Source organism: Corynebacterium sp. HMSC034B08 (assembly GCF_001835805.1).
Classification (GTDB): domain Bacteria; phylum Actinomycetota; class Actinomycetes; order Mycobacteriales; family Mycobacteriaceae; genus Corynebacterium; species Corynebacterium coyleae.
The window spans coordinates 57,672-113,389 of record NZ_KV825906.1 but is presented as its reverse complement, the minus strand read 5'-3'; the positions used below and the strand labels follow the sequence as shown (position 1 = coordinate 113,389).

Genomic DNA, 55,718 nt, shown 5'->3' with positions numbered 1-55,718 from the left:
AGAAGATCGTCGAGTGGGAAGACATGCTGGGTCACTCCACGCACAAGCGCGAGGGTTAATCAAGACGGCACCTTCTAGATCGACAACTCGTGGTCGGGGCGACGTCATTTCGAATCAACAGACATTTCGTTGCCTTCATGTCGATTTTTACGGTGAAAATCGACATGTCAGCTTCTGCGATCACGATTCGGGTAATAGGCATCCCAGCCCGCGTCGGGAATTCTGCTACTAGCTGCGCCCTTCTCAGGATCGGTTTTCGGATCTCAAACCCGAGGTCAGCTACGATAACCCAACCTGGGGGACCTGCACAAAGTAGCAGAAGTCCAGAAGCCGAGGAATGTGGATAGGGCCGCACTTCAGATAAGCTCAGCTTCCCTCACCAAGAGTGCCAGTTGAACGCGGTTACCGATTCCGAGTTCATCAAAAATCTTCGTCAAGTGGGTTTTGACCGTAGCGGTTGATAACAACATCGCTCTCGCTATCTCCTGATTAGTTAAGCTCTGTGCAACTAAGATCGCTATTTCCGTTTCCCTTTCGCTAAGGCCCGCTAGGGCCTGTTGAGCTTCAACCCGCCGATTAACCTGGCCGTCCCGGGTGTACGCGTCAAGCAGGATGCGAGTATGACGAGGGGAAAGAGTGACCTTGCCAGCGGAGGTGTCCCTAATTGCTTGGATTACGGATTCAGGAGGCGCGTCTTTCAATAGGAACCCGATAGCACCGGCCTCAAGGACCTCCATGACGGTCGATTCATTATCGAATGCAGTCATCATCAATATTGCTTGGCTATGCCCAGCCTTGAGAATCGATTCGGCAACTTGAAGGCCTCCAACGTTTGGCATCCGGACGTCCAGAACAACCACGTCGGGACGCAGACTCGGAAGCTGATCAATAGCCTCAGCACCGCTTCCTGCTTCGCCGACAACTTCGATATCGTCGGTCGCTTGGAGTATGAACTTCAAGCCCCGGCGAACCATCGGATCATCATCCACTAGGTACACACGTATCATCCGATGGTCTCCCTATGCGATCACCGATTTGGGCCAAGGGACTATAACGTGTAGTTCAAAGCGACCGGACCGCTCTCCAAACCGCACAACGCCACCGAACTTGCTTACTCGCCGTTCTACCCGTTTCAAACCCGTCCCACGGCGCTTCTTAACTAGATCTCCCGATTCAACCTCACGCACGGAGTTCTGGATATAGATTTGTAATTCGCCTCCTTCGCTGCCACTCAGTTCAATAGAAATCGGGCTTTGTGGAGCATGAACACTGGCATTGGCTAGAGCCTCTTGAACTACTTGCGAGACGAGCTGGCGCATTTCCCGTGGCATTGCATCCAACTGGCGAAGCGATCTAGTGTTCAGCGTAATGTCGGCCCCGCTTCTCCGATTTTCAGCCACGATCGCAGCTAAATCTTCGGGGGCCTGGAAAGCCGACGCATCGTCCAAGCGGTCAATAAGAACTCTGAGGTCCGCTAACGTCTCTACCGCGGTCTCTCGTATCAATTGGGCGTTCTCCTTGATCACGTCGGGGCCAGCTTCGGCGTTGACCTCGAGGCCACCCGCTTGCAGTGACAACAGCGCTAACTTATGGCCAACATGATCGTGCGCTTCATTGGCGATCCGGGCTCGCTCCCTGAGGACGGCCTCTGTAGCCACCCTTTGCCGCTCCAGCTCTTTATGCTGCGCAATCACCCGGTACGACTCAACCAGATTTCTATTGTAGGAAATAACCAGCCCAGCCAGGAACGGCGCAATGACGAGAACCGTGCCTTCAACCAGCCAGGCAATAGTTGGATCATTGGTTTCCCTCTCACCCGCCTGAACAGTGACGATCGTTTCCTTATCCGACCACCCGACTCGGCAGAGGACGAAAGCAGCGACCACAGCCGCGAAACTGCCCCATCCTCGCTTACGCAGTGCCAAGTTGAACACGGTCGGAAGAAAGAAGACGTTAGTTACAAAAAGAGCACAAACTGCTGGCGGAAAAAGAACCAGAAAAGGATATCGTTTGCGTTGAAATTGCAGCGCGATCATCAATGCGATTAGCGCTATTAACGCCACCCGACTTTGCTCGCTAGCTCCGCTCAGTGAGACGAAACCGATCAAGCAGATTGACGCAGGGTAGATGAGGTCGCTCCACGTCCGACCCCTAAAGGGATCGTCACCCGAATCTGAGACTACGCGCTCCAAAGTGACACCCCGTTTAGTCACAAAATCCTTGACCAGCAAAAAACAGGCGGGACATTGCGCAATTCTAGCTCGTCAACACACCCTCGGGCAACTAAGGATTCATAGCTACTTGGCCAAATTTAAATGTCCAGTTGGCTGATACCCGGATCGGACCCGGTAATTCAAACTGAGGATGGCGGTCAAACGGTCGCCCTCCCCACTGAAGTCAACGGAAATAGAAAGGAGTACACATTGGACAAGGAAAACGTTGCCCCGTTCGAAATGGAGCGGATCGACTACCCGGTAATCGAGGAAGACGCTCCAATGCCCCCATTGAGCCAGGAGATGGTCCGACAGGAAGCAAAACAGGGGCTTCTCGAGATCAGAGATTTTGTGACCGGGGACGAGTTTGTCGCGATGCTGCAAGAACTGTATGCGCTACCGGTTCAGGAACGAGACGAGTTCGTTCGAGGCACGATCCTCGACGAAGATGAGTTAGAAGATCGAGGTATCCATGTGCCTGAGGGCCTGAAGATCCAACGTTCGCGGTTTGGCGACGGCCGACCCACTCTGTTTTGCGTGGCGAAACTCTTGTCAGACGGAGTCAGGAAAGTGACCTACACGTTCGACAGCGAGACGGCACTGGCTTAAGGGGTGCACCTGTGGAAGCGACTAAGAAATTCACGGATAGAGCCAGTTTTCACGGCGCAACTAAAACTGAGCTCGAGTCGAATGATGCTGGTCGACGACTGTTCGGGCTTGCGAATCAGGCGGCTCTTTTTCCGCACCAAGGCGAAATCTTTCTCAACGAGCAGGAATTGGTCCTTGGTGACTGGCTGACTCTGCGGCCCACTGATATCCAGGATGTTGACGTCGAGTTCACACCCGAGTATGGACGCTTCACAGCAGGCGGTAGCCGAGGCGGATTTCCCTCTCTCGGATTCGTTAGGGATCTTGGTAAGCCCCTGAACCTCTATCTCACTAACGGAGACAGAATCTCGCTTCTAGTGAACTTCAGACTCGTCAGTGGAACTAACGACAATAAGTCCTGGCTCGAGAAAATTCGCTCGTTCGCCAACATCGGATGACTCCCTTTGTTCACCCCCAAGCAAATCCTTGCAATACCAGAAAGGATTCACCATGTCCGTAAATACCACGTTCAACAAGATCGACAGCGAGATCGCTTAGGTAGAGCTTCGCATCAACAAGGAAACGATCACGAAGCAAATCGATGACTTCATCGAAGTTATCGCTTCTGATGGGTTCATCGGCTACATCAACGATGTCGCTCAGCTCCCCACCCATGCGGAAAGGAAGGAGCTTACTGCAAAGACCGCCAATCTCGAGACTTTGCGAGAGCGCGGAGTGCCAGTTCCTGACGGACTGCGATTCACAACGCGCGAATTCGAGCTACCCGAGGATGGTCGTGAGGCTGAGGGTCCCCTGCTCAAGGTTCGACCGGAACTTGATCCGCGAATGGGAGGCTGCATCAGCATCGGTTTCTACGTCTGCGCCAGCTACGGCAACTAGCTAAAGCTGCGCCCTAACCACCTACGAAGTAGCCCCACTTACAAGCGGGGCTACTTGCCTACGAATGGTACTTAGATGAAAACACCTCAAGTCGCTGTAAAACTTTCTAATCTTAGCAAGAGGTATGGTTCGACTCTCGCACTCGATGACATCAATGTAGAGATCCCCGCAGGGACAGTAGTGGGTCTTGTGGGGTCGAACGGTAGCGGAAAGTCCACACTTCTACGCCTTATTGCCGGAGTCGAACGCCCTTCCCACGGGGAAATCGAGTTCTTCGGGAAAAACCTCGCCTCCAGCGAAACTATAGGGAGCGGGACTGGAGCTGCAATCGACGCAATGGCGCTTTGGCCGCGCTGGTCAGTCAAACGAACTTTGACATACCTTGGTCAACTTACTGGGCGAACGGACGAGGAAGTCAAGGACGTAATTAAATCCCTGTCGTTGGGTGAGTATTCGTCGAGAAAAGTTCGGACGCTATCGCTTGGAAACCGTCAACGGGTGCAAATTGGTGCCGCTTTGATTAATGGTTCACTCCTTACCATTCTTGACGAACCAATGAACGGTTTAGATCCCCAGGGGCGCCTGCTTATGCGAAACCTCATAGAGCAGTTACCAACTGACGAACGCACTGTCTTAATCTCAAGCCACGACCTCAATGAAATTCAAACCCTTTGCTCCCACATCATCCACCTGGAACGCGGAAGAATGATTTTTGCTGGTGAGCTCGCTAGCTACGTGGGGGAAGCGAAATCTTTCTTAGTACATTATCCGCCGGAACTGAGTGAGGCGATCAGTTCCATCATTGATCATCGACTTGTCCGAACTGGCTCACACAACCCTGGCGTGCTGGAGGTGGACGATCAGAATGTCGAAACCCTACGGACCCTAATGGAGGAGCACTCCATTCCGGTCTTGAATCTGGAGACGAAGAAGCACACTTTGGAGGATCAGTTTCATGCACACGGCAGACCGTAAGACGGTGGTCAAAGTCGAAACCAGAAGGTGGTTACTTCATCCGGAAGTCTTTGCTCTACTCGTAGTTGCGTCGTTACTAACCGCACTGTTGTCATACGCCGCAGTCATGGCATCAAGCGGGGCCTCCTCAGATGCCGGTGCGGTCTCGATCGACACCACGGCAGCACTCGGGCCCGACTCAGAAGATCCGGAAAAGCTGGATCTCGCCGCAACCTCGATCTATCTACTAGCGCCACTTGCGGCTTCACTCCACGGCGTTCTTTTCGCTGGAAGCGAGCTCTCATCGGGCGCTCTGCTCAATATTGCGGTCGCGGCGCGGCGTTTGAGAACGATCTTCGCCGTTCGGGCGCTATCTCTAGTACTTTTGTCGTTAATAACCGGAGCAATCCTAACCGCATTATCGATCGCTGGGTTGACGGCAGGTTTGAGGCAAGCCGAAGTACCAAGCCTCACCCCCGAAGCGCCCCTTGGTACCGTCATCCTGGGCGGATCCATTCTCTACGCCACCGTTGCCGTGATCGCATTTGCGGCAGCAACACTGCTAAGACGGTGGGCCGTCGTTTTGGTTGCACTCGTAGCTTATTTCGTCGTTGCAGAACCCCTGTTAGCTTCAATGCTGTCCGAACATGCTTCGAAGTGGTTGCCTCACGTTTCGCTTGGAAAGTGGGTGGACTTTGAGCCCGAGAGACGATTCGCTTTCCCAACTATGGTTCTGGCACTTTTGGCTCTGGTCACTGCCGTGGTTGGCACGCAGCGTGATCGAGCTGCGAGGTAAGACCGTTTTTGTGAATTCAGGAGACTAGATGGATCTCATCCGCTTAACCACGCGGTTTGGAAAACGCTACGCGCCGACGATTGCGCTGGTGATCGTGCTCCAGCTGGTCACGACCCTGGCCACGCTGTACTTGCCGGATTTGAACGCGGACATCATCAACAACGGTGTCGCGCAGGCTGACGTGCCGTATATCTGGCGGGTCGGCCGCACGATGCTGGTGGTGGCACTGGTGCAGATCGCCGCGGCGATCGCGGCGGTGTGGTTCGCCTCCCAGGTGGCCATGGACACCGGCCGCGACATCCGCGCGGCGGTGTACGAGCGCGTAACGGGCTTTGACCACGAGGACATGTCGCACTTCGGCACCGCCACCTTGGTCACGCGCGGGACGAACGACGTGCAGCAGGTGCAGATGACGTTCCTGCTGTTCATGAACTTTATGGTGGCAGCGCCGATCATGGCTATCGGCGGCATCATTATGGCGTTGCGGCAAGATGCGGGTATGTCGTGGCTGGTGGTCACGGCGGTGTTGGTGCTCACCGTGGTTGTCGGTATCACTGCGGCCCTGTTGATGCCGATGTTCCGCAAAATGCAGTCGAAGCTGGACAACATCAACGGTCTGCTGCGCGAACAGATCGCCGGCATCCGTGTGGTGCGTGCGTTCGGCCGCGAGGAGTTCGAGGCGCAGCGTTTCACGGAGGCCAACGAGGACATCTCCAAGCTGAGCCTGAACATCGGCCGGGTGTTTGTGACGATGTTCCCGGCGATCATGCTGATTTTGAACCTGGCCACGGCGGCTGTGTTGTGGTTTGGCGGGCATCGTGTGGACGAGGGCCTGGTGGAGGTCGGCTCGCTCACCGCGTTCATGCAGTACCTGATGCAGATCCTCATGGCGGTGATGATGGGTGTGTTCATGCTGATGATGCTGCCGCGCGCGATCGTGTGTGCCACCCGCATCGAGGAGGTGCTTGGGCATGAGGTGAAGGCGCCGGCGACGGTGGGGTCGTCGATAAGCAATGGCGTCGTGCGCTTCGAGGATGTGTCGTACACCTACCCCGGCGCGGAAAAGCCGGTGCTGGAGGGGATTTCGTTTGAGGCGCGTCCGGGCACGACCACGGCGATCATCGGCGCGACCGGCAGTGGCAAAACCACGCTGGTGGGGCTGCTGCCGCGGTTGTACTCGCCTACTTCGGGGCGTGTGCTTATCGACGACACCCCGGTGACCACCATGCCTCGCGCGGATCTCGTGCGGGCGGTGGCGATGGTGCCGCAGAAGCCGTGGCTGTTTTCGGGAACGGTGGCCTCGAACCTGCGCATGGGCAACCCCGACGCCACGGATGAACAGTTGTGGGCGGCGCTGCGGACCGCGCAGGCGTCGTTCGTGGAGGATCTGGACATGCCGATCTCCCAGGGAGGCACGAACGTTTCCGGCGGGCAGCGCCAGCGTCTGTGCATTGCGCGGATGCTGGTGGCGGACCCGAAGGTGTATGTGTTCGACGACTCGTTTAGCGCGCTGGATGCCACCACCGAGGCAAACCTGAACGCCGCGATGCGCGAGACGGTACAGGACCGGACGGTGATTGTGGTGGCGCAGAAGGTGGCGTCGATACGCAATGCGGATCAGATCCTGGTCATGGAGGCCGGGCGCATCGTCGCCCGCGGCACGCATGAAGAACTGCTGGCGCAGTCCGAGACCTACCGTCAGATCGAACGCAGCCAGGCGGAGGTGGACGCATGAGTGAGCACATGACCGAGTTGTCTGACGAGCAACTCGCCGAATACGAAGAGAAGATGGCCGGCGACGACTATTCCGGCAAGGCGCCGCGCAAGGCGAAGAACTTCTGGCCGTCCGCGAAACGCCTCCTTGGGCTGCTCGCCCCCTACAAGGCGGCGCTGACGGCGGTGTTTGTCATGAACGCCCTGTCCGTCGTGCTTGCCGTCTACGCCCCGCGTGTGATGGGCCGCGCCATGGACGTGATCTTCTCCGGCGTGGTGTCCAAGCAACTCCCGCCCGGCACCACCAAGGAGCAAGCCGTCGAAGCGATGCGGGCGGCCGGGCAGGACCGGTTCGCGGACATGGCCGGCGCGATGGAACTGACCCCGGGCAGCGGCATCGACTTTGACCGTCTCCGCGACCTGATCGTGCTGGTCCTGGCGCTGTACTTGGCCTCTGCGGTGCTGATGTGGGCCCAGGGCGCGATCCTGAACAAACTATCCATCCGGGCGGTGTTCAGCCTGCGCGAACGGGTTGAAGCGAAGATCAACCGCCTGCCGTTGTCTTACTTTGATACCCGTCAGCGTGGCGACGTCATGTCGCGCACCACCAACGACGTAGACAACGTCCAGCAAGCCCTGCAGCAGTCGTTGTCCTCGCTGTTCAACGCGATGCTGACCGTGGTGGGCATCCTGGTGATGATGTTCGCCATCTCGTGGCAGTTGGCACTGGTCGCCCTGCTGGCGATCCCGCTGACCGGCCTGGCCATGGCGGTTGTAGGCACGCGCAGCCAGAAGCAGTTCACCACCCAGTGGAGGGCCACCGGCGACGTCAACGGGCACGTGGAGGAGTCCTTCTCCGGCCACGACGTGGCGGTCATCTTCGGCCGCACCGACCAGCTGCGCTCCCAGTTCGACGAACGCAACGAGGAACTCGCGGGTGCTGCCCAGAAGGCGCAGTTCCTGGCCAACTCGATGCATCCGATCATGCAGTTCGTCTCCTACCTGTCGTACGTGGCCATCGCGGTGCTCGGCGGTGTGAAGGTCGCCTCCGGCAAGCTCACGCTTGGCGACGCCACCGCGTTCATCCAGTACTCCCGCCAGTTCAACCAGCCGCTCGGGGAGATCGCCGGCATGATGCAGATGCTGCAATCCGGCGTTGCGTCCGCCGAGCGCGTCTTCGAACTGCTCGACGCTGAGGAAGAGGTTGAGGACCACGCCCAAGCCCGCATGGACGGCCGCGTCGAAGGTCTAGTGGAGTTCGACGACGTGTCCTTTTCCTACACGGACGCTCCCCCACTCATCGAACACCTGAACCTGCGCGTCGAGCCGGGCCAGACCGCCGCGATCGTCGGACCGACCGGCGCTGGCAAAACCACGCTGGTGAACCTGATCATGCGGTTCTACGACGTCGACGCAGGTGCCATCACCATCGACGGCACCGACATCCGCGACATGCCACGCGCCGCGCTGCGCAGCCAGATCGGCATGGTGCTGCAAGACGCCGTGCTGTTCAAGGGCACGATCATGGAAAACATCCGCTACGGCCGCCTCGACGCCACCGACGAGGAAGTCATCGAAGCTGCGAAGGCCACCTACGTGGACCGTTTCGTGCGCGCGCTGCCCGAGGGGTACGACACCATCGTCGACCAAGACGGCGGGTCTATCTCCGCAGGTGAGCGCCAGCTGATCACCATCGCGCGAGCATTCCTCTCCCAGCCTGCGCTGCTGATTCTCGACGAAGCCACCTCCTCAGTGGACACCCGCACCGAGGTGCTGGTCCAGCAGGCGATGAACGCGCTGCGCTCCAACCGCACCTCATTCGTCATCGCACACCGCTTGTCGACGATCCGCGGCGCCGACACCATCCTCGTCATGGAAAAGGGTGCCATTGTGGAGCAAGGCAACCACGCTGAGCTCGTCGCAAAGCAAGGCGCATATTGGAAACTGCACCAATCGCAATTCGGAGAAGACTAGAAAGTTCTCCCAGCGTTCACCCAGACGTCACCTGGATTGAACCCCGCCCGTATACGGTCACTCGGGTGATCATGAACAGCAACGCAGCGGGCGGGGGCACCGCGCTTAAGGAAGCAGCACCGGAAAACCCGGAGAACACCGCCACCCGGAAGGATGACGCTCCCAAGGATCCACTGGGCTTTTTGCCTCTCGACGGCGCCGCCAAGCAGGCCGCGAACTGGATCGCCGTAGCGCTCGGTGTTTGGCTGCTGCTCAACGGCGTGGGCATGATCGGCGACGGCTTCAAAATGGTCGCCGGCGACCAGGCCAAGGAACTGTTCTCGTTTGCCGAGAACCCGTTCGTCGGCCTTGCCATTGGTGTGGTGGCCACGGCGATTATTCAGTCGTCGTCGACAACCACCTCGATCGTGGTCGGCATGATCGCCGGCGGCCTGCCGCTGAGCATTGCGGTACCGATGCTCTTCGGCGCCAACATGGGTACCTCGGTGACCTCCACCCTGGTCGCGCTCGGCCTGGCGGGTAACAAGACCCAGTTCAAAAACGGTTTCTCGATGGCGACCGTGCACGACTTCTTCAACCTCATCGCCATCTTGATCTTCTTCCCGCTGGAGATCTTCACCGGGTTCCTGTCGCGCACCGCGTCGGCGATCGCGCCGTCGCTGAGTGGCCAGGGCGAAGGTGTTGTCGCCGGTGCCTTCGAGGCCATCGGCGACGGGCTGGACACCATCACCGAACCGCTCGTTGCCCTGGCCGGCAGCCTGGTCGAACCGCTTGGCGATATGTGGGGCGGCATCGCCCTGTCCATCGTCGGCATCGCACTGATTCTGTGGTCCATCCAGTTCATCGGCAACCTGCTCAACGCCCTGCTGGTGGGCAAGGCCCAAGAGATCCTCTACGCCGCGCTGGGCAAGAACTCGTTTGTCGGCCTGCTCTCCGGCGCGGTAATCACCACCCTGGTGCAGTCCTCCTCCACCACCACCGCACTGACGGTGCCGCTGGCGGCCTCCGGCAAGTTCGAGGTCCGCACGCTGTTCCCGTTCGTGGTCGGCGCGAACATCGGCACCACCGTCACCGGCCTGATCGCCGCGTTCGCTGTCTCCGGCGCGGACGCCGAAGCCGCCATGGCAGGCGCGCTGGTGCACACCCTATTCAACGTGTGCGCCGCAGCCGTGATCCTTGGCATCCCGTTCATGAGCAAACTGCCGCCGGCCGGTTCTGACTGGCTCGCCGGCCTCGCCGTAAAGAACAAGCTCTATGTCTTCCTCTGGATCGGCGGAGTGTTCTTCGCTATCCCGATCCTCGCCGTTTTCATCTCCAACGCGCTCACCTAAGGAGCAGCACCATGACCGACGCGAACCAGACACCAGACCTGTCGCCAATGGCACAGGAACTCATCCAGAACGAAGCCCCCGACAACGCCCTTGTGGCCCTGCTCAACGAGCTCGAGGAAACCGCCGCTGAACTTCGCGACGAGCTCGCCGCCCGCCACGCCACCAACCAAGCACTACTTAACGACGACACCGACGCCGACACCGACCACCACGCGCGCTACAAGAAGGTCAACCCGAACGTCACCCCAGAGCAGGAAGAAGAGCTGGAGAACTTCCCCGAATACTGGGCCAACGCGCAAGGGTCCTGGTCGAGCCTGTTCAAACTGCTTCGCGAGTTCCGCGTCGAAATGCGAAAGGGTCACAACGATGCGTAAGACCCTTACCGCCGCACTCGCGGCCGCGGCGGCGCTGACGCTGGGTGCCTGCGCCGGTTCCGGATCTGGCACTGGCTCCGGTTCCGGTTCCGGCGAGGCGTTCACCATCACGGGCTCGTCGACAGTCGAGCCCATCACGCGCTACATGCTCAACCGCTACAACTTCGACGCCGCGCTTGAGGCGGTCGGCTCGACCGACGGCTTTGACAGGTTCTGCGCCGGTGACGCCGACATCAATGACGCCTCCGTCGCCATTCCCGGCAGCGAATCCTCCGTGGACTACCAGGCACAATGCGCCGAGGCCGGCGTGGACTTCTTCGAGTTGCCGATTGGGCTGGACGCGATCACCATCGTCAAACACGCCGACAACGACTGGGCCACCGACCTGACCGTCGAGCAACTCCACGACATTTGGTCGAAGGAATCCACCGTCACCACCTGGTCCGACATCGACCCATCTTGGCCGAACGAGAAAATCAACCTCTACGGGCGCCCCACCGGCTCCGGCACCCTCGGCGTGTTCGAGGACATGGTGCTTGGCAACGACACCATCCGCGACGACTACCAATCCAGCGACGACATCCAAGAATTGTCCACGTGGGTCTCCGAAGACGTCAACGGCCTGAGCTTCATGGGCATCGGCAACTACCTAGCCACCGAGGGCACGGTGCGCAACAAGATCGACAACGTACTCGTCGACGGCATCGCCCCCACCGCCGACGAAGCCAAGAGCGGCAACTACCCCCTGTCGCGCCCGCTGTTCATCTACGTCAACGCGGAATCGGCGAAGAAGGACAACGTCGGCGAGTTTGTCACCACCTACCTCGACAACGCCGAAGCAGTCATGCCGCGCGTGTACTTCTACCAGCTGCCCGAGGAGGTCTACGACGCCACAAAGCAGCGCTTCGCCGACGGCACCACAGGTATCGACGAACAGTGGCACGCATTGAACTAACATCACGTCCATGAGCACCCCTTACGGCAACTTCCGCATCGGCGACCAAGAGCGCATGGACGCCATGGACATCCTCGGCCGCGCGCTCGGCGAAGGCCGGTTGGACATGGCCGAGTTTGACAACCGGTGCCAAGCCGTCGCCGAGGCCCAAACGCAGCAGGACCTGCAGCCGATTTTGGGGGATTTGCCGACGGGCCGGGGCGGTGGGGTCGTCGATAAGCAAGTGTCCGACGATGCGGTCCTGTACAGCCAAGCCGAAATCATGCAGGCACGCCGCTCCGGGCGCCGCACCCGCGCCGGCGTGTTCTGGCTCGGCACCATCGGCTCCATCGGCCTGGTGAGCATCTTCGGAGCCGCGGGATCAACTGCGCTGTCCGGCCTGTCGCTACTGATCATCCCCACCCTGTTCATCCTGCTCTACGTAATGAAGGTTGGGCCCGACTCCTGGTACACCCCCAGCCTGCGCCAACTCGAACAACAGCGCCGCCAAGAAATCAAACGCCGACAACTCGAAATCGAAGCCGCCCAGGTCCACCAGCAGGCCCTCATGCGCGCACAACGCAAAGACCAAATCAACCAAATGACCAACGACGCGCTCAACATCGCACAAGACACCGTCAATCGCTTCCGCCGGAAGTAGACCCGGCCTACAGTGGTAACCCATGAGCGAGCCACTGAAACCGCACCGCCACTTCGACCAGGCGGAAAAACTCAAGAACGTCTTCTACGACATCCGCGGCCCCGTCACCGCCACCGCCGAGCAGATGGAACGTGACGGGCACACCATTTTGAAACTCAACACCGGCAACCCCGCCGTGTTCGGTTTCGAAGCGCCCGACGTGATCATGCGCGACATGATCGCCAACCTGCCCACCTCCCAGGGCTACACCACCTCCAAAGGCATCACCTCCGCCCGCCGCGCAGTGGTCACCCGCTACGAAATGATCGAAGACTTCCCGCACTTCGACATCGACGACGTCTACCTCGGCAACGGTGTGTCCGAACTGATCAGCATGGTCACCCAAGCCCTGCTCAACGACGGCGACGAAATCCTCATCCCCGCCCCCGACTACCCGCTGTGGACCGCCGCCTCCACGCTCGCCGGCGGCAACGTCGTCCACTACCGTTGCGACGAAGAGGACAACTGGAATCCGTCCCTGGAAGACATTCGCTCGAAGATCACCGACCGCACCAAGGCGATCGTGGTCATCAACCCCAACAACCCCACCGGCGCCGTCTACTCCCGCGAGATCCTAGAAGGCATCGCCGACATCGCCCGCGAGCACGAGCTCATGGTCCTTGCCGACGAAATCTACGACCGCGTACTTTACGACGACGCCAAGCACATCTCCATGGCCGAAGTCGCCCCCGACCTCCTCTGCATCACCTTCAACGGCCTGTCCAAGGCGTACCGCGTCTGCGGGTACCGCGCCGGATGGATGGTCGTAACCGGCCCGCGCCGCCGCGCCAAGGGATTCATCGAAGGGCTTGATCTGTTGTCGGGTACCCGCCTGTGCGCCAACGTGCCCGGCCAACACGCCATCCAGGTCGCGTTGGGAGGCCGCCAGTCCATCTACGAACTCACCGGCGCCGGCGGCCGCCTACGCAAACAGCGCGACATCGCCGTCCGGAAATTGCGAGAGATCCCCGGCATCTCCGTCGTCGAACCCAAGGGTGCGTTGTACTGCTTCCCCAAAATCGACGCCGAAATGTACAACATCCACGACGACGAACGCTTCATGCTCGACCTCCTCAAATCCGAGAAGATCCTCATGGTCCAAGGCACCGGCTTCAACTACCCCACCCCCGACCACTTCCGCGTGGTCACCCTGCCGTGGGCGTCCCAGTTGGAAAACGCCATCGAGCGCCTCGGCAACTTCCTGGCGGACTACCACCAGCACTAGGTGTTGTTGGCGGTTGGCGGTTGGGCGCCGCTTCCTGCCGGTGCCTCCCCTTCCGGCGCCCCTGCGCGAAAATAGTTCCCGGCCGGGGAACTATTTGGGGGTTTCGACCCTTTCTCGCCGGCATTCCCCCAGGTCGGCACCTCGGAAAGGCAAAATAGTTCCCGGTTTCGCGCTGATGCCGGGAACTATTTTGCACGCCCGCCTGCTACGGGCGTTAAGGCCTCCTCCCTGACACATTCCACAAAATCTGTCAGGGCCAATTTCTGACCAGGCGCGATGCCGGTCGCTGACACATTCCGCCGCAATCTGTCAGCCACGAGGGGTTGTGAGTGGCCGACACCTACCCCGACTCACAGCAGCGCAAACCCCTTGACCCCCAACAGGCACTGCCATAGTATCGACGAGGAATTGTCCCCGGAGGAAGGAGTAGGCCGTGCTCATGTTCCGTGTTTCCGCCTAACACGAAACAGAAAGTTGAATGAGCATGCCTATTTCCCTAAATAACGTCTCCCTCGAGTGGCCTAACGGAACCTCCTGCTTCTCGGACTTGAATGCCATATTTTCAAGTCACCTGACCGGCTTAATCGGCGATAACGGTTCCGGAAAAACGACTCTGATCAGGGTCATTCTCGGCGAGCTACAGCCGAGCACGGGTTCGGTCGAACGCCCGTTGAAAATCGCTTACCTACCTCAGGATCTTGGGCTGCAACCGGACACTACGGTTTCGGACGTCTTTGGGGTTACCGAAATCATCGAGGCAATCAACGCCGTCGAAGGTGGCCAGTTCAATCCCGAATTGTTCGAGCTCATTGGCGACCGGTGGGATGCTGCTGAAGAGACTCAGGCTGTGCTGTCCGCTCACGGCCTCCCGCTCAACTTGGACAGGCCGCTGTCCACCATGTCCGGTGGAGAGGCTGTTCGTGTTGCACTAGCTGCGCTCATGTCTGACAACCCCGATTTCATCGTGATGGACGAGCCAACAAACAACCTCGATTCGGAAGCAAAAGCCCAGCTGATCCATTCTCTTTCCAAATCCAACGTTCCTGCAATTGTGGTGAGCCACGATCGCGACTTGTTGGATTCCGTGGACGAAATTGCAGAACTTCACGACGGGAAGCTACGTCTTTTCCCCGGCAACTACTCCGCCTACTGCGAAACTCTGGCCAACGAACAGGACGCAGCGATGCGGGAGGTGCGGGACAAGAAGGCGGTTCACAGTAGGCAGGTTCGGGAGCGTGAGGCGATGCAAACTCGCATTGCCCGGGACGCTCGTCGCGGAAAGAAGTTCGCGGCTAACAAACGCAAACCTGGCATGGCGATGGGGCTGGACAAGGATCGGTCGGAGAAGACTGCTGCTCGGCGTGGTGCGGCTCATGCCGAGTCTGTGGAGTCGTCTCTCGCTGCGTATCGTCACGCACAAGACAAGGTTCGCGACGATCAACATGTGTTCATTGAGCTTCCCGGTACGGCGCTTCCGAACGGAACCCGTGTTATGGAAATCCCAGGGCTCACTGTTGTGGGCCCCGAGCGTGTCCGGATCACTGGGCCGAACGGCAGCGGAAAGACGACCCTGCTCAACTCTGTTGCAGACGGTAGCGCGGGGTATGTGATTAGGAATGTGGGGTACCTCCGGCAACGCATTGTTCTTGACCCCAACCGGTCAGTTTTGGAATTGGTCTCGGAGGCCAACGCGTCTGCTGACCCGCAGTATATTCGGGACCAACTCGCGCAACTGTTGTTTCAGAATGAGACTGTGCACGCGCCTATTGGAACGCTTTCGGGTGGTGAGCGTTTCCGCGTTGAGTTTGCCCGCGTTCTTCTTTCGTCGCCTGCTCCGCAGCTATTGCTTCTCGACGAGCCCACCAACAACATCGATATCTCAACCGTGAACTGGCTTGTCTCCGCTCTTGAGAGTTATGCAGGTGCGGTTCTTCTCGTCAGCCACGACGAAGACTTCTGTGAGCGTATGAACCTTGACAGGGAAGTTTCCATCGATGATCTGACCTGATGCCCCCCCTGCAGCCCCCAGCAAAAAGTTCCCGGCCGGGGAACTATTTGGGGGTATCGGCCCCTTCTCGACGACATTCGCCCAGGTCGGCACCCCGGCGAGGTAAGAAAGTTCCCGGTTTCGCACTGAGGTCGGGAACTATTTTGCACGCCCGCCGGCTACGGGCGTTGAGGCTCCGTCCCTGACAGATTCCACAAAATCTGTCAGGGTCGATTTTTGACCAGGCACGATGCCGGTCACTGACACATTCCGCCGTACTTTGTCAGCCGCGAGAGGTTGTTAACGGCCCCGCCAGCAGACAGCAGCCGAACTACACCGGACGGAAGGTGTCCGGCGAGGCCGCCTTCCAGTCGGCGGTCCAGGATGACGGCGGGTCTTCGAGCAGCTGGCCCGGGCGCAGCCATTCGTAGATGGAGGCGTAGGAGCGGGACTCGGTTGGGGAGATGTTGCGGCGCAGCATGTCGGGGCGCAACTCAGACGGGTCGGTGACTCCCATGGAGGCCATGAGGCGCACGGCGGTGTTGACGGTGGTCTTGTGGTAGTTGTACACCGCTTCGGACTTGTCCTTGACCACGACGGCGCGGTTGCGGCGCGGGTCTTGGGTAGCCACGCCGGTGGGGCATTCGCCGGTGTGGCAGCGTTGTGCCTGGATGCAGCCGACGGCCATCATCATGGCGCGGGCGGAGTTGGTGTAGTCGGCGCCTTGGATCATGCGCATGACGATGTCGGAGCCGCCGGCGACTTTGCCGGACGCGCCGAGTTTGATTTGGTCGCGCAGGCCGGTGCCGACGAGTGCGTTGTGCACGGTCATCAGGCCGTGGGTCAGTGGCATGCCCATGTGGTCTTCGAAGTCGATGGGGGCGGCGCCGGTGCCGCCTTCGGAGCCGTCGACGACGATGAAGTCGGGTGCGGTGCCGACCTCGCGGATGGCCTTGCAAATGGCAAGTACTTCTCGACGACTCGACACACACAACTTGAACCCCGCCGGTTTACCGCCGGACAGTTCGCGCATCTTCGCGATGAACTCGATCAACTCGACAGGGGTGCTGAACACGCGGTGGGCTGCGGGGCTGATGCAGTCCTTGCCCATGGGCACGTCGCGGATTTCGGAGACTTCTTTGGTGATCTTGTCGGCTGGCAGCACGCCACCGATGCCTGGCTTGGCGCCCTGGCTGACTTTCAGTTCGACCATCTTGACCTGGTCGTCGGCGGCGCGGTCGCGGAACTTAGCGGGGTCGAAGTCGCCGTCGTGGGTGCGGGCGCCGAAGTAGCCGGTACCCATTTGCCAGACGAGGTCGCCGCCGAATTCCTTGTGGTACGGGGAGATGCCGCCTTCGCCGGTGTTGTGGGCGAAGCCGCCCATGGCTGCGCCTTTGTTCAGGGAGCGCACGGCGTTTTTGGACAGGGAGCCGAAGCTCATGGAGGACACGTTCAGCATGGAGATGGAGTACGGCTGGGTGCAGTCCTTGCCGCCGATGAGGGTGCGGGGCGGTTCGGAGGGTTCGTCGACAGGCGCGAGCGTATGTACGAGGTGTTCGTGGTTGGTGGCGTAGACGTCCTGGACGGTGCCGAAGGACGTTTCGCTTTGCATGCCCTTTGCGCGTTCGTAAATTGCGTTTCGCTGATCGCGGTTGAAGGGGCGGCCGTCCCAGTCGCGCTCGATGAAGTATTGGCGCAGCTCGGGGCCGATGTCGGTGAGCAGGGTGCGCATGTGCCCGAGTACGGGGTAGTTGCGCAGGACCGGGTTTTTGGTCTGAGTGAGGTCGTGGATGGCCACGCCGCCCAACGCCGCTGCGACGCTGCCGAGGGCGACCTTGGCAAAGTTTCCTGACTTGTCCTTAGGCATGCGCCCCATCATGCCTTAATAATCTGTAGTTGTTGTCAGGCACGCGGTTTCGTCGACTAGAGGGTGCGTCCGAGCGCCCGCATTTCCCATCCGGCGTTGCGCCATTGTTGCACGTCCAGGACGTTTCGGGCGTCGATAAGCAATTGCTTTTCGACGACCCCAGCAACCCACTCCGGATCCATCTCCCTAAACTGCCCCCATTCGGTAGCGAGGATGGTCAGCTCCGCGCCGCGCAGCGCCTCTTCGAGCGTGTCGGCGTAGTCCAGGGTTGGGAAGACCTTGCGGGCGTTGTCCATCGCCTGCGGGTCGAAGACGGTGACGTTCGCGCCGGCCAGGGAGAGTTGGCCCGCCACGGCGAGGGCTGGCGAGTCGCGCACGTCGTCCGAGTTCGGCTTAAACGCTGCACCCAGCACCGTGATGTTGCGGCCGATCAGGCTGCCGAGTTCCTCGCGTGCCATGTCGACCACGCGCTGGCGGCGTCGCATGTTGATCGCATCCACCTCGCGCAGGAAGGTCAGCGCCTGGTCCGCGCCGACCTCGCCGGCGCGCGCCATGAACGCACGGATGTCCTTCGGCAGGCAGCCCCCGCCGAAGCCGAGGCCGGCGCCGAGGAATTTGCGGCCGATGCGGTCGTCGTAACCAATCGCGTCTGCGAGTTGGGTCACGTCTGCGCCGACGATCTCGCAGACCTCGCTCACCGCGTTGATAAACGAGATCTTCGTGGCCAAAAACGCGTTCGCCGACACCTTCACCAACTCCGCCGTCTGCAGGTCGGTGACGATAAACGGGGTGCCGTTGGCCAGCGGCGTCGCATACACCTCGCGGGCGATTTCCTCCGCGTGGGAGTTCTCGGTGCGGTGTCCTAATACGATCCGGTCGGGCTCGATGGTGTCCTTGACGGCGTATCCCTCGCGCAGGAACTCCGGGTTCCAGGCGATCTCCACGGTCGCGCCTCGGCCGGCGCGACGAGTCAGATCGTCGGCGCGTTCCTGCAGCGCGGCGGCCGTGCCGACCGGGACCGTGGACTTGCCCAGGATGACGTGGTGGCCGTGCAGTTTGGGCACGAGGTCGTCGATAACCGCCTCGACAAAGCGCGTATCCGCCGCATACGACCCGCGCTGCTGCGGCGTGCCCACCCCGATGAAGTGCACGTTGGCGAAGTTGGCGGCCTCGTCGTATTTCGTCGTAAAGCTGAGGCGACCTGCGTCGATGTTGCGCTCCAGCACCTCCGGCAAACCCGGCTCGTAGAACGGCACCGTGGAGTTCTTCAGCGCCTCGATCTTGTGCTCATCCACGTCGACGCCGAGCACCTCGTGGCCCAACTCCGCCATGCACGCCGCATGCGTCGCGCCAAGATAACCAGTGCCGATCACAGTCAGTCGCATGGTGGCCATTATGCCGTGGCGGTGTTGGCACTGCAGGGTGAGCGCGGTGGTGGGGTTGATCGTCTAGTTCCCTCGGCAGGCTGCTAGACGATTCACACCTTATTGCAAACCATCTTCAACATGACCTGGGGAAACGCAGACAAGGCGGGTGGATCGTCTAGCAGTTCGGACCGTCTAGCTAGACGATGCACCACCAGCCCTACTGAAAGTTCAGGTACGCCTTCGACGGGGTCGGGCCGCGCTGGCCCTGGTACTTCGAGCCGAGCGCACCCGAGCCGTACGGAGTGTCAGCCGGGGAGGTCATCTTGAACAGCGCGAGTTGGCCGACCTTCATGCCGGGCCACAGCATGATCGGCAGGTTGGCCACGTTGGACAGTTCCAGCGTGATGTGCCCAGAGAAGCCCGGGTCGATGAAACCCGCGGTGGAGTGGGTCAGCAATCCCAGACGGCCCAGCGAGGACTTGCCCTCGAGGCGACCGGCCAGGTCCGCGGGCAGCGTGAAGCATTCCAGCGTGGAGGCGAGGACGAACTCGCCGGGGTGAAGGACGAAGGCGTCGTCGTCGGAAACCTCGACGAGCGTTGTCAGGTCCGGCATCTCCTGCTTCGGATCAATGTGCGTGTACTTCGAGTTATTAAAGACTCGGAAGAACTTATCCAGGCGCACGTCAACCGAACTCGGTTGGACCATCGACGGATCGAAGGGGTCGATGCCGAGGTGGCCGGAGTCAATGGATTCGCGAATGTCGTGATCTGAAAGCAGCACGACACAGAGTGTACTTCCCCACCCCTTGCCCGGTTTTTGGAGCCGGTTCCTGCAGTGCTAAAGTCGTAAAAGCTGCCGGCGTAGTTTAGTGGTAGAACATCAGCTTCCCAAGCTGAGAGTGCGGGTTCGATTCCCGTCGCCGGCTCCAAGGCACTGGTTATTTTTGGGGGCGAAATGGATCAGCGGACGGTCAAATTAGACTCGACGGATCACGGCGAGTTTGTCATCTACCAGACCGAGGACGGATTAACGGAAGTCCATCTGCGAGTTGTCGACAAATCAGTATGGATGACTCAAAGTGAAGTCGCAGATCTCTTTGATATATCTCCGGCAAGCGTGAGCATTCACCTCAAGAATATCTACGCCGAAAACGAGCTGAGCAGGGATCGAACTATTAAAGAAATTCAAATAGTTCGATCTGAAGGAGATCGCGATGTTTCGCGAACACTCAAACATTACAATCTGGATGCGATTGTTGCTGTCGGCTACCGAGTTAAAGGACCAAGAGGAAATCAGTTCCGACGCTGGGCCAGTGAAATACTCCAGGAGTATTTGAGAAAAGGTTTCGTCCTCAACGACGAAAAGCTCAAAGACCCCCGCGGAACCGATTATTTCGACGAGCTACTCGCGCGAATCCGGGATATTCGATCCTCCGAAGCTCGCCTCTACCTCAGACTACGAGACATTGTCGCGCTTGCTACGGACTACAACAAAGATAGCCCCAAAACACGCGGGATTTTCAGCTGGATTCAGGACAAACTCCATTACGCAGTTACCGGTCAAACTGCTTCAGAAATCATTGCGACACGTTGCGACCCCGGAGCCGACAACCTGGGGTTATCCACTTTCAAGGGGAAAGTGGTACGGAAAGGTGATGTAACCACCGCAAAAAACTATCTAACAAATTCCGAGCTCACCACACTCAACCTGCTAGTTTCCCAGTTTTTGGAATATGCAGACCTCCAGACTCGTATGAGAAGCCCTATCTACATGAAGGATTGGTTGGAGAAGACCGATTCGTTTATTGAATTCAATGGCTTCGAGCCGTTGAAGGATCGCGGAAGAATCTCGCGCGAAGAGGCCAACAGACTAGCCAAAGAACGCTACGAGCTATTTAATGCTGGTCGGGAATCCGACAATCTAGCCGAAGCTGACGCAAAACTGGTCGAGACCATGAAGCAGATTGACCGCCGGATTCTTGCAGACCGAGCCCGTTTAACACCCCGCGTAACAGACATCCCGGACGAGGAGTCTTAAACCCCTCACGCTTCCGTCGTGCACGCCGTGACGGGCTTATCCGACAGCAGGATGGCGCGGTAGCCGCCACCATCAACCGTGTAGCGCAGGATCTTCCAGTCTGGGTTGTATTCCTGCGCGAGTGCGAGGTCTTCGGGGTTGTGGTTGTGGGCGGTGATGGTGTCGTCGCCAAGTGGTGTGCTCACGCGGAATGTGAGCGTGGTGCCGTCGTGGGCGAGGATGTCGATGGGGAACCAGCCGTATTTTTGGTTCATGGCGCGCAGCACTGGGATGTAGTGCTGGTTGTGGCCGCGGGTGCGTTGGTCGCATTCGCGGTAGGTGCAGGTGCGACGGGTGGCGGGACGTTTGGGGAGTGGGACGGTGGCGTCGCCAACGCGTACGGCGGCGGCGCTTGGCGAGTATTCGAATGTCGCGCCGGTGTTTGCGACGAATTCGTGGCCTTCTACAGCGCTATCAAACGTTGCGACGACCACCTCACCCGTCTCATCCAACGTAAACGCAAAGGTCAGCCCGTCCATGCTGCTGAGGGTGGCTGGGGTCCAGTCGGTGGGCATGCCAAAAGACATGGTGCTCCTTGAAATATCGCTCTTCCGGCGCGGCGGTTGCGCGTGCCGGCGGATCTTCCCTCGGGAGCACCGTGCGCGATGAGCGCGGTTGCTAATCGACGAGCCGAGGGGCCTTATCCGTCAGATTTCTTGATCCAAAACGACACAATATAGACCAAGCGGTCTAGTGTCAAGTGGTGCGGCACCCGCTCCCCTACCCGCAGCGGACGATGGGCTGCGGGTCGTAGACGGTGGTCTGGGTTTCACGGGAGAGTTCGTTGCCGGCGAGGTCGTAGATAATGCGGGTATCCGAGGTGGTGAACCCGGGTGCGCCGCCGGACGGCGAGCAGTTCGGGCCGGACACGTTGACCGGCTGCGGGCTGGTCTGGGCCCAGCGGCCGCCGTTGATGGACTGCACGTTGACCGTATTCACGCCCATGAGGCTGACGGTGAGTTGGCCGCCGCCGACGTTGGTGGCGATGCGCACCGGGTAGGGGCTGTCGTTGCGGAACTGCAGGTCGATGGCGCCTTCGTACACGGTGGCTTCGCGGCCGGCCGGGTAGCGGGAGATGTAGTAGGAGTGCGGGGTGTGGGCGATGTCGGTCATGCCGGCGAAGTAGGCCGCGTTGTACAGGGTGGTGGCGAACTGGGAAATGCCGCCGCCGACGGCGGTGTCGGCACGCCCGTTGAGGATGATGCCGGATTCGACGTAGCCCTGGGCGGTGCCGCGGGGGCCGGTGTAGCCGTTGAGGGAGAACGTCTCCCCCGGGTTCACAATCGCGCCGTTGACCGTGTTGGCCACCAGGGCGATGTTGGTGCCGGAAGCACCCGAGTAGCCGCCGGTGGTAAACGAGCCGACCACTTCGTTGAAGGTGGCGTTGTTCGCTTCTTCGGTGGTGAAGTCCGCGGGTACCGGCTTGTAGTCGGCGTCCCAGGAACGCCCCTTGGAACCGAGGACGCGGTCGTTGAAGCCGGCGAGGGTTTTTTCCCAGTCCACAGCGGTGCCGTCGACGGAGGGTTCGACGCCGCCGCCGGTGAGTACGCGGGCGTTTTGCATTTCCACTTCGGTCTCGGCGAGCTGCTCGGCCAGGATGGCTTGCGCGGCTTCGACGTTCACTTTCGGGGCGATCTTGCCGTCGACGTTGGGGAAGCTGACCACCTCGCCAAGCCGCTCCTGCGGGATAGCGGCCTTGTGATCATCGCGACCGGTCACGGTCAGCGGGCCGTCCAAGGCGGCGCGCACGGGGCCGTCCATGGCGGCGCTCATCACAGCGTCGTCGATGGCGGGCGGCACGGAGGTCGGATCCACATCGATGCCGTCCGGGTTGAGCCAGCCGGTGGTGGTCTCCTCGCGCAGCAGGTCGCGCTCCACCTTCTGGCCGTTGATCGGCTTGGTGGTCTCGGCCTTGCCGGCTTCGACGCGGATGGTGCCGTCGGTGGGGTCGAAGTGCAGTTCGTCGCTGATGCGGTCGAGGGTGCGGTTCAGGGCGGTGTCGTCGATAAGCGGAACCGCGTCGACCTCGTGGGTGGTGAACAGGCCGCGCAGGCGCGAAATCGGGTTGGCGGTTTCGATGCCGGCGGCGTCCACGGTGGCCTGGTAGTCGATGTCCAGGCCGGACTTCGCGGGCACGAACGTGGACGTCTTGTCGCCGGCGCGGACCTCGACGGTTGTGTCAGCAGCGCTGCCGAGTTCACCCTCGAGCTTCGCGCGAGCCTCGTCCGGCTTCATCGCACCGATGTTCACGCCGCCGACGGTGGTCCCGCGCGGGACGTTGCCGCGGTGCATCGCCAGATCCGCCAGGTACACAGCAAGCGCGATGGCGAGGATGCCGAGCAGCACACCGAGCGCGATCTTGCCGCCGCGTCCCTTGCTGCTCGCCTTGTGCGAGGTTGCCTTCACCGTAGTCACCCAAACAAGGGTAATGCAGATGTTTGAAAAAGCGGGTTAGAGGTTGTCGTCGATAAGCAATTGCTGCACGCGGGTGGCTGCCTCATCGATGCGGTCTTCGGCGATGTAGCCGTTGTTCACGCACCACACAACGTGGTCGATGATGGCGGGCAGATCCTTACCCGTGGACCACAGCGCCTGGTCGGCGCCGGAGGCGATGGCGCGGGCGACGGCGTCGCGGGTGGGCGCGTAATCGAGGATGCCGCGCATGCCGGACAGGTCATCGGTGACCACGACCCCGTTGAACGGCACGCCGCCCGGGTAGTCGCCCTCGCGCAGCACGCGGTAGGCCTCGGGGTTCATGGAGCTGGGCACGCCGTCGGGGCCAAGGCCCGGCACGATCATGTGGCCCATCATGACGCTAGAGCGCGGGAACTGCGTCAGCAGCGGGCCGTAGGGGCGCATGTCTAGGTCGCGGACCTGGTTCAGCGGCGGGGTGACGGCGAGTTGGTGGTGCGTGTCGCCGGAGGCGCGCCCGTGGCCGGGGAAGTGTTTGAACGTGGGCGTGACGTGGGCGTCGGTGAGCCCCTGGGAGAACAGTGTGGCAACCCGCACGACTTCGGCCGGGTCGCCGTGGAAGGCGCGGTCGCCGACGATGTCCAGGTCGGTCACGTCGAGGTCCAGCAGCGGCGCGTAGTCCACGTTGATGCCGTGCGCGCGCAGAGACCGGCCGATGTCCCACCCGGTGCCGCGGATGACCTCCGGCGGGGTGCCGGCCAGCGCGCGCGGCGGCATGAACTCGCCGAGCACGTTGGTGTGGCGCTGCACCCGGCCGCCCTCAAAATCGATGGCGACGGAAAACGACCGCTCGTACTGTTCCCGCAGCGCATTGATGTTGCGGCCCGGTTCAGTGAGCAGCCGCGGGTCCGCCCAACTCGGAATGATCAGCCCGCCGACACCCTGGTCGAGCGCCACCCGCGCCTGCTCATAGTTCGCCACGCCAACCACCATCAGCGACGCCACCCGCGCCCGCAGGTCCTCGGGCACGCGTTGTTGCGCGGGGCTTAACAGTGCAGGAGCTTCTTGCTTATCGACGACCCCACCCTCCCGCACCGTCGACGGCTCCGTCACCGCTTCTGGGGTCGGGGTGGCTTCCTCCGCGGGCTCGGGGGCGCTACACGCGGCAAGCGCAACGCACGCCGCGAGCGCAACGGCGCGCGTGGCGTGCGCTGCGCGTGCGCCGAAGGCTCGATTCCGCATGTGATTGACCCCTTTGTGGCCCCTTTGTGGCGTGTGAAAACGCCCCTACTCTACTCGCTGCTGGTAGCCTTTTCCGACATGTCCCATACCGTTGACCTCCCCGAGCCGCTGAAGCGCCACGCCGCGTCCCCTGTCGTGGCGAGCGCCGTCGTTGGCATTGTGCTCGGTGTGGTTGGTGTGCTGGGTATCGCGGCGGCGTCGGGCCAGTCGACGGTGCCGGATAATACGGCCGTTTCCGCTGATGATGCGGTGCTTGGCGGGCCGGAGTACGGCTCGCGGAAGTAGGGCTGGGTGGGGTCGTCGAGAAGCGCCCATGTTCTTGGGTGGCTGGTCCTGACCCTGCTTGCGCTGGCGCAGCCGCCGGGGCAGGTTGCGGCCGACACCAAGTTTGATCTCGTTGCCAACCCGGCGCGGTTTTGGCACGGGCGACGCACGCGTATACGGATGAGTTTCCGCTGGGGCAGGTGCAGAACCAGGCGTATGGGTATCTGTTTCCGCAGGGTGCGTTTTTCTGGCTGTTTGGGTGGTTGCCGGACTGGTTGACGCAGCGCGCGTGGTGGGCGTTGTTGCTGGGTGTGGCGTATTCGGGCACGTTAGTGCTGGCGCGGCGCATCGGGATCAGGGGCACGTGGCCGCCGGTGCTCGCGGCGTTGCTGTACGCGTTGAGCCCAAGGATTTTGACCACGCTGACGGCGATTTCTTCGGAGGCCTGGCCGGTGGCGCTTGTGCCGTGGACGTTGGTGCCGCTGGTGCAGCGTCGCCCGCGGGTGGCGCCGGCGGTGGTGGCGGTGGCGTGCATGGGTGCGGTCAACGCAACGGCGACCATTGCGGCGTGCCTGCCGGCGTTTGTGCTGCTGGTGGCGCTTCGCCGCTTCCGTGAGGCCGCACGCTTCACGCTGGGTGCGGTGTTGGTGTCGGCGTGGTGGATCGGCCCGCTTCTGGTGCTGGGCATGTATTCGCCGCCGTTTACAGACTTCATCGAGTCCGCGCGTGTGACCACCGCGTGGCTCAACCCGGTGGAGATCCTGCGCGGCACCACCAGTTGGACTCCGTTTGTGGACACGGAGCGCGTCGCCGGCCACCTGTTGGTTGCGGAGCCGGTGTTCATCATCGCCACCTGCCTGATCGCCGCGTTCGGCCTGGCGGGCTTGGCGCGGCGCGACATGCCGTGGCGCGGGCCGTTGCTTGCGGTGTTTGTGGTGGGGTTTGTGGTGTTGGGGTCCTCGCCAATGCTTGCATCGCTTTACGACGACACCCTCGCCCCCTTGCGCAACCTCCACAAATTCGACCCGCTCGTCCGGCTGCCGCTGGTGCTCGGGGTGGGGTTCGTGGCATCAACGGTGCGTCGCCCGCAGGTGGTTGGGGTGGCGTTGGCGGCTGCGGTGGCGCTCGCGCCCGCCTGGTCGTTGCGCCTGCTGCCGGAGGGCACCTGGTCGGAGGTCTCCGAGGACTGGGTGGCGGCAGGCGAGTGGTTGGAGGAGCACGCCGCGGGCACGCGCACGTTGGTGGTGCCGGCATCGTCCTTTGCGCGCCAGCATTGGGGGTGGACACGCGACGAACCGATCCAGGCCTTGACCAGCACGCGCTTTGCGTTTAGGGATGCGGTGCCGCTGGTGGATCCGGAGGCGATTCGTGGGCTGGACGGGCAGGTGGCGGTCGCAGATAGGCAAGCGCTGCGCTCCATCGGCGTGGGTGCGGTGGTAGTGCGCCGCGACCTGGAGCGCCAGCCCGTCACGCCGAACCTGGGCGAGCCGGACGCGAGCTTCGGCGAGGTGGATATCTTCCTGCTGGACCCGCACGCGGACATCATGGACACCGACCGCGCGCCGATTGCCGTCGACGGCGGCGGTGAGGTGCTCGCGCTGCTGTGGCGGGAGCTCGGGTACTTCCCGGCGCGCCTGACCAGCGGGGACGCAAGCGCCCCCGCCGATATTGTTACGGATACCCCGGCGCTGGCGGTGCGCAACTACGGCACGATCCACGGGCAATCCGGCACCCTGCAGTACGAGTGGGAGGACACCACCGTGCGCAACCGCGTCAAGGACTACCCGTCCGCAGGCACCCGCACCGGGGTGGTGGCGGATGGGCAGGTGCGGGTGTCGTCGTCACGCGCGGACGCCGGTGCTTTCGGTGGCCCGGACCCTGCGAAGTCGATCACCGCCGCCTTCGATGGCCTGGACGAGACCGCCTGGTGGCCCGCGCCGGGCGACCGCAACGCGTGGATCGAATTCGAGCCGCGGCAGGACACTGTCACGGTCACCACCACCGCGAACACCACCGTGCGGCTGTGCAACGGCAACCGCGAATGCCGCAACGTCACCCTGGTCAAGGACCAGCCACGCACCATCACGCGCGGCGACGCCACCCGCCTGGAACTGACCGAACCGGTGGGCATCCGCGAACTCGACGCCGGCATCCGTCGCATCGTGGAGGTCCCCGGCACCGCCGACCGCTACTTCTTCCAGCGCCGCTTCCCCGACACCGATGTCATCCAGCGCCGCTTCACCACCGCCGTAGACAGCGAATGGATGCTTTCTCATCCGGCGACAATCGACGGCGAGCGCCACGCCGGCCGCGTGTTCCTCGAGGCCGGCACGCACGAGATTGTCACCCGCGCCGAAACCGTCATGCTCTCGCGCGCCCCGCTGCCCAACCACACCGGCGAGCGCATGATCCTGACCACCCGCGCGTTCAACGAAGGCCTGCGCGCCACCCTCGGCGGCGTCCCGCTCGAGCCCATGCGTATCGACGCCGGCGCCCAAGCCTTCCGCGTCCCCTCCGATGCCGCCAGCACGCCCACCGCCGAGTTCGAGATGTTCTTTACCGGCGACGGCGCCTACCGGTACTCGCTCATCGCTGGCACCGTGCTCAGCCTGCTGGTCACCGCCCGATGTCTGTGGGTGCCGTGGCGCCGCTTCGAACGCTTCACGCCCCCGCCCGGCGGGAACTGGCTGCCGGGCCTGGCCGTCATCGCCGTGGCACCCCCGCCCGGCGCGGCCGCCGTGGCGCTTGCGTGGCTGGTGCGCCGCTTCACCGTGATCCCGATGCCGCACCTGGCCGCCGCCACCATGACCGTGTGCGGCCTCGTGCTTGCACGTGCGCCCTGGCCGGCGGCGAACTACGCGGGCTCGTCGACCTTCCTCATCCTCGCCGCCTGCTTCGCCGTGGCCTGCCTGACCAGCCGCGCGCCGGGTACCTCCACCGATTCGTAAGAGATGTAGGCGACGGCGGTGCTCAGCAGGGTGGTCGTCGTAAAGATCAGCACGAAGTGCCCCGAAAACATGGGCACGCCGAGTATGGGGAACACGAAGTACAGCACCGCCATGTGCCACAAAAACACCGAGTAGGACCAGTGGCCGAGTGTGCGCATGCTTTTCGACGACAACACCGTCCCCTCAAACCTCTGCCCCAGCGCAAAGGGTGCGACCAGCAGGGCGGCGAACACCGCGCCGAGGACTATCCGCACGTTGAACTCCAGCGGGCTCGGGTGCTCCAAGCCGCGCGGGCCGATCACGCCCGCCACCCACGCCACCGGCAGCGCCAGCAGCACAAACGGCCAACGCGGACCCGCGTAGCGCACCCCGGCGCGCTCTACCTCGGCGAGCACCAACCCGACCGCAAACCACAGCGCATACGACGGCGGCCAGATCTGCAGGTTCAGCACCGCCGGGTCCGCAATGCCCGAGACCGCCCACGGCCACACGAACCCGAGTGCCACCGCGACCGACAGCGCCACGTACCGGCCCCGCGCGCCCAGCCGCAGGTACAGCGGCAGCACGATGTAGAAGGCGACTTCGATGCACAGCGACCACATTTGGGTGAGGCCGTCGATAAGCGCGTGCGGCACATAAACCTGCACCAACAGCACATTCGCCACCACCTGCGTTGCGCTGACCCCCGCGAGCGGCGGCAGCGCAAGCAGCACCACCGCCACGCACACCACGTACGCCGGCACCAGGCGGGCAACGCGCCGCGAGTAGTAGCCCGGGCGCATCCCGCCGCGCGCGAGCAAAAACGCCGAGAGGGCGAAAAACACCGCCACGAAGTAGTCGAAGCGCTCCAACACCGCCGAACCGGTCCCCGTCTGAAACGCAACGTGCGTGGCCACAATGCCGTACGCGGCCACGGCGCGCAGGCCGTCGAGCTCGGGCAACACAGCGGGTCTTGGATTCACGATGGGCAAAGTCTAGTCGCCCGGTAGGGTTAGGCGGGTGAACCTGCGTCGTCGATTAGCCATCTGCCTGGGCATCATTGTCGTCTGCGCCGCGCTCAACATCGCCTCCCCCATCGTGATTGCACAGCAGCGCACCCTGCAGCCCGGCGAGTACACCATGCTTTTCGACGACGCCCGCTCCCGCACCGTCACCCTCACCAAACAGCCCAAATCCATGCTGGCCGAGGTAACCATCGACGGCGAGATCGTGGACAGTTTTCTCATCGACCCCTCCACGGCCTTCCCCGCCAAAGGCCGCGCCGGGCTCGGCCCGCTGCTGCCCTACCAGCCGGAACGGCGCACCTACCCACTGTTCGACACCACCTCCGGCCAAGACGTCCCCATGGATTACTTAGGTCCCGGCAACGTGCGTGGCATGCAGACCTACAAGTACACCGCTGCGTTGTCCAACGATTGCGTGCGCACCGTCGACGCGGAACGCCGCACCGGCCGCATCCTCGACGAGATCTGGGACTGCCCGCCCGAGCAGTGGGTGCTTGCGGAGGAGACCAAGACCTCAGCTGTCGACGCCGCCCGCCGCGACGTGGCCTGGCTGCGTGGCCTGCAAGTCATGGCGGTGCTGACCCGGTTCATCGCGGCCGCGGCGTTCATCGTTGGCCTGGTGGCCTATGCGCGCCGCCGCTAGCAGGTGGTGGGCGCCGGTCTATGGCGCCCTGCTGGTTCTGGCGCTGACCTGGCCGTTTCTTGCCCCTGGCGAGGCGTTCGCGCTGCGGGACATGATGGTCTTCGACGCGATGGAACTCACCCGCGCCTCGTTGGGGTGGGGTGACCTGCCCGCCCGCAACGTCCCCCAAGACGCGTTGCTGGGCATCCTGCCGTATCCGGTGGTGTTCCTGCGCGTGGTTATGGTTTCCGCGGCCGCGGCCGCCGCGTGGGCGGGGTGGAAACTCGGCCGCACCCCGCTGGGCCAGGCGGCGGCGATGACGGTGGCGGTATGGAACCCGTTCGTCGTAGAACGGCTGCTGCAGGGACAGTGGTCGCTTGCCGCCGCGGCCTGGCTGCTGCCCCTGGTGGCGTTGGGGGTGCACCCGATGTCCGGGCTTGCGCACTGGCTGGCGTCACTGACACCGACCGGCGCCATCGCCGCCGCGTGCGTGGCCCGCAGCCCTCTGACCACCGCGCTGACCTGCGCGCCGTGGGTCGTCGCAGGCATCTTCGCCGGGGCGGGCGGCACCTCATCGGCCGTGTCCGCCGAGGTGTTCGCCCCGCGCGCCGAAGGGCACACTGGCACCCTCGGCGCGATGCTGGGCCTTGGCGGGATCTGGAACGCCCACGCCGTGCCCGCCTCCCGCGAGGCCGGCTTCGCCCTGTTCGGCATCGCGCTGTTCGTGCTGCTCGCGCTGGCCTGGCGCGAGGTGCCCCGCCGCCTACTCGTGCTCGCCGGGGTCGGCTTCTGCATCGCGCTCGCGTCCTGGGCGGGCCTGCTGGGCCCGGTGGTCGCGCACGTCCCCGGGGCCGGCCTGCTTCGCGACAGCCAAAAGTGGCTCATCCTCACCATCCCCGCCCTGGTCACCGCCGCCGGCGCATTAAGCGCCCGCCGCGCCCTCGCCGGTCTCACCTTCGCGCTCCTGCAGGTCCCCGACGCGCCCGTCGCCGTCGCCGCACTCACCCCCACCACCGTCGAGATCCCCGCCATCAACCACCACGGCCGCGACGTCCTCTTTGAATCCCGCCCGACGCTCACGCTTATCGACGACCACCCCACCGTCGACCCCGCCCCCAAAGCCATGAACGTGGTCGAATCCGGCGCGCTGACCGTCGACGGTGTCGTTGTGGACGCTCCATCACCACGCTGGGTCGCCGCCCAAGCGGCCATCGACGACACCGATGCGCTGCGCGAGATGGGTATCGGGGTGGTGGTGCGTTCGGATGGGCGGGTCGTCGATACGCAAGCGCCCGCGAACCCGCTGCCACCTGCGGGGATCGCACTGTTCGCACTGTGGCTCGCGGTGCCAGCAACGCTGCGCCGCAACCGATAGTTGGAACCTCCCATGATTGAAAGCTTGCATGAATTATGTTGTGCGGTTAAAGTGAACTCCAGATGAACAAAAGGTTACGCACCGCAGAATCAAGGAGGTATAGCCGTGGCCAACAACAACATCGATTTCAGCATCATCCGCGAGCGCGCCCTGCGTAACATCCGCGAGGACCTGCTCGTCGAGTTCGCCGGACAGTACGACGCACTCGAGATCAACGACGCCTTCGACGCCGTCGTCCGCGCACACAAGCGCACCGCAACCGTCGAAGACTTCATCCCTGTCCTCGTCGAAGCAGAAATGCGCGACCGACTCCGCGACGGCGACCTCTTCCCGCAGGCCGCCGCATAACTCACAGCAAACCCCAACGCCCAACCCCTTTGCAGCGGTTGGGCATTTTGCTATGTTCGACACCTAACACTGTCGGTAGCGAAAGCACACCGGCACCCAGCGAACGTCAACCCCACGCGCCCGGGGAAAAGGGAGCACACACCGGCGCCTTGTGGCCGTATCAAGGCTGAAGCGGTTCGATTCCGCTCACACGCACAACGCATGCGGCCTGCACGACGCACACGGGCACAACCCCCACCACAGGGTTGCACCGAGCACGATTTACTACCGCGACGTTGGGGGTGACCCGGACACTTTCGTGAGGGTTGGGAACGGGGACAGAACTTTCAAGGAGGCACACATGCTGCTCGCAGAAGCACTCGCACGCCGCGCCGAGGCGCAAGACCGCCTGAACAAACTGCAGGAACGCCTGGTCCAGGGCGCGCTGATGCAGGAGGGCGACACCCCGCCGGAGGACCCGGCGGACATGCTCGAGGAAGTCGCCGCGCTGCTGCAGGAGATCGAAACGCTGGTGCGCCGCATCAACCACACCAACGCGAAGACCGCCTTCGAGGGCGCGACGCTTACCGACGCCATCGCGCGCCGCGACGCCCTCCTGCGCTCCCGCCGCCTCTACGCCGCGGTCGCCGACGCTGCAACGATTTCAAACGCCCGCTACTCGCGCTCCGAAGTACGCTTCGTGCCCACCGTGGACGTCAAGGCGCTTCGCGACATGGCCGACAACGCCTCCAAGGCCTACCGCGAACTGGACACCAAGATCCAGCAGCTGAACTGGACCACGCAGCTCATCGAGGTGTAACGAGCTTCGCGAGCACCGCCGCGAACCTGCGGCCGGTCTCCTCCCACGAAAAGCGCTGCGCCCACCGCCTGGCATTGCCCGCCAGCTCGGCGCGGCGCTCAAGTGTTTCGCGGGTAACCTCGGCGAAATCTTCGCCCGATTGCACGAGGCGGCCGGTTTCGCCATCACGAATCGAATCCGCCACCCCGCCCGCCGACGCGTACGCCACCGTGGGCACCCCATGCTGCGCTGCCTCAATCACTGCAATACCCCAGCCTTCCTTCCGCGACGGCAACAGGTGCACATCCGCGCGTTCCAGCAGCGCGTGCTTGTACGGCTCAGACACATGCCCGTGGAACACCACGTCGCCGCGCCCCTGCGCGTACGCCCGCAGCTCGTCCTCCCACCAGCCCGAACCGACCACATCCAGCACCGCGCCCGGGATGCGCGCCGCGGCGTCGATCGCCTCCTCGATCCGCTTGTGCGGCACCAGCCGAGAGAGGGTGAGCAGGTGGGTGCGGTGGTCGTCGTAAAGCGTGGGCACATGCGCAGGCACCGGATCGACGCCATTTTCCACGATCTCAATGTCACCCCCGCGCACGCCAAGCGCCACCAAATCGCTTCTCGACGCCTCCGACACCGTCACATACCGCGCCCCCCGATACACCCGCGGCGCCACCTTCGACTCCAAAAACCACCCCAACCGGCCAATGATCGGACCCGCCACCGGCCACTGCTCCTTATGACAATGATGCGTCAGCAACACCACCGGCCTGCGCGTAAACAAGCGGGCGAAAAACGGAATGCCGTTTTGCGTATCCACCACCACATCCGGCCGGTTGCGCCAGATAGAAAAGGGCGCCGCCAGGTACACGCTGAACTTCCCGCCGGCACGCTCGTAGCGCACCCCGTTACGGCGCGACCGCCGCGGCGCATCCGTATGCTTCGCCGTCCGATACACCACCTCGTGGCCCTGGGCCGCCAAGTACTCCCCGACACGCTCGAGATAGCGCTCCGAACCGCCGCCCTGCGGGTGGGTGGAGTCGCGCCAACACAACAACAACACCTTCACGGCGCAATGACCTCGAGCCCAACTTCACGGGCGGCCTCGGCGAGCCTGTCGTCGTACGTCAACACCGCATCCGCCTCCAAATCCAACGCAGCCTGTAAGTGAATCGCATCCAACGTACGCAAATACGGCATCGGCAACATACTCGCAGCCCGCAGCGTCCCTCGGCCAAGTTCCGCGATCGAAATTCCCCGCAAGATCATCGTGGCCTCCCCCTGCGGCCGGCCGAGGCGCACCGCCAAGCGCCGCAGCTCAATCTCCAACAAGTCCGACGACACCACCTCGTATTCGCCTGCCTCGAGCCACAGCCGCATCGCGTGCGTGTGCGGCTCCAACTTGAGCAGACAGCCCATCGCCGACGTGTCGGCGTACACCCTGCGCATGTCAGTACCTGTCCGCGCGCATATCGTCGAGCGCATCCGCCAGCGACTCGCCCTCCACCTGCGGTACCGGAAGGTCGAGCCAACCACCCACCCGGGTCGCCGGACGGGTAATGGCCAGGCGTGGCTGCGGGTCGTCGAGAGGCATCAGGCGCCCGACCGGCTCGCCGTTGTTCGTCACCACGAAACTGCGCCCTGCACGCACCTCACGCAGGATCTTCGCCGAATCATTGCGCAGCTCGCGCTGGGAGATCCTGCGCTCCACCAGCGATTCGTCCGATTCCGGATGTGCCATACGCCGAAGCGTAGCACGGTTGCTACAGTGCTAACATTGCGCGAATGCACCACACCCGCCGGATGGCCACGCTCCGCCGCTCACTGCGGCTGCTGCGCTCGTTCCCCTACGAGCAGTTCCGCCCGCGCGTGTTCTACTCCTCCCTGGCGCGCGACACGCGCATGCTTATCGACGCCCTCGCCAACGACCTTTCCCTACCTCCCATCACCAACCAATCCGTCCTGGACGTCGGCGGGGGCCCCGGGTACTTCGCCGAAGAATTCGCGGACTGCTTCTACGTCGGCCTCGAACCCAGCGTCTCCGAAATGTCCGCCGCCGGCCTGTCCGGGTTTGGCTCCGTACGCGGCGACGGCGCAGCGCTGCCATTTGCCGACGACACCTTCGACGTCGTGTACTCCTCCAACGTCGCCGAGCACATCCCGAACTGGCAGACCATGGGCGAAGAAATGCTACGCGTAGCCAAACCCGGCGGGCTTGTGGTGCTCAGCTACACGGTGTGGCTCGGGCCATTCGGCGGGCACGAGACAGGCCTGTGGCAGCACTACGTAGGCGGGGAGTACGCGCGTCGTCGATACGCAAAAGTGCACGGGCACGAACCGAAGAACCGCTTCGGCGAAACACTCTTCGCCGTCTCCGCACGCGAAGGCCTCGAATGGGCCGAAGCCACCGGACGCCTCGCCGCCGCCTTCCCCCGCTATCACCCAGCGTGGGCGTGGTGGGTCACCCGCGTGCCGGTGCTGCGCGAGTTCGCCGTCTCAAACCTCGTCCTCGTCCTGCGCGGCTAATACTGGGGCCTCAACAGCAGAGTGCGCTGTATTCGACCCATCTTCTTCATCACACCGAGTGTTTGGGGAGACATTGCATGGACCAAGGCATACATGTCTGCCAACCGTTCCTGGTGGTCAACGTTAAGAATCTGTTCCTGATGACTTACACGGTTCCGGAGCCGACGCAACTGTTCTAAAGCAACCGCCACCGCATACCCATTCTCAACTTGAGCGGGAACTAGAGGTGAAATGCTCGAACGGTGCCGTTCAACAAGCTTCGATGTCAACCCGGGGAAACCACCCACCAGTGCATGAATCCAAAGGTTCTCTTTTGCTGAAAATCCTGTCGCGAAATCCGCACGATTAGCCGGTGGATGCAACGGGAAAAGAGCACTTAGATTCCCAAACGAGAGCTGCGAAACCCTGTCATCCAATGTCACCGGAGCCTTAAATCGGGGATGATTCCGAGGTCTGCGCCGAGCGCTACGTTCCGCTGCATTCCGTGCGTCCGTTGCCATGCGCTCCACTACTTTTCTAAGTGGACGAGCCGGGTTCTCAAGCCAATCTTCAGTACTGCTTTGCGCTTGGTTCCACGACCTTAAAGATGCGTCAATACGATTTCTCAGCACAGGCTCGAAGACCGAAAGCGCCTCATACCAAGCCGAAGCAATTGCACTTTGCCACAGATACAAGGATTGAACTGAGCGATCAGAGATGCTGTCCGCGCTTCTCCCAGTCTCCCCCACGATAACCATGCGATATGACCGAACACGAGCGTCACTCAATCCCCCAAGCATTTCACCCACCATGCCGTGAGCATAACAAAATGCCCGCCTTGCGGCGGGCATCCTGCAAAATTAACAACAGATCTTGTCTGAAGTTTTCCACGGGCGATGTTACAGCATCACCCCGTGGGCGGGCAAGGGGTTACTGCGCGGCGTGGATGCGCTCGTCGAGCTTCTTCAACTGGTCGAAGATCTCCTGCGGGATGCGGGAGCCGAGGCTCTCGAGGTAACGGCGGGAATCCGCGACGTCTTCCTTCCACAGTTCCGGATCGGCGGTGAGTGCCTCGCGGATGTCCTCGATCGGGGTGTCCAGGCCTTCGAGGTCCAGGTCCTCGGCGCGGGCGGTGTAGCCAACGACGGACTCTTCGGCCTCGACGTTGCCCTCAATGCGGTCGATGACCCACTTGAGCACACGAGAGTTCTCGCCGAAGCCCGGCCACAGGAAGCGGCCGTCCTCGCCGCGGCGGAACCAGTTGACCAGGAAGATCGACGGCATGCGGTCGCCGCCCTTCTTGCCCATGTCGAGCCAGTGCTGGAAGTAGTCGCCCACGTTGTAGCCCATGAACGGCAGCATCGCCATCGGGTCGTGGCGCAGGGAGCCGACGTTCGCCTCGACAGAGGCTGCGGTCTGGCCGGAGGAGAGCATCGCGCCGATCATGGTGCCATGCTCCCAGTCGTGCGCCTGGGTGACCAGCGGGACGGTGTCGGGGCGGCGGCCACCGAAGAGGATGGCATCGATCTTCACACCCTGCCAGTCCTCGAACTCCGGCGCTGCGGTCGGGCACTGCTCGATGGCCACGCAGTAGCGGGAGTTCGGGTGGGCGGCCTTGCTGGTGGAGTCCGGGTTCCAGTCTTCGCCGCGCCAGTCGATCAGGTGCGCCGGCTTTTCGCCGTCCATGCCTTCCCACCAGACGTCGCCGTCGTCGGTAAGAGCGACGTTGGTGAACAGCACATTGCCCGGCTCCATGCTCTTCATGGCGATCGGGTTGGAGGCGAAGTTCGTGCCAGGGGCGACGCCGAAGAAACCGTTCTCCGGGTTGACGGCGTAGAGGCCGTCTTCGCGCAGCTTCATCCACGCAATGTCGTCGCCAACAACCTCGGCCTCCCAGCCCGGCAGGGTCGGGGTGAGCATGGCCAGGTTGGTCTTGCCGCAAGCGGACGGGAATGCAGCGGCAACGTGGTACTTCTTGCCCTCCGGGTTGGTGAGCTTCAGGATGAGCATGTGCTCAGCCATCCAGCCCTCTTCCTTCCCCATCACAGATGCGATGCGCAGGGCGTAGCACTTCTTGGCCAAGATGGCGTTGCCGCCGTAGCCGGAGCCGTAGGACCAGATTTCCTTGGTCTCTGGGAACTGGGAAATGTACTTAGTGTCGTTGCACGGCCAGGCCACGTCTTCCTGACCCGGCTCGAGCGGGGCGCCAACGGAGTGGAGGCAGTGGACGAAGTTGTCACCCTGGATCTTGTCCAGCGCCTGGGTGCCCATGCGGGTCATGATGCGCATGGACATAACCACGTAAGCGGAGTCGGTGAGCTGCACGCCGAGCTTCGGGTCCGGGTCGGAGATCGGGCCCATGCAGAACGGGACAACGTACATGGTGCGGCCACGCATGGATCCGGCGAAGTGCTCGAGCATTTCTTCCTTGAGCGCTTCGGGCTTCATCCAGTTGTTGGTCGGGCCGGCATCTTCTTCGTTTTCGGTGGCGATGAAGGTGCGGGACTCGACGCGGGCGACGTCGGAGGGGTTGGAGCGCGCCAGGTAGGAGTTGGGGCGCTTTTCCTCATTGAGTTTGATGAGCGTGCCGGCGGTGACGAGTTCGTCGGCCAGGCGGTTCCATTCCTCGTCGGAGCCGTCTGCGAAGACCACCTTCTCCGGCTCAAACAGGTCGACGGCTTCGTTAATCCAGTCGATGAGGTGTTCGTTGTCGGTGGGCGCTTGGCCCTCCAGGCGCTTGACTTCGGCGGTCATGTGCACTCCTTGTGTAACTGGTTATTGCCAGTGCGTGGCGCACGGCAACCCCAATAATCGTTGCGTTTTGTCCCAAGAGTATCGAAATGTGTGTTCTTCAAGCCAAACCTTGGGCACTTCCACAGCATAGTGGATATAACCAGTACGCCCGAGCACTCATAACACTTTGGGCGGGGGTAACGCGCTACCCCCGACAGGGGTGCATGCGTATCGACGACACGGGGGTGGCAACCCGGCCCCTCACCCCTCGCCGGGACACTTGCGTTTGACCTGTTCATATGGACAATAAACACGATGAATAATTCTGAAAACACGCGGTCGGGCACGGGCGAGTTGCCCGCTGGCCGCCCTTTGCAAACTGATTTTGAAACCGGCCTGGACTACCCGCGCCTGGGCTCCGTGACCTTTCGCCGCGGCACGCTGACCGACAACCAGGAGGCCCTGTTCAACGAGCACTGGCCCCGCCTGGGCAAAGTGCTGGCGGAGGGGTCGGACGAGCGCATTGATATCGACGACTGGTTTGGCCGCTCTGGCCACCCCACCATCGTGGAGATCGGCTCCGGCACCGGCACGTCCACCGCGGCGATGGCTCCGCTGGAGGCGGACACCAACGTGGTTGCCGTGGAGCTGTACAAGCCGGGGTTGGCGAAGTTGCTGGGCGCGGTGGTGCGTGGTGGCATCGACAACATTCGCATGGTGCGTGGCGACGGCGTGGAGGTGCTGGCCCGCATGTTCGGCGAGGAATCCCTCGACGGCGTGCGCATCTTCTTCCCGGACCCGTGGCCGAAGGCGCGCCACCACAAGCGCCGCATCATCCAGTCCGGCACGCTCAACCTCATTGCCACGCGCCTGAAGCCGGGCGGCGTGCTGCACGTGGCCACCGACCACGCCGACTACGCCGAGTGGATCGACGAACTCGTGAACGTGGAGCCGATGCTGGAGTACAAGGGCTGGCCGTGGGACGAGGCGCCGATGCTGACGGACCGCCAGGTGATCACCAAGTTCGAAGGCAAGGGCTTGGACAAGGATCACGTGATCCGCGAGTACCTGTGGGAGAAGAAGTAATGGACCTGCAGGCAATGACCCACCCCTACACCCCGGGCGCACCGGCCGGGCCGGAGAGCTACCTGCTGGTGTGGGACGCCCCGAACCTTGACATGGGCCTCGGCGCCATCCTGGGTGGTCGCCCGACTGCAGCGCACCGTCCGCGTTTCGACGCCATCGGCCGCTGGCTCATCGACCTCGCCGCAGACCGCTCCGCAGACCTCGGCTACGAGGTCGAGCCGGAAGCCACCGTGTTCACCAACGTCTCCCCCGCCGGCGCCGACTCGATCCGCCCATGGGTGGAAGCGCTGCGCAACGTCGGTTTCGCCGTCTTTGCCAAGCCGAAGAGTGAGGAAGACTCGGATGTGGACGGTGACATGATCGACCACATAGAGCGTCGTCGTAAAGAAGGCGTGCTCCAAGGCGTTGTCGTCGCATCCGCAGACGGGCAGAACTTCCAAGAACTCCTGCAAGAACTTATCGACGACAACATCCCCGTCACCGTCCTCGGCTTCCACGAACACGCCTCCTGGGCCGTGAACTCCCCCGACGTCACCTTCGTGGACCTCGAAGACATCCCGGGCGTGTTCCAAAACCCGCTGCCGCGCGTCCACCTGGACAAACTGCCGGAGGAAGGCGCCTGGCTGCAGCCGTTCCGCCCGCTCAAGGCGCTTTTGCACAACCCGAAAGACTAGGAGCCCGCCGTGTTTTACAAGTGGGGCCACTTCGCCTACCGCCACCGCCGCATCATCCCGGTCATCGTCATCGCGCTGATCCTGCTGATGCAAGTGCTGTTCGGATCCAAACTCGCCGACCGCCTCTCCCAAGAAGGCTGGGAAGACCCGGGCGCGGATTCGACGACGGCGGCGCAGATCGAATACGACACGTTCGGCCGCGACAACTCCGGCGATGTGATCCTGCTGGTGACGGCGCCGGATGGGGTGGACAGGCCGGAGGTCGTCGATAAGGTGAATGCACAGTTGGGGGAGCTCAAGGCGCAGCACCCTAACCAGATCGCGCACATCACCAGTTACTTCGAGCGTCCCAACCCGCAACTGGTCAACGCCGATCACACCAAGGCGTTCGCCGCGATCGGGCTGAAGGGCGACGGCGAGCAGACGCTGAAGGACTTCCGCACCATCCAGCCCGCGCTCGAGGCGCTGGAGGTCCCTGGCGGCACCGCCCAGATCGCCGGCGCCACCGCCGTGGCCGACGCGTTGGACACCGGCATGGCCGACGACATCGCGCGCGCCGAAAAGATCGGCCTGGTGTTCGTTGCCATCATCCTGCTGTTTGTGTTCGGCGGCGTGGTGGCCGCTGCGATGCCGTTGATCGTGGGCATCCTGTCCATCATCGGCTCACTGTCGCTGCTGGCGGTGCTGGCGCAGTTCCAGCAGGTCAATATTTTCTCCCAGTCGATCATTACGCTGCTCGGCCTGGGCCTGGCCATCGACTACGGGCTGTTCATGGTGTCGCGCTTCCGCGAGGAACTCGACCGCGGCCTGGACACCGAAGAGGCCGTCGCCGTGACCACCAACACGGCCGGCAAGACGGTGTTCTTCTCCGCCCTCATGGTCGGCGTCGCGCTGTCCGGCCTGCTCATGTTCCCGCAGGCGTTCCTCAAGTCGGTTGCCTACGGTGCGATCAGCGCGGTGGTGCTCGCCGCGGTGATTTCGGTGGCGGTGCTGCCGGCGCTATTTAGCATGCTGGGCACCAAGATCGATTTCCTGTCCGTGCGTCGTCGCAAAGAGCGCAGCATGGAAGATACGGTCTGGTACAAGATCCCCGCCTGGGCGATGCGCCACGCCCGCCCCGTTGTCGTCGGGGTGGCGGCGCTACTCATCGCCCTAACCGTGCCGATTGTCGGCATCGCGTTCGGCGGCATCAACGAAACCTACCTGCCGCCCAACCAGGTCACCCGCCAAGCGCAGGACGAGTTCAACGAAGAGTTCCCCGCCTTCCGCACCGACCCGGTGAAACTCGTGGTCCAGGGCGCCGACAACGCGCAGCTCGGCCAGATCGTCATGCAGACCCGCGAGATCGACGGCTTCACCCGCCCGCTCAAGCCCGACTACCCCACCGAAGGCGACATCACGGTGCTGTCGGCGCCGTTGGAGAACAGGGACGGTGGGGCGGACGTCGTCAAGCAATTGCGTCAGATTGACGTGCCGGAGGGCGTGACCACCTACGTCGGCGGCACCCCCGCCATGGAAGTCGAATCCATCGAAGCGCTGCTGGAGCGCCTGCCGTGGATGGGCGTCTACATGGTGCTCGCGACGTTCCTCCTCATGGCGCTCGTGTTCGGGTCGCTGATCCTGCCAGCAAAGGCCGTGATCATGAACATCCTCGGCATCGGCGCCACCCTCGGCTTCCTCACCGCCGTGTTCGTCGACGGGCTCGGCGCCGGGGTGCTCAACTTCACGCCGGGCCCACTGATGAGCCCGATCCTGGTGCTCATCGTCGCCATCCTCTACGGCCTATCCACCGACTACGAAGTGTTCCTGGTCTCCCGCATGGTGGAGGCCCGCCAGGACGGTGCACGTACCGACGACGCCATCAAGGACGGCACCGCCCATACCGGTGGGATTATCACCGCCGCGGCCGCCATCATGATCGTGGTCGCCGCCGCGTTCGCCCTGTCGGACATTGTGATGATGAAGTACATCGCCTACGGCATGATCTTCTCTCTCGCCCTCGACGCGACAATCATCCGCCTGCTGCTCGTGCCCGGCGTGATGCACCTGCTGCGCGAGGACAACTGGTGGGCGCCACGCTGGGTCAAACGTGCTGCGGGTGCACTCGGCGAGGGCTCTGGCGTATCGACGACACCACCCACCGAAACCCCCATCGAGCACATGGTCGTTGACACCCTGCCCGGCCGCGCCGGCGTCTCCGTCGAAGAGGACGCGACGCTGGTGCCGTTTAGCGAACTCATGCGCGACATCGAGCAGCGCCGCGCCCTCGAGCAGCTGAAGAAGAAAGAACTTGAACGCTAGGACCTGGCTGCGCTGGATCGCCCCGGTCGTCCTGGCCGTGGTGGTGCTGGTAGTGCTTCGCGACCAGATGCCGTTCTTCGGCGACGCCTGGCGCGCCGTTCGGTCCGCTTCGCCGCTGCCGCTGTTGGGCACGGTGGTCACAGCCTTGCTGGCGTTAGTGGCGATGGCCGGGGTGATGCAGATCCTGCTCAACGTCGAAGGCCGCATCACGGGGGTGGCGCGCACCAACGCGATCGTGTTCGCCTCCAACGCGTGGTCCACCACCGTGCCGGGCGGACCGGCACTATCGGCGTGGCTGACGTACCGGGTGCACCGCTCGTGGGGGGCGTCGACGGGGCTGTGTGGGTGGTTCTTCGTCGTCTCCGGTGCGCTGTCCACGGTATGGCTGGTGCTCATCGGCATCGTCGCCGTGGTGCTGCTGGGTGCCGACCTGTCGGTGACGTCTCTCGTGTTGTCGCTCGTGGCGGCCGCGCTGACCATCGCCGCAGTGTTCTGGGCGACGCTCAACCCCGCGGTGCTCAAGCGCTGGGTGCGGTTTCTGCCCTCGCGCGTGCACGAGCGCGCTGTGTCCGTGATCGACCAGGTCTCCGCCATCCGCATCTCCGCCCCAGCCTTCGCAGGTGCGGCCGGGCTGTCGCTGTGTAACCGGCTGCTGGACCTTGCGACGATGGTGTGTGCGGTGTGGGCGGTGGGGTCGTCGTCAAGTATTTCGCTGTCGGGGATTTGCTTGGCGTTCATCATGACCAAACTCGCGGGATCCGCCCAAGTCACGCCCGGCGGCCTGGGGACCGTGGAGCCGGTGGCGGTGGGCATGCTGGTCGCCGGGGGCCTCTCGCTTGCCGACGCCACCGCCGCTACCGTCATCTACCGCGCCATCTCGTTTGCGCTCGTGACCGCCATCGGCTGGATCGTCTATTCCGCCTTCTACCTGGGACGTGTGGATAAACCAACGGCATAATCGCGAGTTATCCACAGGGCCGTTGCGCAAGTTTGGCCGGCGCTTTAGGTTGAAATGCATGACTTCATTTACTGCTCTCGTGGACACGCTGGCCAGCGCCGTTGATGCGCTCGCCGGTTTCGACGAGCAGTACGCTCTCCAGGCAGGCCTCGACCCGGCGCAGGTGTCCGCGTGGGCGGGGCTGCGCGAGGTGTACTTCGGCCGCACCGCCTACACCCGCAAACAGGCCGTGGCGCTGGAGCGGGCGCGGGGGTTCTCGCTGCACCAGTTGGTGGCCATCGAGCGCCGCCTGAAGCGCCTGCCAGTCAACGAGCGTTGGGCGCCGCGGCTTGCGCTGCTCGAGGTGCGCGGCGACTACCGGGCGGTGCAGAAAGCCGCACGCGAATTGCTTCCCGACGACGACCGCACCCCCGAAGACGCCTTCCGCTTCTCTGCCTCACGCGGCGGGAAGCGGAAGTTCTCCGGCTGCGGCGACGAACACGTGCTGGCAGCACTGGAAAAGCAGTTGCGCTCCGGGCTGGACGCGTCGAAGCCGGCGGGCCCGCAAATGTTCGCCCGGTTCGCCGACATGCTCACCGCGGGCGGCGGGGTGCAGGTGCAGGCGCCGCGCCCGATCGTGGCGGTGCCGGCGGACCAGCACGTGACAATCCTCGCCGACCACGGCGACGACGTCCTGCTCGCACTTTCCGACGGCACCACCATCACCGGCGCCGAATACGTCGCCGCACTGTTGGGCGAGATGTTCCCGAACGAGGTCGCACTCGTGCACCCGGAGGCCGGGCCGGTGAACCTGTACCGCACCCAGCGCGTGGCCAACGCGAAGCAGCGCGACTTAGCCCGCATGGCCACCCCGATGTGCCCCGTACCCGGCTGCCGGATGGCGGCGGATCTGTGCGAATTCCACCACATCACGGCGTGGTCCCAGGGCGGCGAGACCAACCTGGCCAACCTGGTGCCCCTGTGCAGGTACCACAACCGGGTCAACCACGACGACCCCCGCCACACCAACCGGCGCGGGAGGATCGAACGGATCCGGGGCCGGCCGGTGTGGGTTTCGCCGCGCGGGTACCCGGTGTTTAGGCCCGGCGGAATCATGGACGCGCTGTTCGGGCGCTACCATCTGCGAGTATGACGAAACGAATCACACGCCCCACCGCGATCGCGGCCGACTACGTCGCCATCGCGGTATTCGCGCTGCTCGCGCGCGCTGCCCACCAGTCCGACGACATGCCGTTCAACTTCACCGGCTGGCTGTCCACCCTGTGGCCGTTCGCCCTCGGTGTAACGCTGGGGTGGCTGATCGCCCGTGACAACAAGGGCGGCATCATTTGGCCGGTCACCGTGATCACCGGCCTGGTGATCTGGGGCATCCGCAACGGTTCGATCCCCCACTGGTCGTTCATCATCGTGGCGACGACCATGTCCGCGCTGCTCATGCTCGGCTGGCGCGGAATCGCAAAACTCTGGGCGAAGAAAGCCTAGAAGCTCGAACCGAAGTTCCAGAGCGGATCACCCGTCTGGATGCCGTTGATGAACCAGATGATCATGCTGACAAGGTCGCCGAACAGGTCGAGGGTGGAGGAAAGCATAGAAGAAGGGCCTTTCTTACAGGGGGCTGATGGTGTGCTTCTTAGGAAGGTCGAATTCTTGTTTGGTGGCCAGTTGGCGAAGGGCTCGTCGTAAAGCAATGCGTGTTTGATTGGGCTCGATCATCTGGTCGATGTACCCACGCTCCGCAGCCACGTACGGGGAAGTCATCTCCTGGTCATAGAAGTCCATGAACATCTTCTTCATGGCCTCGCGCTGATCAGGGTCCTCGATGGCGGCGAGCTGCTTGCCCTGCAGCATCACCACCGCCGCCGCCGAACCCATCACGGCGATCTGGGCGGTGGGCCAGGCGAGGTTGATGTCGCCGTTGAGGTTCTTCGACCCCATCACCGCGTACGCGCCGCCGTAGGCTTTGCGCACGACCAGCGTCACCTTGGGCACGGTGGCTTCCACACCGGCGAACGCGAACTTCGCGCCACGGTGGATCAGGCCTTCGCGCTCCTGCTCCACGCCGGGCAGGTAGCCGGGGGTGTCCACGACATAGACGATGGGGATGTTGTAGGCGTCGCAGGTGCGGATGAAGCGCGCGCCCTTGTCGGCGGCGTCCGCGTCGATGCAGCCAGCGGCGTACATCGGGTTATTGGCGACGAAGCCGACTGCCTTACCGTCGATGCGGCCGAAGGCACAGATGAGGTTTTCGGCGTAGCCGGCTTGGATTTCGACGAGGTCGTCGTCGTCGCCAAGTTGCACGAGCAAGTCCATCATGTCGTAGCCGGCGTTGGTGTCGTCGGGCATGAAGGAATCGAGTGCGGAGTCGTCCAACTCCTCGTCCGCGGGGGCCGTCACGACGGGGGCCGCGTCGAAGGTGGAGGTGGGCAGGTGGGCCAGCAGGTCCTTGACGTAGTCGAAGGCGTCCTCCTCCGTAGCCACCACGGCCTGGATGTTGCCGGCCTGCTCCTGTACGCGCGCACCGCCGAGTTCGGCAGAGGTGATGTCTTCGCCGGTGACCTCGCGGATCACGTTCGGGCCGGTGACGTACATTTCGGACTCGCCGTCGACGGCGATGACAAAGTCCGTGGTCACCGGGGCGTAGACGGCGCCGCCGGCGGACTTGCCCAGCATGATCGAGATCTGCGGGACGCGGCCCGACAGCGGCAGCTGGCGCTTGGCAATCTCGGAGTACATGGCCAGCGACGTCACCGCGTCCTGGATGCGGGCGCCGCCGGAGTCCTGGATGCCGATCACGGGACACGAGATCTTGATGGCGAACTCCATGACCTCGGTGACCTTGCGGCCGAACGTCACGCCGACGGAGCCGCCGTAGACGGTTTTGTCGTGGGCGTAGACGGCGACGGGGCGGCCGTCGATGCGCCCGTAGCCGGTGACCACACCGTCGGAGTAGACGGCGTCCGGGTCGCCGGGGGTGCGGGCGAGCGCGCCGATTTCGACGAAGGAGCCCTCGTCGAGCAGGGCGTCGATGCGTTGGCGCGGGGTGGTGCGGCCGGCGTCGTCGCGACGCTTGCGCGAGCGTTCCGAGCCCGGGTCCTGCGCTTTGTCTAGCCGTTCGCGCAGGTCGGCGAGTTTGTCGGCGGTACTCATCGCTTCCCTTCGATCCATGCGTTCATGTGCTTACCGACGATGCCCACCGCCGGCTCGTCCACAACCGCCAAGTGGTCACCGGGCAGGTGGACGATGGTCAAGTCGCTCACGATAGCGCCCCAGCCGCCGTCCTCGTCAATGTGGGCGTAGTTCGGCTCGAGCTGGATGGCGCCGTCGTGCATGCGCTCGGCGCGGAACAGCAGCACCGGCACGTCGACGTCGGCCCAGCGGGTGAAGTCGAGGTGGTTGAGGATCTGGTTGTCCACGAACGATGCCCGCTGGTGCTCCAGGACACCGGCGGCCAGGCCGTGCTCGGAGGCGTCGGTGCTGGCCAGGAACTCAGTGAGCATGGTCAGCAGCGCTTCTTCGCCGGCGGTTTCGAGCAGCTCGTAAGGCACCTCGAAGTCCAGGCCGTAGGTTTCCTTGGCAAAGGCGGCGTAGCGGCCCCAGCGCGCCTTGGTCTCCTCGAGCGTGTCGGGGATCGGCTCAGACGGCTGGGTGGTGTCCAAAAGCGCGATGAAGTCGATCTTGTCGTTGCCCAACTGGGATGCGACCTCGTAGGCCAGGGCGCCGCCGAAGGACCAGCCGGCGAGGATGACCTTGCGCTCGCCTGCGATGCGCTCGATGTCCTTGACGTACTCGGCGGCACGCTCCTGGAGGGAGCCCTCCAGGCGTTCGACGCCGTAGACCGGGACGTCCTTATTCAGGCGGCGGGCCAGCGGCGCGTACACCGACGACGACCCGCCCGCCGGGTGGAAGACAAATACCGGGTTCTTGGCGGCGTCGCCATCGCGGAAGACGCGGATGTTGCCGTCGACCGGGGTCTCCAGACCCTCGCGGACCTTGTTCGCAAGCGGTTCGAGCGTCTCGGCGCCCAGCACATCCTCGGCGGTGACCTCGATGCCGGAGCGCTCGGTCAGGTGCGCGGCGATCTCGCCCGCCTGCTCCTTACTAATCTCCGGCAAATCCGACGTCACACCAGCAGCCGCCGCACCGGCGTACTTCGCCCAGGCGCCGAACACCATGCGTTCGGACGCGTCGCGCGGGGCGACGCCCACGCCCTGGGTCTTTTCGGCAGCAGCGGCCGGGTCGCGCGCCTCGTCGTTGACAGCCATCGGCTGAGGCGCATCGGTGCGGCCTGCGACGGCGTCTTCGACGATGCGGATGACATCGGCGACGGAGGCGTCGCGAAGCGTTTGCACCTGCAGCGGTGGGATCTGGAAGTCGTTTTCCACCCGGTTTTTGATGCGCATGCCCATCAGGGAGTCGAGGCCGAGGTCGATCAGCGGCAGCTCGTCGGGCAGGTCCTCGGGGTCGTAGCCCATGGATTCGGACACGATGCCACGCAGGCGCTCGGCGACGGTCTCGCCGGAGGTGGGGTCCCAGCGCACGGCGTCGATGTCGTCGTCCTGGTCCTCGTCAGAGGCGGCGGCCGGGGTGTCGTCGATACGCGTGGGCTCCATGACGCCCTGAACCGGGGCGCGGTCGATGGTGGAGGCGAAACCCTCCGCAACCAGCGCGGAACCGTCGTACACCTTGACGGACACGCCGCCGAGCGAGGACGCCACCACAGTGGTCACCTCGCCGTCTGCGGGCAGGTAGCCGTGCTCTTCCGTAGCGACGACACGCGCACCCTCGGCTACCTCGGCCGCAGCGGCCTCGATGAGCTGGTGCGGGCTGAAGACCTGGTCGGCGGCGGTCGCGAACGCGACCTCGCCGCTCGGCAGCGTCACACGGGAGCCCAAAAGCGACGTGCTTGCCGACGACGGCCTCGCCGGCGTCCAGTGATCCACCTGCTTAAACGCCATCTTCGGCGCGTCGATGACCTTGCCTGCGCCGTAGAAGGCGCCGAAGTCCACCGGCACGCCGCCGGCGTAGAGCTTCGCGGCGAGGTCCAAAAGCGACTCGAGCTCGTCGACCTTGCGCTTGGTGGTGAACAGCAGCTGGGCGTCCGGCTGGCCGGCGGCGAAGGCGGTGTTCATCATGCCCATCAGTGCAACCGGGTTCGGGGTGATCTCCACAAGCGTGGTGTGGCCGGCGGCAAACGCGGCTTCGGTGGCGTCCTGGAAGTAGACCGGCTGGCGGGTCATGCGCAGGAAGTAGGCGTCGTCGTGGATGGTCTGGCCGGGCTGGTAGACCTCGCCGCGGTCGACGGAGGTAAACAGCGGCACCGTGAGCGGGCGCGGGGTGATGCCTGCGATTTCGCCAGCGAGCTCGCCCATGATCGGGTCGAGCGCGCTGGTGTGGCCGGCGCCGCGCACGTTGAGTTTGCGGGCGAACTTCTCCTCAGCGGTGAGTGCCTCGACGATGTAGTCGACGGCCTTCGACGGCCCGCCGACGGTGGTCATGCCGGGGCCCGCGTAGACGGCTGGCTCAACGCCTGCAGCCTGCTCATGCTTATCGACGAACTCCGCCAGCTCCTCGCGCGACAACTCCACAACCGCCATCGCACCTTCTTGGTCGGTGCCGGCAATCATTTCTTCACCTTCACCCATGAGGCGGGCACGGGCGGTGGCGATGAGGATGCAGTCCTCGTCGCTCAGCCCGCCGGCACCGTAGGCTGCGGCAATCTCACCCATGGACATGCCCATGGTGGCGGCCGGGGTGATGCCGACGGAGGCCAGCAGGTCGGTCTGCGCGATCTGGATGGCGGTGATGGTGACCTGGCCGGTTTCGGTGTCGTAGGTCAGCTCGTCGTTATCAATGATCTCGAGCATCGACCAGCCGGCCTGGAACTTGACCATCTCGTCGAGTTCGCGCATACGGCGGGCGAACAGCGGCGAGCGGGCGATGAGTTCCTTGGCCATCTTGCGGTGCTGGGAGCCGAAGCCGGAGTAGACGAAGACGGGGCCCATCGGGGTCGGTGCGTCGGCGGATGCGATGCCGGGGCCGATCTTGCCGGCAGCGACCTGGCGTAGGCGCTTGACGGCTTCTTCGGTGGTGGTGGCCTGGACGACGGCGGCGGAGCGGCCGTGGTTGCGCTTGGCCAGGGAGCGCGCCACCGGGATGAGGTCGGTGTCGGGGCGGCCTTCGAGGAAGTCGGCGAGCGCGCCGGCAGCTTCCTTGCGACGAGAGGGCAACAGGCCCGACACCGGCAACGCCGCCGCAGACACGCCCTCGAAGGACGGCTCGGTTTCGGGTGTCTGGGTGTCGTAGTCGGCCGGGTCGAAGTCGGCGACGACCACGTGCGCGTTCGTGCCGCCGAAGCCGAAGCCGGACACGCCGGCGATGCGGCGGCCGGAGTAGCGCGGCCACTCGCGCGGGTCCTGGACGACCTCGATGCGCTCAGTGTCGAAGTCGACGTAGCGGTTCGGGGCGGTGAAGTTAATGGACTCCGGAATCGTGTCGTGCTTGAGCGCCTCGATCACCTTGATCAGCGCGACGACGCCGGCGGCGGATTCGGAGTGGCCGATGTTGGACTTCGCCGACCCCAGCAGCAGCGGCGAGCCAGCGTCGCGTCCGCGGCCGAGGACTTCGCCGAGTGCGGTGGCCTCGATCGGGTCGCCGAGGATGGTGCCGGTGCCGTGGGCTTCGACCACGTCGACCTGCAGCGGATCCACGCCGGCGTCGTCGTAGGCGCGGCGCAGCACGTCTACCTGGGCGTCCGGGTTGGGGGCGGTCAGGCCGTTGGAGTGGCCGTCGGAGTTGGTGGCCGAGCCTTTGATTACGCCGAGGATGTTGTCGCCGTCGGCGATGGCGTCGTCGACACGCTTGAGCACGATGAAGCCTGCGGCGTCGGCGCGGACGATGCCGTCGGCGTCGTCGGAAAACGCGTGGATGCGCCCGGTCGGCGAGATCACGCCCAACTCCGAAAACGCAAGCGAGGCAAACGGGTTGGCCAGGATGTTCACGCCGCCGGCTAGGGCGACGTCGGCTTCGCCGTCGCGAAGCGCGCGCACCGCGTGGTGCACCGACACCAGCGACGAGGAGCAGGCGGTGTCCACGTTCATGGACGGGCCGCGGAAGTCGTAGGCATAAGAGATGCGGTTCGGGATGACCGCGGAGGATGCGCCGGTCAGCGCGTACGGGTGCGCCTCGGCTGGGTCGGCGACGATGAGCATGCCGTAGTCGTTGTTGGACGAGCCAACGAACACGCCGACGGGTTCGCCGCGCAGCTTGCTGGGTGCGAGGCCTGCGTCTTCGAGGGCTTCCCACGCAACTTCGAGCATGATGCGTTGCTGCGGGTCCATGTTTTGGGCCTCGAGTGGGGAGACGCCGAAGAATTCGTGGTCGAAGGAGGCGATGCCGTCCATGTAGCCGCCGTCGGTGTTTTCTTCCGACATTTTAGTGCGGACGACGGGGTCGCCGAGGTATTCATTCCAGCGTGGTGCGGGAAGTGGGCCGGTGGCGGAGCGGCCTTCGATGAGCATTTGCCAGAATTCGGCGTTGTTTTTGGCGCCTGGGAAGCGGCCGGCGGAGCCGATGATGGCAATGTCGTGGGTGCCAGGGGTCGCAGTTGCTTGACGACGACGCCTCACCGGCCCCTCCGCCTTCACCGCCGTCAGCGCCGCGGCGATCGCGGCGACGGTCGGGTACTGGTAGGCGATGGTCGGGTCTACGCGGCGGCCGAGGAGCGTTTCCAGTTCGCCGGAGAGGATCACGGCGTCGCGGGATGCGAGGCCGTAGGTCTCCAGCGGCGTGGTCGGGTCGACGTTATCTACGCCGGTGGCGCGCTCAACCCAGCTGGTGAGCCACTGAATCAGATCATGCTCGTTCATAACAGCTCAGACTATCGCCCACCGGCGGGGTTTTGTTACTGCGTTGCAGCGTGTTCGCGATCGGTGAATCGTTTCGCGTTGACGCGGCGGGCGATCTTGCCTGCCGAGGAGCGTGCGATCTCGCCCGGACCGTAGAACTCGACGACCTCCGGGGCGATGCCGTGCTTGGCGGTGACGGCGGAGCGGATGGCGTCGATGGCGGCTGCGTCACCGTCGGCGGAGGCGTTGTCGGCGCGTTCGACCATGATGATGAGGCGCTCGACGTCGTCGCCAGGCACTGCGAATGCGGCGACGGAGTCCTTGCGCACGTGGTCGGTGGACTCCATGACGGTGGCTTCGATGTCCTGCGGGTAGTGGTTGCGTCCCGCCACGACCACGAGGTCCTTGACGCGGCCGGTGATGTACAGGTGGCCGTCGAGCATGGTGCCCAGGTCGCCGGTGGCGCACCAGTTGTCCTTCGGCATGCCGTCCTGGATGGTTTCGCCGATGGTGTTGTGGAACGTCGCGGCGGTCTCCTCCGGGCGGTCCAGGTAGCCGGCGGCGACGTTCTTGCCGTGGACCCAGATTTCACCGATGGTGCCGTCTTCGACCTCGTTGCGGGTCTCCGGGTCGACGATGGCGAAGTGCATCCAGTTCACCGGCTGGCCGTTCGACGCGGTAGCCACGCCGCCTTCCGCCGGGACGGCCTTGCCCTCTGCGAGTGCGTCGCGGTCGAACTCGATGAACTTCGGGCGCTCATCGGTGCGGTCGGTGGACACCAGCAGGGTGGTCTCGGCCAGGCCGTAGGACGGGCGCAGCACGGAGCGGTCGAGCCCGGAGGCGCTGAACGCGTCGATAAACGCGGTCACGCCCGCGCGGGTAACCGGCTCGGAGCCAATGATGATGCACTCCACGGCGGAGAAGTCGTACTGGTCCGCAGATTCCGGCGCGGCGTAGCGGGCGGCGAGGTCCAGCGCGAAGTTGGGGATCACGGTGTAGACGTGGATGTCGGCGAGGTCGTCGTCGCGACGCGACAGGCGCTCCACCCAACGCTTCGGCTGCTGGATGAAGTCGCGCGGGGCGAAGATCTCAATCTCCTGGCCCAGCACGACGCCGATCATGGCCACGATCATGCCCATGTCGTGGTGCAGCGGCAGCCAGGTCGGGATGCGCATCGGTGTTTCGAACTTCACCGCGTCGTTGATCTGCAGGACGTCGGTGACCAGCGCCTCGTTGGTGATCATCACGCCTGCCGGGTTGCGGGTGGAGCCGGAGGTGTACTGCAGGAAGCAGATCTGGTTCGCAGTGTCCTCGCCCGGCACTGGCGGGATCGGCTGGTAGGACTCGGCGAGCGTGTCCGGCAGGGAGTCCACGGCGATGACGCGGGGACGCTCGGTGCCGGGCAGGTCGGCGAAGTAGCGGCGCACAGCGGGGGCGGCGGCGGAGTTGGTGAGCACGATCTGGACGCCGGCGTCGCCAAGCACTGCGCGCAAGTGGCCCTCGTGGCCCGGCTCGGTCGGGTCGTACAGCGGCACCGGCACCTGGCCGGCGTAGAGCGCACCCATGAAGCCGAAGACGTACTCGGCGGAGTTCGGCGCCATCAGCGCGACGCGTGCGCCCGGCTCGCCGACCTGGGCGAGGCGTGCTGCGACGGCCTTGATGCGGGTGTTGACCTCGGAGCGGGTGAACGTTGTTTCCACACCAGCTGGGTCGGTGGAAAAGTCCCACGCGCGGACGTTGATCGCGTCGCCGCCGCCGGCCTGCAGTTGGGCCTGGTGGATCATTTCGGCGAGTCTGGGCAGGGTGAAGTGTTCTGGCAGGGCGATGTCGCCGTCGGGGCCGATGAATTGGGCGGTCAGTTGCTGAAGATCCATCGAAAAACTCCTTGTTTTACACCTGTATTCGAGTTACAAACTCTCTACCACGTCACGGACCCAATTGACAGCCCACTCGGGCACTGTCGAGCCCGGAATCACGTCCGGATTTGTGGCATATAGTGCATGATTGCCGTTTGCCGAAATGAGTGCGTTTGCGCGTTCGATCGCGTTGCCTACACCCAGTGGGGCGTCGCAAACGGTGTCGTTCGGCGCGCAGATTTCGTAGGCACGATCCTCCACGAGACCGAAGCCGCCGGGGCGTGGTCCGGTCATGGTGGCGCCGGGGGTGACGGCGTCGGCGACGCGCTGCAGCGGCTGCAGGACGATCTCCGCGCCGGTGCCGTGCACTTCGGCGCCGGGGTTGATGCCCACGCCGTTTTCTCGGCGTCCGTCGGCGATCATCATCGCGCCGAGCAGACGGTCCGGGTTGATCGGACCCTCGCTATTGCCTATCGACGACGCCACGTCCCCCACAATCACCGCACCCTGCGAAAAGCCCGCAATGATGAACTTTGTCGACGAGCAGGTGCGCGCCACGAAGTCCAGTTCGCCTCGCAGTTTCGCGGTGCCCTCGGCGCGGGAGTCGTCGTAGGTCATCTCGGCGCGGCCGTGCGCGGTTTGGATGTTGCGGAACTGCGCGGTGTACGGGACGGTGAACACACGCACGTGGTTGATGTCGTACATCTCCTGCAGCGGGCGCGTGATGGACAGCATGAAGCTGGCCGGGTTGGCTTGGGGGTTGAACGGGTCGTCGTCGGCTGCGGATTCCCAGGTGCCCGGCACGGAGATGACTTCGACGGCGGGGCACCAGTCGGGCTCGTCGACACGCTCGGGCGCGCTCGACTCTGGCGGCTTGCTCGCCGACGGCAGGTCGCTGTCGGTGGTGGTGCGCCACTGGTAGATACCTAGGCCGATTAGCGCAAGCACCACAATCACGGCAGCGACGACGACAACGTTGCGCGATCGGCGCATGAAAACTCCTTACACGTGCGGGGTTAGCCGCACAGGTTGGCGCGAGCGGTGTCGCTGAGCAGGGTCGCTACGGTGCCTGCGTCCATGTCGGTGCGGCGTTGTTCGACCAGTTGCCCGGCGACGGCGTCGCGGGTGATCGTATCGTCGTCGCACACGGTAAACCCGGTTGCTGTGAGTTGGTCTTCAAGACCGTCGACGTTCACCCCGTTTTGCCTGAGGTGATCCAGAAACGCCTGCTCCTCCGGCGCATAGGACGGCACCTGGGTGGGCACGGTTTCCACTTCGCGTGCCGGTTGGTCGCCAGCGCCATTGCGTGACGACGACCGCGGCGCCCCACCCGCCGACGACGCCGTCGCGGATTCCGTCGCGGACGCGGTACCCGACTCAGTGGCCGAGGTGGCCGTTTCCGTGGCCGAGGTGGCCGCAGTTTCGGTGACGTCCTCGGAGTCCACGGTGGCTCCACCGCAGGCGGTGAGGGCGGCGGTGCAGGTGATCGTCGTCAAGCAAAGGGCGAATTTGCGCATTACTTCTTCCTTACGTTGACCACGCCGTTGACCTGCTCAACCGTGCCGTGCTGGAAGTCGATGGTCAGACCGCCAGCCGGGATCTTCGCCATGTCCTTCACCGGCCAGCCGAGCTCGCCCTGCTCGTAGCCGCGCTTGCCCCACTCGTTGAAGATGTCGCCCTTGAGAATCGTGTGGGCGCCGGTGGCAGCGGACCAGTAGATGTTGCCGTGCTCAAACTCCTGGAAGAAGCCGCCCTTGATTGCGATCTCGTTGGACTTCGGGTAACCGAGCTCGGAGGTGGCGGTGCCGATCTCGCCGTACTTCTCGCCGATCGCACCGTGGACGATGTAGTGCTTGCCGTCCGGATTGCGGGTGAGGTAGCCGCCCTGGAACTTCTGCACGTAGCCGTCGCCGACCTTGTTGGCCTCGGCGACCGGGTACTTCAGGTCGCCGGTCTCGTAGCCGTTGGCGCCCCATGCCTTGAACATGTCGCCCGGGATGGCGTAGGCGCCGGTGTTCGCGGTCCAGTAGACGGAGCCGTTTTCGAAGTGGACGAAGCGGCCCTGTCCGTCCGGTGCCTGGAGCTCGCCGGTGGTGGGGAAGCCGAGCCAACCAGCGGCGCCGCCGAGCGCGTTGTACTTGGCCAGGATCGCGCCGTACAGGGCGTGCGCGCCGGTGTTCGGGGACCAGAACGCAGTACCGCCGCGGAAGTCCTGGGCCTTGCCCTTGCCGTCCTTGCCCGCGTTGTACTCGTCGTTGACACAGGTGCCGATGACGCCGGACTTGGTCTCTTCTGCGATCGCACCGATCGGGTTGCACTTGGAGCCACGGTCAGCCTCCGGCACGTCGAGGGCGTTAGCGATGTACGGCCATGCCTGTGCCATCTCGAACTGCCAGTACTCCCACGAGTGCACGCCAGAGGGGCGGAAGCGCACGATCGGCTTGACGGAGGTGCGCGAGGCGTAGTCCACGAACGTCTGGGTGGACAGGCGCGAGATGACCTCCAAGCCCATGCCGGCAGCGTTCGCGCGGCCCTTGGCCACGGATTCGGCGTTGCCGTAGTCGTCGCGGCCCGAACCGGAGGAGACGTAGACCGTCATGTCCTTCAGGTTCTCAATGCCCAGCTTCGGGTCGTGGTCGATCCAGTCCTGGGAGCCCAGCGGGCCCCACATGGCCTCGGCGCTGTAGCCGCCGGCATCCAGCTGCGCGGCCTTGATCGCGGACGGCATGCCGGTGGTCGTGGTGTCCAGGTAGCCGGAGAACGAGCCGACGAAGTTAAACAGGTGCGGGTTGCGCTCAGCCAGGTTGACTGCGGCGGTGCCACCCATGGACAGGCCGACAACGGCGCGCTTGCCGTTGGAGCGGAACTCGTTGTTCAGCACCGGGACGAGCTCCTTGGTCAGGAACGTCTCCCACTTGTAGTGCTTGCCGTTGTTCTCCCGCTGCCAGTCGGAGTAGAAGGAGGACTCGCCGCCGACCGGGAGGATGACGTTGACGTTCTTGTCGGCGTAGAACTGCTCGATGTTGGTTTCGATGGTCCAGCCGTTTTCGTCGTCACGCGCGCGCAGGCCGTCGAGCGCCCACACTTCCGGGAACTTCGCGGTCGGGTTGGAGTGCCAGTCACGTGCCAGCAGGATCTGCACCTGGATGAGTTCCTTCGGCATGGCCGCGGACTTGATGAATACGGCTACGCGACGGCTGGTGATCCACTCGATGCGGTCCACCTTCACGCCCTCCGGCAGGCCGGGGATCTCGGGGTTCTTCTCCACCTCGATCGGAGTGCGCTTTGGCGGGTCGGACGGGCGCAGACCGTCGGAGATGCCGCGGTTCGACGACAGCGACGAAAGGTCCGAGGACTGTGCTTGGGCGGTGACTGCGGCCGACGGCGCCAGCGTGAGAGCCAGCGCGGCAGGCAGCAGGGCTGCGGTGAGCCTGGTGGGGGTGATCCGGTTGTCTCGCATGAGTCTCCTACCTCGTCGGGCTACTTGTGTCACAAGAGTATCGCCCTAAATCTTAAGTTTCACTTGAGGGTTTAATCGAGCGCGACACGCGGGGCGTTACTGCAAACACTTCTACAAACAACAAAAGGCGCGTGCGGATCACATCCGCACGCGCCTTTACTCTGGGGAACTACCAGGCGTTCATCACATTCAGGATGCGCGGCTTGGTGGCCTCGAGCTGGCTGCCAAACTGATCCCAGTTATGCAGGCCGGTCGGGGTGAACACGGCAGTGTGCTTCACGCCGGTCACGGTGGCCTTGGCGGAC

At 63.6% G+C, this 55,718-nt stretch carries 47 protein-coding genes, 1 tRNA gene, 1 pseudogene and 1 riboswitch (1 of these 50 only partly in view); of the genes and pseudogenes, 27 read left to right on the top strand and 22 right to left on the bottom strand.

What is annotated here, in order from left to right; all coding sequences use genetic code 11:
• Positions 1-356: 356 nt before the first annotated feature.
• Positions 357-1,007, bottom strand: coding sequence for a response regulator (locus tag HMPREF2656_RS02250; RefSeq protein WP_070815738.1), 651 nt, complete (start codon positions 1,005-1,007; stop codon positions 357-359).
• A gap of 12 nt (positions 1,008-1,019) precedes the next feature.
• On the bottom strand, positions 1,020-2,108 hold the full coding sequence (locus HMPREF2656_RS02245; RefSeq protein WP_141760974.1) for a sensor histidine kinase: 1,089 nt from the start codon (positions 2,106-2,108) through the stop codon (positions 1,020-1,022).
• 315 nt (positions 2,109-2,423) lie between these two features.
• Between HMPREF2656_RS02245 and HMPREF2656_RS02240 the strand changes: the two genes are divergently transcribed.
• Together HMPREF2656_RS02240 and HMPREF2656_RS02235 are read left to right on the top strand one after the other, a co-directional pair.
• The gene (locus tag HMPREF2656_RS02240) at positions 2,424-2,822 is read left to right on the top strand and encodes a hypothetical protein (RefSeq protein ID WP_141760973.1); all 399 of its coding nucleotides are present in this window, start codon (positions 2,424-2,426) and stop codon (positions 2,820-2,822) included.
• A gap of 11 nt (positions 2,823-2,833) precedes the next feature.
• A complete protein-coding gene (locus HMPREF2656_RS02235) occupies positions 2,834-3,259 on the top strand; it encodes a hypothetical protein (RefSeq protein WP_070484661.1) in 426 nt (141 codons plus the stop codon).
• A gap of 10 nt (positions 3,260-3,269) precedes the next feature.
• Here HMPREF2656_RS02235 and HMPREF2656_RS02230 read toward each other — a convergent pair whose 3' ends face one another.
• Positions 3,270-3,476, bottom strand: coding sequence for a hypothetical protein (locus tag HMPREF2656_RS02230; protein ID WP_070815735.1), 207 nt, complete (start codon positions 3,474-3,476; stop codon positions 3,270-3,272).
• A gap of 300 nt (positions 3,477-3,776) precedes the next feature.
• Here HMPREF2656_RS02230 and HMPREF2656_RS02225 point away from each other — a divergent pair, with 300 nt between their 5' ends.
• From HMPREF2656_RS02225 to HMPREF2656_RS02180, 10 genes are all read left to right on the top strand, one after another.
• Positions 3,777-4,676 carry an ABC transporter ATP-binding protein gene (locus HMPREF2656_RS02225; RefSeq protein ID WP_070815734.1) on the top strand — a complete coding sequence of 300 codons (900 nt, stop codon included), beginning with the start codon at positions 3,777-3,779 and terminating at the stop codon, positions 4,674-4,676.
• Entirely contained in the window at positions 4,657-5,451 is a 795-nt protein-coding gene (locus HMPREF2656_RS02220) for a hypothetical protein (RefSeq protein ID WP_070815733.1), read from the top strand. The genes HMPREF2656_RS02225 and HMPREF2656_RS02220 overlap by 20 nt, the downstream gene beginning before the upstream one ends.
• Before the next feature lie 28 nt (positions 5,452-5,479).
• Positions 5,480-7,186, top strand: a complete 1,707-nt coding sequence (locus tag HMPREF2656_RS02215) for an ABC transporter ATP-binding protein (RefSeq protein WP_070815732.1) — start codon at positions 5,480-5,482, stop codon at positions 7,184-7,186.
• On the top strand, positions 7,183-9,138 hold the full coding sequence (locus HMPREF2656_RS02210; RefSeq protein ID WP_305764525.1) for an ABC transporter ATP-binding protein: 1,956 nt from the start codon (positions 7,183-7,185) through the stop codon (positions 9,136-9,138). The genes HMPREF2656_RS02215 and HMPREF2656_RS02210 overlap by 4 nt, the downstream gene beginning before the upstream one ends.
• A gap of 71 nt (positions 9,139-9,209) precedes the next feature.
• Positions 9,210-10,469 (top strand): Na/Pi symporter, encoded by a 1,260-nt coding sequence (locus tag HMPREF2656_RS02205; protein WP_070815731.1) that lies wholly within the window; start codon positions 9,210-9,212, stop codon positions 10,467-10,469.
• Between the two features lie 11 nt (positions 10,470-10,480).
• On the top strand, positions 10,481-10,843 hold the full coding sequence (locus HMPREF2656_RS02200) for a hypothetical protein (RefSeq protein WP_070815730.1): 363 nt from the start codon (positions 10,481-10,483) through the stop codon (positions 10,841-10,843).
• On the top strand, positions 10,836-11,798 hold the full coding sequence (locus HMPREF2656_RS02195) for a substrate-binding domain-containing protein (RefSeq protein WP_070815729.1): 963 nt from the start codon (positions 10,836-10,838) through the stop codon (positions 11,796-11,798). Before HMPREF2656_RS02200 ends, HMPREF2656_RS02195 begins: the two co-directional genes overlap by 8 nt.
• A gap of 10 nt (positions 11,799-11,808) precedes the next feature.
• A complete protein-coding gene (locus tag HMPREF2656_RS02190) occupies positions 11,809-12,438 on the top strand; it encodes a DUF1707 SHOCT-like domain-containing protein (protein WP_070815728.1) in 630 nt (209 codons plus the stop codon).
• 22 nt (positions 12,439-12,460) lie between these two features.
• Positions 12,461-13,702, top strand: coding sequence for a pyridoxal phosphate-dependent aminotransferase (locus HMPREF2656_RS02185; RefSeq protein WP_070771869.1), 1,242 nt, complete (start codon positions 12,461-12,463; stop codon positions 13,700-13,702).
• A 484-nt stretch (positions 13,703-14,186) separates the two neighbouring features.
• Positions 14,187-15,710: an ABC-F family ATP-binding cassette domain-containing protein gene (locus tag HMPREF2656_RS02180; RefSeq protein ID WP_070815758.1), complete on the top strand. Its 1,524-nt coding sequence runs from the start codon at positions 14,187-14,189 to the stop codon at positions 15,708-15,710.
• Between the two features lie 310 nt (positions 15,711-16,020).
• On the opposite strand, the gene HMPREF2656_RS02175 is transcribed toward HMPREF2656_RS02180, so the two are convergent.
• The 3 genes from HMPREF2656_RS02175 to dcd form a co-directional block, all read right to left on the bottom strand.
• Positions 16,021-17,556, bottom strand: a complete 1,536-nt coding sequence (locus HMPREF2656_RS02175) for an FMN-binding glutamate synthase family protein (RefSeq protein WP_246825081.1) — start codon at positions 17,554-17,556, stop codon at positions 16,021-16,023.
• A 56-nt stretch (positions 17,557-17,612) separates the two neighbouring features.
• Positions 17,613-18,941 (bottom strand): UDP-glucose dehydrogenase family protein, encoded by a 1,329-nt coding sequence (locus HMPREF2656_RS02170; protein WP_070815757.1) that lies wholly within the window; start codon positions 18,939-18,941, stop codon positions 17,613-17,615.
• Positions 18,942-19,140: 199 nt separating this feature from the next.
• A complete protein-coding gene (dcd, locus tag HMPREF2656_RS02165) occupies positions 19,141-19,704 on the bottom strand; it encodes a dCTP deaminase (protein WP_070815726.1) in 564 nt (187 codons plus the stop codon).
• 74 nt (positions 19,705-19,778) lie between these two features.
• On the opposite strand from dcd, the gene HMPREF2656_RS02160 reads away from it, so the two are divergent.
• Positions 19,779-19,852: transfer RNA gene (locus HMPREF2656_RS02160), tRNA-Gly, on the top strand.
• A gap of 26 nt (positions 19,853-19,878) precedes the next feature.
• Positions 19,879-20,961 (top strand): RhuM family protein, encoded by a 1,083-nt coding sequence (rhuM, locus tag HMPREF2656_RS02155; protein WP_070815725.1) that lies wholly within the window; start codon positions 19,879-19,881, stop codon positions 20,959-20,961.
• 5 nt (positions 20,962-20,966) lie between these two features.
• On the opposite strand, the gene HMPREF2656_RS02150 is transcribed toward rhuM, so the two are convergent.
• From HMPREF2656_RS02150 to HMPREF2656_RS02140, 3 genes are all read right to left on the bottom strand, one after another.
• On the bottom strand, positions 20,967-21,527 hold the full coding sequence (locus HMPREF2656_RS02150) for a hypothetical protein (RefSeq protein WP_070815724.1): 561 nt from the start codon (positions 21,525-21,527) through the stop codon (positions 20,967-20,969).
• A 13-nt stretch (positions 21,528-21,540) separates the two neighbouring features.
• Positions 21,541-21,662: riboswitch (SAM riboswitch) on the bottom strand.
• Between the two features lie 58 nt (positions 21,663-21,720).
• Positions 21,721-23,292: a VanW family protein gene (locus tag HMPREF2656_RS02145; protein ID WP_083319409.1), complete on the bottom strand. Its 1,572-nt coding sequence runs from the start codon at positions 23,290-23,292 to the stop codon at positions 21,721-21,723.
• Between the two features lie 159 nt (positions 23,293-23,451).
• The gene (locus HMPREF2656_RS02140; RefSeq protein WP_070815723.1) at positions 23,452-24,654 is read right to left on the bottom strand and encodes a glycoside hydrolase family 3 N-terminal domain-containing protein; all 1,203 of its coding nucleotides are present in this window, start codon (positions 24,652-24,654) and stop codon (positions 23,452-23,454) included.
• Positions 24,655-24,732: 78 nt separating this feature from the next.
• On the opposite strand from HMPREF2656_RS02140, the gene HMPREF2656_RS02135 reads away from it, so the two are divergent.
• Entirely contained in the window at positions 24,733-24,939 is a 207-nt protein-coding gene (locus HMPREF2656_RS02135; RefSeq protein ID WP_070423351.1) for a DUF2613 domain-containing protein, read from the top strand.
• A gap of 6 nt (positions 24,940-24,945) precedes the next feature.
• A pseudogene (locus HMPREF2656_RS02130) lies at positions 24,946-27,866 on the top strand (alpha-(1->3)-arabinofuranosyltransferase family protein).
• On the opposite strand, the gene HMPREF2656_RS02125 reads toward HMPREF2656_RS02130, so the two are convergent.
• On the bottom strand, positions 27,773-28,828 hold the full coding sequence (locus HMPREF2656_RS02125) for an acyltransferase family protein (RefSeq protein ID WP_246825077.1): 1,056 nt from the start codon (positions 28,826-28,828) through the stop codon (positions 27,773-27,775). The pseudogene HMPREF2656_RS02130 and the gene HMPREF2656_RS02125 overlap by 94 nt on opposite strands.
• A gap of 37 nt (positions 28,829-28,865) precedes the next feature.
• Between HMPREF2656_RS02125 and HMPREF2656_RS02120 the strand changes: the two genes are divergently transcribed.
• From HMPREF2656_RS02120 to HMPREF2656_RS02105, 4 genes are all read left to right on the top strand, one after another.
• On the top strand, positions 28,866-29,513 hold the full coding sequence (locus HMPREF2656_RS02120; protein ID WP_070815721.1) for a porin PorA family protein: 648 nt from the start codon (positions 28,866-28,868) through the stop codon (positions 29,511-29,513).
• On the top strand, positions 29,497-30,867 hold the full coding sequence (locus HMPREF2656_RS02115; protein WP_070815720.1) for an MmpA family trehalose lipid delivery protein: 1,371 nt from the start codon (positions 29,497-29,499) through the stop codon (positions 30,865-30,867). The genes HMPREF2656_RS02120 and HMPREF2656_RS02115 overlap by 17 nt, the downstream gene beginning before the upstream one ends.
• 105 nt (positions 30,868-30,972) lie before the next feature.
• Positions 30,973-31,215: a three-helix bundle dimerization domain-containing protein gene (locus HMPREF2656_RS02110; protein ID WP_246825075.1), complete on the top strand. Its 243-nt coding sequence runs from the start codon at positions 30,973-30,975 to the stop codon at positions 31,213-31,215.
• A gap of 340 nt (positions 31,216-31,555) precedes the next feature.
• Positions 31,556-32,014 (top strand): DIP1984 family protein, encoded by a 459-nt coding sequence (locus HMPREF2656_RS02105; RefSeq protein ID WP_070453223.1) that lies wholly within the window; start codon positions 31,556-31,558, stop codon positions 32,012-32,014.
• Here the strand turns inward: HMPREF2656_RS02105 and HMPREF2656_RS02100 are convergent.
• From HMPREF2656_RS02100 to HMPREF2656_RS02090, 3 genes are read right to left on the bottom strand one after another with little or no spacing between them, the layout of a single operon-like run.
• Complete coding sequence (locus HMPREF2656_RS02100; protein WP_070815718.1) at positions 32,001-33,065, bottom strand: glycosyltransferase family 4 protein; 1,065 nt, start codon at positions 33,063-33,065, stop codon at positions 32,001-32,003. The genes HMPREF2656_RS02105 and HMPREF2656_RS02100 overlap by 14 nt on opposite strands.
• Positions 33,062-33,445, bottom strand: coding sequence for a type II toxin-antitoxin system VapC family toxin (locus tag HMPREF2656_RS02095; RefSeq protein WP_070815717.1), 384 nt, complete (start codon positions 33,443-33,445; stop codon positions 33,062-33,064). The genes HMPREF2656_RS02100 and HMPREF2656_RS02095 overlap by 4 nt, the downstream gene beginning before the upstream one ends.
• A 1-nt stretch (position 33,446) precedes the next feature.
• Positions 33,447-33,737 (bottom strand): type II toxin-antitoxin system Phd/YefM family antitoxin, encoded by a 291-nt coding sequence (locus tag HMPREF2656_RS02090; protein WP_070815716.1) that lies wholly within the window; start codon positions 33,735-33,737, stop codon positions 33,447-33,449.
• Between the two features lie 44 nt (positions 33,738-33,781).
• On the opposite strand from HMPREF2656_RS02090, the gene HMPREF2656_RS02085 reads away from it, so the two are divergent.
• The gene (locus HMPREF2656_RS02085) at positions 33,782-34,522 is read left to right on the top strand and encodes a class I SAM-dependent methyltransferase (RefSeq protein WP_070815715.1); all 741 of its coding nucleotides are present in this window, start codon (positions 33,782-33,784) and stop codon (positions 34,520-34,522) included.
• On the opposite strand, the gene HMPREF2656_RS13270 is transcribed toward HMPREF2656_RS02085, so the two are convergent.
• Positions 34,519-35,313 carry an Abi family protein gene (locus HMPREF2656_RS13270; RefSeq protein WP_210400943.1) on the bottom strand — a complete coding sequence of 265 codons (795 nt, stop codon included), beginning with the start codon at positions 35,311-35,313 and terminating at the stop codon, positions 34,519-34,521. The genes HMPREF2656_RS02085 and HMPREF2656_RS13270 overlap by 4 nt on opposite strands.
• 118 nt (positions 35,314-35,431) lie before the next feature.
• Positions 35,432-37,255: a phosphoenolpyruvate carboxykinase (GTP) gene (locus HMPREF2656_RS02075; RefSeq protein ID WP_070815713.1), complete on the bottom strand. Its 1,824-nt coding sequence runs from the start codon at positions 37,253-37,255 to the stop codon at positions 35,432-35,434.
• Between the two features lie 294 nt (positions 37,256-37,549).
• On the opposite strand from HMPREF2656_RS02075, the gene trmB reads away from it, so the two are divergent.
• The 6 genes from trmB to HMPREF2656_RS02045 are packed head-to-tail and all read left to right on the top strand — an operon-like array spanning position 37,550 to position 43,735.
• Positions 37,550-38,320: a tRNA (guanosine(46)-N7)-methyltransferase TrmB gene (gene trmB, locus HMPREF2656_RS02070; protein ID WP_070771333.1), complete on the top strand. Its 771-nt coding sequence runs from the start codon at positions 37,550-37,552 to the stop codon at positions 38,318-38,320.
• Entirely contained in the window at positions 38,320-38,994 is a 675-nt protein-coding gene (locus HMPREF2656_RS02065) for an NYN domain-containing protein (RefSeq protein ID WP_070815712.1), read from the top strand. Before trmB ends, HMPREF2656_RS02065 begins: the two co-directional genes overlap by 1 nt.
• A gap of 9 nt (positions 38,995-39,003) precedes the next feature.
• Positions 39,004-41,295 carry an MMPL family transporter gene (locus HMPREF2656_RS02060; RefSeq protein WP_070815711.1) on the top strand — a complete coding sequence of 764 codons (2,292 nt, stop codon included), beginning with the start codon at positions 39,004-39,006 and terminating at the stop codon, positions 41,293-41,295.
• Positions 41,285-42,253 carry a lysylphosphatidylglycerol synthase transmembrane domain-containing protein gene (locus HMPREF2656_RS02055; protein WP_070815710.1) on the top strand — a complete coding sequence of 323 codons (969 nt, stop codon included), beginning with the start codon at positions 41,285-41,287 and terminating at the stop codon, positions 42,251-42,253. The genes HMPREF2656_RS02060 and HMPREF2656_RS02055 overlap by 11 nt, the downstream gene beginning before the upstream one ends.
• Before the next feature lie 58 nt (positions 42,254-42,311).
• Positions 42,312-43,385, top strand: a complete 1,074-nt coding sequence (locus HMPREF2656_RS02050) for an HNH endonuclease signature motif containing protein (RefSeq protein ID WP_083319407.1) — start codon at positions 42,312-42,314, stop codon at positions 43,383-43,385.
• Positions 43,382-43,735, top strand: coding sequence for a DUF3054 domain-containing protein (locus tag HMPREF2656_RS02045; RefSeq protein ID WP_246825073.1), 354 nt, complete (start codon positions 43,382-43,384; stop codon positions 43,733-43,735). The genes HMPREF2656_RS02050 and HMPREF2656_RS02045 overlap by 4 nt, the downstream gene beginning before the upstream one ends.
• Positions 43,736-43,858: 123 nt before the next feature.
• Here HMPREF2656_RS02045 and HMPREF2656_RS02040 read toward each other — a convergent pair whose 3' ends face one another.
• The 7 genes from HMPREF2656_RS02040 to HMPREF2656_RS02010 form a co-directional block, all read right to left on the bottom strand.
• Positions 43,859-45,400: an acyl-CoA carboxylase subunit beta gene (locus tag HMPREF2656_RS02040; RefSeq protein WP_070815708.1), complete on the bottom strand. Its 1,542-nt coding sequence runs from the start codon at positions 45,398-45,400 to the stop codon at positions 43,859-43,861.
• Complete coding sequence (locus HMPREF2656_RS02035; RefSeq protein WP_070815707.1) at positions 45,397-50,118, bottom strand: type I polyketide synthase; 4,722 nt, start codon at positions 50,116-50,118, stop codon at positions 45,397-45,399. Before HMPREF2656_RS02035 ends, HMPREF2656_RS02040 begins: the two co-directional genes overlap by 4 nt.
• Before the next feature lie 35 nt (positions 50,119-50,153).
• On the bottom strand, positions 50,154-51,971 hold the full coding sequence (locus tag HMPREF2656_RS02030) for a FadD32-like long-chain-fatty-acid--AMP ligase (protein WP_070615576.1): 1,818 nt from the start codon (positions 51,969-51,971) through the stop codon (positions 50,154-50,156).
• Between the two features lie 33 nt (positions 51,972-52,004).
• Entirely contained in the window at positions 52,005-52,946 is a 942-nt protein-coding gene (locus HMPREF2656_RS02025) for a cutinase family protein (protein WP_070423320.1), read from the bottom strand.
• 23 nt (positions 52,947-52,969) lie between these two features.
• Entirely contained in the window at positions 52,970-53,470 is a 501-nt protein-coding gene (locus HMPREF2656_RS02020) for a hypothetical protein (RefSeq protein ID WP_070423321.1), read from the bottom strand.
• Positions 53,470-55,413, bottom strand: coding sequence for an alpha/beta hydrolase-fold protein (locus tag HMPREF2656_RS02015; protein WP_070423322.1), 1,944 nt, complete (start codon positions 55,411-55,413; stop codon positions 53,470-53,472). Before HMPREF2656_RS02015 ends, HMPREF2656_RS02020 begins: the two co-directional genes overlap by 1 nt.
• 169 nt (positions 55,414-55,582) lie before the next feature.
• Positions 55,583-55,718, bottom strand: the 3' portion of a protein-coding gene (locus tag HMPREF2656_RS02010) for an alpha/beta hydrolase (protein WP_070423323.1). 863 nt of this gene lie beyond the right edge of the window; only the last 136 of its 999 coding nucleotides appear in the window; its start codon lies beyond the right edge, outside the window — the gene reads right to left on this strand; the stop codon is at positions 55,583-55,585.

What these genes read in the sequence shown, in the direction of transcription:
- HMPREF2656_RS02185 (WP_070771869.1), top strand. Translation starts at nt 12,461, where the DNA reads ATGAGCGAGCCACTGAAACCGCACCGCCACTTCGACCAGGCGGAAAAA.
- HMPREF2656_RS02230 (WP_070815735.1), bottom strand. Translation starts at nt 3,476, where the DNA reads ATGGGTGGGGAGCTGAGCGACATCGTTGATGTAGCCGATGAACCCATC.
- HMPREF2656_RS02140 (WP_070815723.1), bottom strand. Translation starts at nt 24,654, where the DNA reads ATGCGGAATCGAGCCTTCGGCGCACGCGCAGCGCACGCCACGCGCGCC.
- HMPREF2656_RS02225 (WP_070815734.1), top strand. Translation starts at nt 3,777, where the DNA reads ATGAAAACACCTCAAGTCGCTGTAAAACTTTCTAATCTTAGCAAGAGG.
- HMPREF2656_RS02135 (WP_070423351.1), top strand. Translation starts at nt 24,733, where the DNA reads ATGTCCCATACCGTTGACCTCCCCGAGCCGCTGAAGCGCCACGCCGCG.
- trmB (WP_070771333.1), top strand. Translation starts at nt 37,550, where the DNA reads ATGAATAATTCTGAAAACACGCGGTCGGGCACGGGCGAGTTGCCCGCT.
- HMPREF2656_RS02195 (WP_070815729.1), top strand. Translation starts at nt 10,836, where the DNA reads ATGCGTAAGACCCTTACCGCCGCACTCGCGGCCGCGGCGGCGCTGACG.
- HMPREF2656_RS02170 (WP_070815757.1), bottom strand. Translation starts at nt 18,941, where the DNA reads ATGCGACTGACTGTGATCGGCACTGGTTATCTTGGCGCGACGCATGCG.
- HMPREF2656_RS02035 (WP_070815707.1), bottom strand. Translation starts at nt 50,118, where the DNA reads ATGAACGAGCATGATCTGATTCAGTGGCTCACCAGCTGGGTTGAGCGC.
- HMPREF2656_RS02150 (WP_070815724.1), bottom strand. Translation starts at nt 21,527, where the DNA reads ATGTCTTTTGGCATGCCCACCGACTGGACCCCAGCCACCCTCAGCAGC.
- HMPREF2656_RS02190 (WP_070815728.1), top strand. Translation starts at nt 11,809, where the DNA reads ATGAGCACCCCTTACGGCAACTTCCGCATCGGCGACCAAGAGCGCATG.
- HMPREF2656_RS02220 (WP_070815733.1), top strand. Translation starts at nt 4,657, where the DNA reads ATGCACACGGCAGACCGTAAGACGGTGGTCAAAGTCGAAACCAGAAGG.
- HMPREF2656_RS02040 (WP_070815708.1), bottom strand. Translation starts at nt 45,400, where the DNA reads ATGAGTACCGCCGACAAACTCGCCGACCTGCGCGAACGGCTAGACAAA.
- HMPREF2656_RS02205 (WP_070815731.1), top strand. Translation starts at nt 9,210, where the DNA reads ATGAACAGCAACGCAGCGGGCGGGGGCACCGCGCTTAAGGAAGCAGCA.
- HMPREF2656_RS02175 (WP_246825081.1), bottom strand. Translation starts at nt 17,556, where the DNA reads ATGCCTAAGGACAAGTCAGGAAACTTTGCCAAGGTCGCCCTCGGCAGC.
- HMPREF2656_RS02250 (WP_070815738.1), bottom strand. Translation starts at nt 1,007, where the DNA reads ATGATACGTGTGTACCTAGTGGATGATGATCCGATGGTTCGCCGGGGC.
- HMPREF2656_RS02180 (WP_070815758.1), top strand. Translation starts at nt 14,187, where the DNA reads ATGCCTATTTCCCTAAATAACGTCTCCCTCGAGTGGCCTAACGGAACC.
- HMPREF2656_RS02215 (WP_070815732.1), top strand. Translation starts at nt 5,480, where the DNA reads ATGGATCTCATCCGCTTAACCACGCGGTTTGGAAAACGCTACGCGCCG.
- HMPREF2656_RS02015 (WP_070423322.1), bottom strand. Translation starts at nt 55,413, where the DNA reads ATGCGAGACAACCGGATCACCCCCACCAGGCTCACCGCAGCCCTGCTG.
- HMPREF2656_RS02105 (WP_070453223.1), top strand. Translation starts at nt 31,556, where the DNA reads ATGCTGCTCGCAGAAGCACTCGCACGCCGCGCCGAGGCGCAAGACCGC.
- HMPREF2656_RS02050 (WP_083319407.1), top strand. Translation starts at nt 42,312, where the DNA reads ATGACTTCATTTACTGCTCTCGTGGACACGCTGGCCAGCGCCGTTGAT.
- HMPREF2656_RS02065 (WP_070815712.1), top strand. Translation starts at nt 38,320, where the DNA reads ATGGACCTGCAGGCAATGACCCACCCCTACACCCCGGGCGCACCGGCC.
- HMPREF2656_RS02030 (WP_070615576.1), bottom strand. Translation starts at nt 51,971, where the DNA reads ATGGATCTTCAGCAACTGACCGCCCAATTCATCGGCCCCGACGGCGAC.
- HMPREF2656_RS02085 (WP_070815715.1), top strand. Translation starts at nt 33,782, where the DNA reads ATGCACCACACCCGCCGGATGGCCACGCTCCGCCGCTCACTGCGGCTG.
- HMPREF2656_RS02210 (WP_305764525.1), top strand. Translation starts at nt 7,183, where the DNA reads ATGAGTGAGCACATGACCGAGTTGTCTGACGAGCAACTCGCCGAATAC.
- rhuM (WP_070815725.1), top strand. Translation starts at nt 19,879, where the DNA reads ATGGATCAGCGGACGGTCAAATTAGACTCGACGGATCACGGCGAGTTT.
- HMPREF2656_RS02095 (WP_070815717.1), bottom strand. Translation starts at nt 33,445, where the DNA reads ATGCGCAGGGTGTACGCCGACACGTCGGCGATGGGCTGTCTGCTCAAG.
- HMPREF2656_RS13270 (WP_210400943.1), bottom strand. Translation starts at nt 35,313, where the DNA reads ATGGTGGGTGAAATGCTTGGGGGATTGAGTGACGCTCGTGTTCGGTCA.
- HMPREF2656_RS02115 (WP_070815720.1), top strand. Translation starts at nt 29,497, where the DNA reads ATGCGCGCCGCCGCTAGCAGGTGGTGGGCGCCGGTCTATGGCGCCCTG.
- HMPREF2656_RS02020 (WP_070423321.1), bottom strand. Translation starts at nt 53,470, where the DNA reads ATGCGCAAATTCGCCCTTTGCTTGACGACGATCACCTGCACCGCCGCC.
- HMPREF2656_RS02025 (WP_070423320.1), bottom strand. Translation starts at nt 52,946, where the DNA reads ATGCGCCGATCGCGCAACGTTGTCGTCGTCGCTGCCGTGATTGTGGTG.
- HMPREF2656_RS02145 (WP_083319409.1), bottom strand. Translation starts at nt 23,292, where the DNA reads ATGCACCGCGGCAACGTCCCGCGCGGGACCACCGTCGGCGGCGTGAAC.
- HMPREF2656_RS02045 (WP_246825073.1), top strand. Translation starts at nt 43,382, where the DNA reads ATGACGAAACGAATCACACGCCCCACCGCGATCGCGGCCGACTACGTC.
- HMPREF2656_RS02090 (WP_070815716.1), bottom strand. Translation starts at nt 33,737, where the DNA reads ATGGCACATCCGGAATCGGACGAATCGCTGGTGGAGCGCAGGATCTCC.
- HMPREF2656_RS02200 (WP_070815730.1), top strand. Translation starts at nt 10,481, where the DNA reads ATGACCGACGCGAACCAGACACCAGACCTGTCGCCAATGGCACAGGAA.
- HMPREF2656_RS02075 (WP_070815713.1), bottom strand. Translation starts at nt 37,255, where the DNA reads ATGACCGCCGAAGTCAAGCGCCTGGAGGGCCAAGCGCCCACCGACAAC.